Source organism: Pedobacter sp. ok626, from assembly GCF_900100435.1.
Lineage (GTDB): Bacteria > Bacteroidota > Bacteroidia > Sphingobacteriales > Sphingobacteriaceae > Pedobacter.
Genome location: NZ_FNEX01000012.1, coordinates 173,015 through 230,685, shown reverse-complemented (window position 1 = coordinate 230,685; position 57,671 = coordinate 173,015). Strand labels below are relative to the sequence as shown.

Annotated in this window: 52 protein-coding genes (2 of these 52 running past the window's edge); 25 read left to right on the top strand and 27 right to left on the bottom strand. The window is 38.8% G+C overall.

Translation table 11 applies throughout. The features are described 5' to 3' along the window. On the bottom strand, positions 1–72 hold the start of the coding sequence (locus BLS35_RS17470; protein ID WP_254778950.1) for a biotin--[acetyl-CoA-carboxylase] ligase. It extends 663 nt beyond the left edge of the window; only the first 72 of its 735 coding nucleotides appear in the window; its start codon is at positions 70–72; its stop codon lies off the left edge, out of view. Positions 73–156: 84 nt separating this feature from the next. Here BLS35_RS17470 and rsfS point away from each other — a divergent pair, with 84 nt between their 5' ends. Genes rsfS through BLS35_RS17445 form a run of 4 tightly spaced genes read left to right on the top strand, consistent with a single transcriptional unit; the run spans position 157 to position 4,489 of the window. After that, positions 157–531, top strand: coding sequence for a ribosome silencing factor (gene rsfS, locus BLS35_RS17465; protein WP_090783419.1), 375 nt, complete (start codon positions 157–159; stop codon positions 529–531). A gap of 27 nt (positions 532–558) precedes the next feature. Then, the gene (ftsH, locus tag BLS35_RS17460) at positions 559–2,640 is read left to right on the top strand and encodes an ATP-dependent zinc metalloprotease FtsH (RefSeq protein ID WP_090783417.1); all 2,082 of its coding nucleotides are present in this window, start codon (positions 559–561) and stop codon (positions 2,638–2,640) included. 57 nt (positions 2,641–2,697) lie between these two features. Next, positions 2,698–3,351 carry a LutC/YkgG family protein gene (locus BLS35_RS17450; RefSeq protein ID WP_090783416.1) on the top strand — a complete coding sequence of 218 codons (654 nt, stop codon included), beginning with the start codon at positions 2,698–2,700 and terminating at the stop codon, positions 3,349–3,351. A gap of 55 nt (positions 3,352–3,406) precedes the next feature. After that, positions 3,407–4,489: a 3-oxoacyl-ACP synthase III family protein gene (locus tag BLS35_RS17445; protein ID WP_090783414.1), complete on the top strand. Its 1,083-nt coding sequence runs from the start codon at positions 3,407–3,409 to the stop codon at positions 4,487–4,489. Positions 4,490–4,586: 97 nt separating this feature from the next. Here BLS35_RS17445 and BLS35_RS17440 read toward each other — a convergent pair whose 3' ends face one another. From BLS35_RS17440 to BLS35_RS17425, 4 genes are read right to left on the bottom strand one after another with little or no spacing between them, the layout of a single operon-like run. Then, the gene (locus BLS35_RS17440; RefSeq protein WP_090783412.1) at positions 4,587–5,330 is read right to left on the bottom strand and encodes a zinc ribbon domain-containing protein; all 744 of its coding nucleotides are present in this window, start codon (positions 5,328–5,330) and stop codon (positions 4,587–4,589) included. Then, complete coding sequence (locus BLS35_RS17435) at positions 5,330–6,427, bottom strand: Nif3-like dinuclear metal center hexameric protein (RefSeq protein ID WP_090783410.1); 1,098 nt, start codon at positions 6,425–6,427, stop codon at positions 5,330–5,332. The genes BLS35_RS17440 and BLS35_RS17435 overlap by 1 nt, the downstream gene beginning before the upstream one ends. 27 nt (positions 6,428–6,454) lie before the next feature. After that, positions 6,455–6,814 (bottom strand): TM2 domain-containing protein, encoded by a 360-nt coding sequence (locus BLS35_RS17430; RefSeq protein ID WP_090783408.1) that lies wholly within the window; start codon positions 6,812–6,814, stop codon positions 6,455–6,457. Beyond that, the gene (locus BLS35_RS17425) at positions 6,807–7,142 is read right to left on the bottom strand and encodes a DUF2752 domain-containing protein (protein WP_254778949.1); all 336 of its coding nucleotides are present in this window, start codon (positions 7,140–7,142) and stop codon (positions 6,807–6,809) included. The genes BLS35_RS17430 and BLS35_RS17425 overlap by 8 nt, the downstream gene beginning before the upstream one ends. A 164-nt stretch (positions 7,143–7,306) precedes the next feature. On the opposite strand from BLS35_RS17425, the gene mfd reads away from it, so the two are divergent. Together mfd and BLS35_RS17415 are read left to right on the top strand one after the other, a co-directional pair. Then, positions 7,307–10,648: a transcription-repair coupling factor gene (gene mfd, locus BLS35_RS17420; RefSeq protein WP_090783404.1), complete on the top strand. Its 3,342-nt coding sequence runs from the start codon at positions 7,307–7,309 to the stop codon at positions 10,646–10,648. Between the two features lie 10 nt (positions 10,649–10,658). Further along, positions 10,659–10,877: a DUF3820 family protein gene (locus BLS35_RS17415; RefSeq protein ID WP_090783402.1), complete on the top strand. Its 219-nt coding sequence runs from the start codon at positions 10,659–10,661 to the stop codon at positions 10,875–10,877. Here the strand turns inward: BLS35_RS17415 and BLS35_RS17410 are convergent. Both BLS35_RS17410 and BLS35_RS17405 read right to left on the bottom strand, forming a co-directional pair. Beyond that, complete coding sequence (locus BLS35_RS17410) at positions 10,874–11,683, bottom strand: phosphatidate cytidylyltransferase (RefSeq protein WP_090783400.1); 810 nt, start codon at positions 11,681–11,683, stop codon at positions 10,874–10,876. The genes BLS35_RS17415 and BLS35_RS17410 overlap by 4 nt on opposite strands. Next, a complete protein-coding gene (locus tag BLS35_RS17405; protein ID WP_090783398.1) occupies positions 11,680–12,588 on the bottom strand; it encodes a CPBP family intramembrane glutamic endopeptidase in 909 nt (302 codons plus the stop codon). The genes BLS35_RS17410 and BLS35_RS17405 overlap by 4 nt, the downstream gene beginning before the upstream one ends. A gap of 53 nt (positions 12,589–12,641) precedes the next feature. Here BLS35_RS17405 and dusB point away from each other — a divergent pair, with 53 nt between their 5' ends. Continuing rightward, positions 12,642–13,649 (top strand): tRNA dihydrouridine synthase DusB, encoded by a 1,008-nt coding sequence (gene dusB / locus BLS35_RS17400; protein ID WP_090783396.1) that lies wholly within the window; start codon positions 12,642–12,644, stop codon positions 13,647–13,649. Between the two features lie 34 nt (positions 13,650–13,683). Continuing rightward, positions 13,684–14,070, top strand: a complete 387-nt coding sequence (gene apaG / locus BLS35_RS17395; protein WP_090783394.1) for a Co2+/Mg2+ efflux protein ApaG — start codon at positions 13,684–13,686, stop codon at positions 14,068–14,070. Between the two features lies 1 nt (position 14,071). On the opposite strand, the gene BLS35_RS17390 is transcribed toward apaG, so the two are convergent. Further along, positions 14,072–14,764, bottom strand: coding sequence for a zinc metallopeptidase (locus BLS35_RS17390; RefSeq protein ID WP_090783392.1), 693 nt, complete (start codon positions 14,762–14,764; stop codon positions 14,072–14,074). A gap of 240 nt (positions 14,765–15,004) precedes the next feature. On the opposite strand from BLS35_RS17390, the gene BLS35_RS17385 reads away from it, so the two are divergent. Then, complete coding sequence (locus tag BLS35_RS17385; RefSeq protein ID WP_090783391.1) at positions 15,005–16,327, top strand: DNA recombination protein RmuC; 1,323 nt, start codon at positions 15,005–15,007, stop codon at positions 16,325–16,327. Here BLS35_RS17385 and thiL read toward each other — a convergent pair. Next, positions 16,322–17,362 (bottom strand): thiamine-phosphate kinase, encoded by a 1,041-nt coding sequence (gene thiL / locus BLS35_RS17380; RefSeq protein ID WP_090783388.1) that lies wholly within the window; start codon positions 17,360–17,362, stop codon positions 16,322–16,324. The two genes, BLS35_RS17385 and thiL, sit on opposite strands and share 6 nt — an antisense overlap. Positions 17,363–17,406: 44 nt before the next feature. Continuing rightward, positions 17,407–18,399 (bottom strand): quinolinate synthase NadA, encoded by a 993-nt coding sequence (gene nadA, locus BLS35_RS17375; RefSeq protein ID WP_090783386.1) that lies wholly within the window; start codon positions 18,397–18,399, stop codon positions 17,407–17,409. Between the two features lie 601 nt (positions 18,400–19,000). Between nadA and nadB the strand changes: the two genes are divergently transcribed. Both nadB and BLS35_RS17365 read left to right on the top strand, forming a co-directional pair. Beyond that, entirely contained in the window at positions 19,001–20,587 is a 1,587-nt protein-coding gene (gene nadB, locus BLS35_RS17370) for an L-aspartate oxidase (RefSeq protein WP_090783384.1), read from the top strand. A 3-nt stretch (positions 20,588–20,590) separates the two neighbouring features. Next, complete coding sequence (locus BLS35_RS17365) at positions 20,591–21,100, top strand: gamma carbonic anhydrase family protein (RefSeq protein WP_090783382.1); 510 nt, start codon at positions 20,591–20,593, stop codon at positions 21,098–21,100. Here the strand turns inward: BLS35_RS17365 and BLS35_RS17360 are convergent, their stop codons facing one another. From BLS35_RS17360 to BLS35_RS17340, 5 genes are all read right to left on the bottom strand, one after another. Further along, positions 21,101–22,729, bottom strand: a complete 1,629-nt coding sequence (locus BLS35_RS17360; RefSeq protein ID WP_090783381.1) for an Ig-like domain-containing protein — start codon at positions 22,727–22,729, stop codon at positions 21,101–21,103. Positions 22,730–22,872: 143 nt separating this feature from the next. Further along, positions 22,873–24,735, bottom strand: coding sequence for a tRNA uridine-5-carboxymethylaminomethyl(34) synthesis enzyme MnmG (mnmG, locus tag BLS35_RS17355; protein WP_090783379.1), 1,863 nt, complete (start codon positions 24,733–24,735; stop codon positions 22,873–22,875). Between the two features lie 219 nt (positions 24,736–24,954). After that, positions 24,955–26,817, bottom strand: a complete 1,863-nt coding sequence (locus tag BLS35_RS17350; protein ID WP_090783377.1) for an ABC-F family ATP-binding cassette domain-containing protein — start codon at positions 26,815–26,817, stop codon at positions 24,955–24,957. Between the two features lie 696 nt (positions 26,818–27,513). After that, complete coding sequence (gene ybeY / locus BLS35_RS17345) at positions 27,514–27,948, bottom strand: rRNA maturation RNase YbeY (protein ID WP_090783375.1); 435 nt, start codon at positions 27,946–27,948, stop codon at positions 27,514–27,516. Positions 27,949–27,959: 11 nt separating this feature from the next. Further along, the gene (locus BLS35_RS17340) at positions 27,960–31,274 is read right to left on the bottom strand and encodes a DUF4175 family protein (RefSeq protein ID WP_090783373.1); all 3,315 of its coding nucleotides are present in this window, start codon (positions 31,272–31,274) and stop codon (positions 27,960–27,962) included. Positions 31,275–31,449: 175 nt separating this feature from the next. Between BLS35_RS17340 and BLS35_RS17335 the strand changes: the two genes are divergently transcribed. Beyond that, a complete protein-coding gene (locus tag BLS35_RS17335) occupies positions 31,450–32,247 on the top strand; it encodes a glycerophosphodiester phosphodiesterase (RefSeq protein WP_090783372.1) in 798 nt (265 codons plus the stop codon). A gap of 66 nt (positions 32,248–32,313) precedes the next feature. On the opposite strand, the gene BLS35_RS17330 is transcribed toward BLS35_RS17335, so the two are convergent. The 3 genes from BLS35_RS17330 to BLS35_RS17320 form a co-directional block, all read right to left on the bottom strand. Then, complete coding sequence (locus BLS35_RS17330) at positions 32,314–32,505, bottom strand: cold-shock protein (RefSeq protein WP_008241764.1); 192 nt, start codon at positions 32,503–32,505, stop codon at positions 32,314–32,316. Positions 32,506–32,602: 97 nt separating this feature from the next. Beyond that, positions 32,603–33,541: a hypothetical protein gene (locus BLS35_RS17325; RefSeq protein WP_090783370.1), complete on the bottom strand. Its 939-nt coding sequence runs from the start codon at positions 33,539–33,541 to the stop codon at positions 32,603–32,605. 47 nt (positions 33,542–33,588) lie between these two features. Beyond that, on the bottom strand, positions 33,589–34,830 hold the full coding sequence (locus tag BLS35_RS17320) for an aspartyl protease family protein (protein ID WP_254778947.1): 1,242 nt from the start codon (positions 34,828–34,830) through the stop codon (positions 33,589–33,591). A gap of 40 nt (positions 34,831–34,870) precedes the next feature. Here BLS35_RS17320 and BLS35_RS17315 point away from each other — a divergent pair, with 40 nt between their 5' ends. After that, positions 34,871–36,223, top strand: a complete 1,353-nt coding sequence (locus BLS35_RS17315) for a D-alanyl-D-alanine carboxypeptidase/D-alanyl-D-alanine-endopeptidase (protein WP_090783366.1) — start codon at positions 34,871–34,873, stop codon at positions 36,221–36,223. A gap of 16 nt (positions 36,224–36,239) precedes the next feature. Here the strand turns inward: BLS35_RS17315 and BLS35_RS17310 are convergent, their stop codons facing one another. The 4 genes from BLS35_RS17310 to BLS35_RS17295 all read right to left on the bottom strand — a co-directional run bounded on the left by BLS35_RS17310 (position 36,240) and on the right by BLS35_RS17295 (position 40,593). Then, complete coding sequence (locus BLS35_RS17310; RefSeq protein WP_090783364.1) at positions 36,240–36,920, bottom strand: M15 family metallopeptidase; 681 nt, start codon at positions 36,918–36,920, stop codon at positions 36,240–36,242. Between the two features lie 9 nt (positions 36,921–36,929). Further along, entirely contained in the window at positions 36,930–38,156 is a 1,227-nt protein-coding gene (locus BLS35_RS17305) for an alanine dehydrogenase (RefSeq protein WP_090783450.1), read from the bottom strand. A 61-nt stretch (positions 38,157–38,217) separates the two neighbouring features. After that, positions 38,218–38,643 carry a tRNA (adenosine(37)-N6)-threonylcarbamoyltransferase complex ATPase subunit type 1 TsaE gene (gene tsaE, locus BLS35_RS17300; RefSeq protein ID WP_090783362.1) on the bottom strand — a complete coding sequence of 142 codons (426 nt, stop codon included), beginning with the start codon at positions 38,641–38,643 and terminating at the stop codon, positions 38,218–38,220. A 396-nt stretch (positions 38,644–39,039) separates the two neighbouring features. Further along, positions 39,040–40,593 carry a T9SS response regulator signal transducer PorX gene (locus BLS35_RS17295; RefSeq protein WP_090783449.1) on the bottom strand — a complete coding sequence of 518 codons (1,554 nt, stop codon included), beginning with the start codon at positions 40,591–40,593 and terminating at the stop codon, positions 39,040–39,042. A 105-nt stretch (positions 40,594–40,698) separates the two neighbouring features. On the opposite strand from BLS35_RS17295, the gene BLS35_RS17290 reads away from it, so the two are divergent. The 8 genes from BLS35_RS17290 to BLS35_RS17250 all read left to right on the top strand — a co-directional run bounded on the left by BLS35_RS17290 (position 40,699) and on the right by BLS35_RS17250 (position 49,341). After that, positions 40,699–41,922 (top strand): HD domain-containing protein, encoded by a 1,224-nt coding sequence (locus BLS35_RS17290; protein WP_090783360.1) that lies wholly within the window; start codon positions 40,699–40,701, stop codon positions 41,920–41,922. Positions 41,923–42,041: 119 nt separating this feature from the next. Next, the gene (gene lpxD, locus BLS35_RS17285) at positions 42,042–43,127 is read left to right on the top strand and encodes a UDP-3-O-(3-hydroxymyristoyl)glucosamine N-acyltransferase (protein WP_090783357.1); all 1,086 of its coding nucleotides are present in this window, start codon (positions 42,042–42,044) and stop codon (positions 43,125–43,127) included. Beyond that, on the top strand, positions 43,117–44,526 hold the full coding sequence (locus BLS35_RS17280) for a bifunctional UDP-3-O-[3-hydroxymyristoyl] N-acetylglucosamine deacetylase/3-hydroxyacyl-ACP dehydratase (protein WP_090783355.1): 1,410 nt from the start codon (positions 43,117–43,119) through the stop codon (positions 44,524–44,526). The genes lpxD and BLS35_RS17280 overlap by 11 nt, the downstream gene beginning before the upstream one ends. After that, a complete protein-coding gene (gene lpxA / locus BLS35_RS17275) occupies positions 44,523–45,308 on the top strand; it encodes an acyl-ACP--UDP-N-acetylglucosamine O-acyltransferase (protein ID WP_084238270.1) in 786 nt (261 codons plus the stop codon). Before BLS35_RS17280 ends, lpxA begins: the two co-directional genes overlap by 4 nt. A gap of 10 nt (positions 45,309–45,318) precedes the next feature. Beyond that, positions 45,319–45,933, top strand: coding sequence for an ABC transporter ATP-binding protein (locus BLS35_RS17270; protein WP_090783353.1), 615 nt, complete (start codon positions 45,319–45,321; stop codon positions 45,931–45,933). A 157-nt stretch (positions 45,934–46,090) separates the two neighbouring features. Continuing rightward, positions 46,091–46,651 (top strand): elongation factor P, encoded by a 561-nt coding sequence (gene efp, locus BLS35_RS17265; RefSeq protein WP_090783351.1) that lies wholly within the window; start codon positions 46,091–46,093, stop codon positions 46,649–46,651. A gap of 269 nt (positions 46,652–46,920) precedes the next feature. Then, complete coding sequence (locus BLS35_RS17255) at positions 46,921–47,481, top strand: 5-formyltetrahydrofolate cyclo-ligase (RefSeq protein WP_090783346.1); 561 nt, start codon at positions 46,921–46,923, stop codon at positions 47,479–47,481. Between the two features lie 69 nt (positions 47,482–47,550). Then, a complete protein-coding gene (locus BLS35_RS17250; RefSeq protein ID WP_090783344.1) occupies positions 47,551–49,341 on the top strand; it encodes an OmpA family protein in 1,791 nt (596 codons plus the stop codon). Between the two features lie 90 nt (positions 49,342–49,431). Here BLS35_RS17250 and BLS35_RS17245 read toward each other — a convergent pair whose 3' ends face one another. Genes BLS35_RS17245 through BLS35_RS17230 form a run of 4 tightly spaced genes read right to left on the bottom strand, consistent with a single transcriptional unit; the run spans position 49,432 to position 53,159 of the window. Beyond that, entirely contained in the window at positions 49,432–50,403 is a 972-nt protein-coding gene (locus BLS35_RS17245) for a formimidoylglutamase (protein WP_090783342.1), read from the bottom strand. Beyond that, the gene (hutI, locus tag BLS35_RS17240) at positions 50,403–51,647 is read right to left on the bottom strand and encodes an imidazolonepropionase (protein WP_090783340.1); all 1,245 of its coding nucleotides are present in this window, start codon (positions 51,645–51,647) and stop codon (positions 50,403–50,405) included. The genes BLS35_RS17245 and hutI overlap by 1 nt, the downstream gene beginning before the upstream one ends. A 2-nt stretch (positions 51,648–51,649) precedes the next feature. After that, positions 51,650–52,420 (bottom strand): exodeoxyribonuclease III, encoded by a 771-nt coding sequence (locus tag BLS35_RS17235; protein ID WP_090783338.1) that lies wholly within the window; start codon positions 52,418–52,420, stop codon positions 51,650–51,652. A gap of 16 nt (positions 52,421–52,436) precedes the next feature. Beyond that, positions 52,437–53,159, bottom strand: coding sequence for a peptidylprolyl isomerase (locus BLS35_RS17230; RefSeq protein WP_090783335.1), 723 nt, complete (start codon positions 53,157–53,159; stop codon positions 52,437–52,439). Between the two features lie 146 nt (positions 53,160–53,305). On the opposite strand from BLS35_RS17230, the gene BLS35_RS17225 reads away from it, so the two are divergent. After that, positions 53,306–53,878 (top strand): YceI family protein, encoded by a 573-nt coding sequence (locus BLS35_RS17225; RefSeq protein ID WP_090783334.1) that lies wholly within the window; start codon positions 53,306–53,308, stop codon positions 53,876–53,878. 56 nt (positions 53,879–53,934) lie between these two features. Continuing rightward, on the top strand, positions 53,935–54,762 hold the full coding sequence (gene ygiD / locus BLS35_RS17220) for a 4,5-DOPA-extradiol-dioxygenase (protein ID WP_090783331.1): 828 nt from the start codon (positions 53,935–53,937) through the stop codon (positions 54,760–54,762). Between the two features lie 2 nt (positions 54,763–54,764). Here ygiD and BLS35_RS17215 read toward each other — a convergent pair whose 3' ends face one another. Further along, positions 54,765–56,165: an aldehyde dehydrogenase family protein gene (locus BLS35_RS17215; RefSeq protein ID WP_090783329.1), complete on the bottom strand. Its 1,401-nt coding sequence runs from the start codon at positions 56,163–56,165 to the stop codon at positions 54,765–54,767. A gap of 74 nt (positions 56,166–56,239) precedes the next feature. Between BLS35_RS17215 and BLS35_RS17210 the strand changes: the two genes are divergently transcribed. Further along, on the top strand, positions 56,240–57,448 hold the full coding sequence (locus BLS35_RS17210) for a hypothetical protein (protein ID WP_132226009.1): 1,209 nt from the start codon (positions 56,240–56,242) through the stop codon (positions 57,446–57,448). Between the two features lie 161 nt (positions 57,449–57,609). Continuing rightward, a protein-coding gene (locus BLS35_RS17205) for a peroxiredoxin (protein ID WP_090783325.1) crosses the window boundary here: on the top strand, positions 57,610–57,671 show its beginning. 571 nt of this gene lie beyond the right edge of the window; only the first 62 of its 633 coding nucleotides appear in the window; its start codon is at positions 57,610–57,612; the stop codon falls past the right edge of the window.

Here is a 57,671-nt window from a genome sequence, read left to right as displayed (position 1 = left end):
TAATGGCTCGGAATTTGAGACCATTGCCTTTAAAAAGTTATTAGTAGAATCGACTTCGGGTAATCTGATCAAATTTTGACCAACAAATAATGTTGGAAAAGTGTTATTTTGCAAGTGTTGATTGTATATTTGTTATATCAAAATTAAAATATTTTAATGATAAAAAAGAAAATTGGAAACCTTTCTACATACCTCTCAGAGATAGCTGTACACGGCATCCAGGAAAAAAAAGGACACGACATAGTAAGGTTAGACTTAAGAGAATTGAACAGCTCTGTTTCTGATTACTTTATCATCTGCAATGCAGATTCTGCTACCCAGGTAAAAGCAATTGCCGATAGCGTAGAAGAAGAAATCTATAAAAAAACGCAAACTAATCCATGGAGAAAAGAAGGTATGGATCATGCCGACTGGATCATTCTTGATTATTTTGACGTTGTAGTTCACATTTTTAAAACTGAAAAGCGCGAATTTTATGGAATCGAAGACCTGTGGGGAGATGCCCAGTCTACTTCCTATCAAAGCGCCTAATCATTCACCCCTACTTTTGATTTAACGATGAAAGAGAATCCGAATACGAAACCCAAGTTGATAAAGAGAGTCCCGAATATTCCCAAAAAACCTCAAAAAGGTTCAAAATTTAATATCTTCTGGGTATATGCCGCTATTATTTTAGGCCTGATTTTATTACAGTTCCTATTTAGTGGTGATACTGCAAAAACCATCCCTTACCGCACATTTGAAACTCAAATGCTGGCGCCTGGCGATGTAGATAAATTGATTGCCTACAAACATGAAGATTTAGTTAAAGTTGAAGTATTCATTAAAAAAGACAAGCTAAAAGGAGCTAAATATAAACCGTATTTAGGCAAAAACAGCTTTGGCAATGCTGATGGCCCTCTTGTTTACTTCAATGCCGGTTCTTTTGACCAGCTAAGTAAAGATTTGAAAGAATCTCAGAAAGATGTCGCTCCTGAGCAACAGATACAGCCTGATATACAAACCAGACAGAGTTCTTTTAACTCTTGGTTCTTAACTATCATCTTACCTGTTTTGTTATTCATCGGCTTCTGGATATTTATCATGCGCCGTATGGGCGGTGGTGCTGGCGGTGGCGGTGGACAGATCTTCAATATTGGAAAATCAAAAGCCACACTGTTTGATAAAGAAAGCCAGGTAAATGTTACTTTTAACGATGTAGCTGGTCTTGAAGAAGCCAAACAAGAGGTAATGGAGATCGTCGACTTCCTTAAAAACCCTAAAAAATATACCAATCTGGGTGGTAAAATCCCTAAAGGAGCCCTACTTGTCGGCTCTCCTGGTACTGGTAAAACCTTGTTAGCTAAAGCTGTTGCAGGCGAGGCGCAAGTACCATTCTTCTCCCTTTCGGGGTCAGACTTCGTAGAGATGTTTGTTGGGGTTGGTGCATCACGTGTTCGTGATTTGTTTAAGCAAGCTAAAGATAAAGCACCTTGTATCATCTTTATTGATGAGGTAGATGCAATCGGGCGTGCACGTGGCAAAAACAGCATGATGGGCGGTAATGATGAGCGTGAGAATACATTAAACCAACTATTGGTTGAAATGGATGGTTTTGGTACAGATTCAGGAATCATTATTCTTGCGGCAACCAACCGTCCTGACGTATTAGACTCAGCTTTATTGAGACCAGGACGTTTTGACAGACAAATATCTATTGATAAACCCGATTTGGTTGGTCGTGAGCAGATCTTCAAAGTTCACCTTAAACCTATTAAAACTGACGAGGTTGTAGATGCCAAAAAGCTTTCTGCTCAAACTCCAGGATTTGCAGGTGCTGAAATTGCAAACGTTTGTAACGAAGCCGCATTAATCGCTGCACGTCGCAACAAAGACTTTGTTGACATGCAAGATTTCCAGGATGCTATTGACCGTGTTATTGGTGGTTTAGAGAAGAAAAACAAAATCATCTCTCCAGAAGAGAAACGAATTGTTGCATATCATGAAGCCGGACACGCTATTGCAGGTTGGTTCCTTGAGCATGCCGATCCATTGGTAAAAGTATCTATCGTTCCACGTGGCGTTGCTGCATTAGGTTACGCACAATACTTGCCTAAAGAACAATTCTTATACACTACAGAGCAGTTAACTGACGGTATGTGTATGACTATGGGTGGACGTGTTGCAGAAGATATCGTCTTCGGTAAAATATCTACTGGTGCACAAAACGATTTAGAGCGCATTACCAAATTAGCTTATGCTATGGTAACGATCTACGGAATGAACAGTACCATTGGTAATATATCCTTCCACGATCCTCAAAACGAATACAACTTTAACAAGCCATATTCTGAAAAAACGTCAGAAATGATTGACCATGAAGTTCGTCTATTGATCGCTGAGGTATATACCAGAACTAAGGCATTATTGAATGATAAAAGAGATGGTTTAGAAAAACTAGCTCAAAAATTAATTGAAAAAGAGATTCTTTTCCAAGCTGATTTAGAAGAAATTTTAGGTAAACGTCCTTTTGATAACCGAACTACTTACGACGAATTTGTAAATGGTACAGGTGATCAGAAACCTGCTGCCAAAGGTTTATTACATGATGGTGTTGGCGATAATGCTACACCGATCACGCCAGCTAATACAGAGTCTTAATCACAATATTTATGGGGCTGCCGTTTCTTCAGAGAGACGGCAGCAAATCCATTTTTTATGCAAGAAAACATTTCTTCAAAAGAGCTCATGCTAAAAAAGATAAGAAAGGCCCTTCTGGAAAGAAGAGACAACCCTTATCCTAATTTAGAGGACACCCCTCTATATACAGAGCAAGAAGACCACAGAGAATATCCGGAAATTTTATTTGCAGAACAACTTACCGCTGTTTCCGGCAATTTCATTTACTGTGAAAATGGAATAGAATTTATTGAGAATATCCTCCAGCTGGCAGAGAAATTTAACTGGAGAAAAATATACTGCTGGGAGCCGGAATTACAAGACCTGCTGGCCACCTATGAATTCCCCTTTTATCAGACCGATAAAGACTTCGAAATGGCCGAGGTGGGTATAACCCTATGCGAAGCCTTAATTGCCCGCAATGGCTCTGTAATGGTCTCCAATCAAAACGCTGCTGGTCGTAGACTAAGCATCTTTCCCCACCATCATATTGTAATTGCGCGTAGCGGACAAATGGTCATGGATTTAAAAGACGCATTTAAAATCATAAAAGATAAATATGGAAGTCAAATTCCATCAATGATCAGCACCATCACCGGACCAAGCAGAACAGCCGATATTGAGAAAACTTTAGTACTCGGCGCTCATGGACCTAAAGAATTATTCGTATTTTTAGTTGACGATTTTTCTTAATCTAAATTATTTACTCTAATTTTATACTGTACACCAAAACAGTATACGGTTCAAAATGGGCATTAAAACAAACTTACACTCAGTTATTACGGGTACCGGAAGCTTTATTCCACAAAATGTTATCTCAGGAAATGCCTTTTTAAACGCTTCTTTTTACGACAATGGCGTTAAACTTGACAAAGAAAACAGTGAAATAATTAGTAAATTCTCAGAAATTACAGAAATAAATGAACGTCGTTATATTGATGACAATCAAGTCAGCAGTAACATTGCTGCAATTGCTGCTCAACGGGCAATTGACGACGCCAAAATAGATAAAGAAAGCCTTGACCACATCATCTTTTGCCATAATTTTGGCGATGTAAAAATTGGCAGTAACCGCATGGATATTCTTCCATCTCTAGCGGCTAAAATCAAACAAGCATTACAGATAGAAAATCCTGACTGCGTAGCCTACGACCTTATTTTTGGTTGTCCAGGCTGGGTACAAGGAGCTATACAGGCTAATTACCTCATCCAAAGCGGCGATGCGAAACGCGTAATGGTTATCGGAGCAGAAACGCTCTCCAGAATCATTGATGCGCATGATCGCGATAGCATGATCTTCGCCGATGGTGCTGCGGCTGTCATTTTTGAAGCTCAGGAAGACGATGAACCCCTTGGGATTATTGCCCATAAAACACAAACACATGCCGTTACACACGGCTCATTACTTGTGATGGGGAAAAGTAACAATCCAGACGAAAAAGGTGACAATGCCTACCTAAAAATGAACGGGCGCAAGCTTTATGAGTTTGCTGTAATAAACGTTCCTCAGGTTGTAAAAATGGCTATTGATAAGGCAGGAATAAGCATTCAAGACATTAAGACCGTTTTTATTCACCAAGCTAACGGAAAAATGGATACTGCCATCATGAAACGTGTATTTAAGCTATATGATTTAGATACTGTTCCAGAAAATTTGGTTCCAATGACCATTTCCTGGCTTGGAAATAGCTCTGTAGCCACCATACCTACCCTACTCGATTTGGTACGAAAAGGCTTAGTTGAGGGCTATAAAGTAAATAAAGGCGAGTATGCCTTATTCACTTCTGTAGGTGCCGGTATGCATATCAATGCATTTGTTTACCGTTTCTAAGGCAATTTATCCTAGACTTTATTTACTACAATAAAAAACTTAACCATAAAAAAGGGTCAGATGAAGCATCTGACCCTTTTTTATACGTTATAACTTTTTAAACTGACGCTACTTCTTGAGTAAGCGCTTCATCTACCAAAATTCTTCCGCAATGTTCGCAAACAATGATTTTCTTACGTTGACGAATATCCAACTGACGTTGAGGTGGAATCTGGTTGAAACATCCCGAACATGAATCACGATCAATAGTTACTACTGCTAAACCGTTATTTGCATTTCCTCTTAATCTGTTATAAGCAATCAAAAGACGCTCATCAATTAAAGTTTCTGCTTTCTCGGCTTTCTTAACCAACCCTTGCTCATCTTTTTCCGTCTCAGCAGTAATTGTCTCCAACTCTCCTTTTTTAATCTCAAGATCTTTTCTTCTTGATTCTAAATCAGCGAGTGCTTTATCATAAATCTCAGTTTTTTGAGCTATATCGAATCCGAATTCTCTGATCTTCTTCTCACAAACCTGAATCTCAAGCGTTTGTATTTCAACCTCTTTTGTCAAGGCATCATACTCACGGTTGTTTTTAACATCCTTTAATTGAGTTTCATATTTTTTGATCAGGTTTTGAGCATCCTTGATCATATTTTTACGCGTTACAATGGCATCCTCAGTATCATCCAATTCGCCTTTGAATTTTTGTATACGTGTTTCCAGACCTGCAACATCATCTTCTAAGTCGGCAACTTCCATTGGCAATTCACCACGGATCTGACGTATTTTATCAATTTGAGTATGCAGGGTTTGTAATTCGTATAAAGCTTTTAGCTTTTGCTCTACAGTTTGTTCCATTAAATGAAATAATTTATGGGGTTTGTGTTATGCTCCGTTAAACGGATTGCAAAGTTAGGAAATTTTTCTTGAATAATATCTATCAACAAATCAGATGTAAATTGTTCACTTTCAAAGTGTCCGATATCTGCGATCACTATTTTTTCGTCTGCATCAAAAAACTCATGGTATTTAAAATCTGCAGTTACAAATGCATCGGCTCCGGCAGCAATGGCTTCTTTCAGCAAAAAGCTTCCAGAACCACCACAAACGGCTACTTTTCTGATCTTTTTGGGCAATAAACGAGTATGTCGAATAACCGTTGCATCCATGTTATGCTTTACCAAACGCAAAAATTCAGATCCTTCAAGCGCCTCTTCTAACCAACCGATCATCCCGGCACCCACGGTCCCGAGTTTATTATCTAAGGCATAAATGTCGTAGGCAACCTCTTCATATGGATGACTCTCTAATAGTGCGACGAGTACTTTTCGTTCATCCTGAACCTTAAAAATGGTCTCCAGCCTAACTTCTCGTTCCTGATGTAATATGCCTGGCTCTCCAACAAAAGGGTTAGTATCCTCATCTCCTTTAAAAGTCCCATACCCTTCCGTGTTAAAACTGCATTCGCTATAATTCGAAATGTCACCTGCTCCAGCGGCGAATAATGCTTCTCTTAGCTCATCTGCGTGTGCAACTGGACAAAAAGTAACCAACTTCTTTAAAAGTGATCCTTTAGGGCTAAGTATTTTGGTGTTTTTTAAACCTAATCTATTGCAAATTACCCCGTTCACTCCGTGCTGTACATGATCCAGGTTGGTATGTATGGCATACAAAGCAATGTTGTTTCTAATTGCTTTTAGTACTACACGCTCCACATAAGTTTTGCCCGTAATCTTTTTCAGTCCTTTAAAAACGATTGGATGATGGGTGATAATCAGGTTGCAATTGTGCAAAATTGCCTCATCTACGACACTCTCAATACAATCTAAAGCAACCAGAGCGCCCCGTACCTCCTCATTCGGATCCCCAACTATCAAGCCCGAATTATCATAATCCTCCTGGTAATTTAAAGGCGCAAATGCCTCCAAATGCTTTATTAAAATCGACAACCTCATATTCACTAAATATACGATAGATTTTAATTATTGAATATTTCCCATTTTTACCATTTGCAGGCTATCGAAAACCATCCGTTGGTTATATTCGTAAGCCAGACTCTTATGGTTAACCAGGTCAATGATCGTACCAATAAAGCACAAACCTACGGTAAAAAAGTACAACACACCCATCCCGATTTGGTTTGTCAAAAAACGAGGTAATCCCGGTACAAAAAATCCGAGGATACAATACAATATCATATCATCAGGGTTTCTTCTTTTACTTCCATAAATCATTAAAAAACCTCTTAACTGTTGTTCGCTAAATCCTGTAGTTGCACTTTGCAAATACGAATATTCCTGCGGCGTAATGCCCGGCAGCGACATAAATGGTGAATCAAACATATCTTTCTTCCTTATATTTTAAGTTCAATACTTTTTTACTTTTCAAATTCATTTTAATCAGCGTGAGGATCCTGCTGCACAAAATCAGCAATGCAGGTACTCCAAACCAATGCTGCTTAAAACTTTCCCCAAAATCGCCTTGCAACAAATATGCAATAGACCGTCCTATCCCACATCCTGGGCACCAGGTGAACCCCATGTTCGCCAAAGGACATAATGTAAAATGTGGTCCTGTTCCATGGTCATGTACATTGGCCGTAGCCAGCAATAGTAAAGCTGTTATCCAAAAGATCAATTCAAAAGGCAAACGTTTTACTATTTTCATCATACAAAACTTGTCAATTCGTTAAAGATATACACTTCCGCTTAAAACAAGCTTCAAAACCAGCGGATGTGCATAAAATTATCCTTCTTTTCGAGCTTTCTAACTTTAGATCAATTGGTTGAAACTTTGTTACATTTAAAGCCCGTCATAAACCTTACATTTGTGATGTGAACATTCGCGACCTGATCAACAGATACAAAACAGATGAGCGCATTGTAGCATTGGCAAAAGCCCTTAACGCGGGCAAAGGCACCAAACTTCAGCTTAAAGGCTTAGTGGGTTCTGCCGATGCAACAATTGCAGTGGCTACTTATTTCCTATTACATAAGCCACAATTATTTATACTTCCAGACCGAGAAGAAGCCTCGTATTTCCTTGCGGATTTGGAAAGCATACTCGATATAGAGGTATTGCTTTTCCCTTCATCCTTCCGTAAAGCTTTCGATTTCACCCAGGTTGATACCGCCAATGTATTGGCTCGTGCAGAGGTTTTAAATGAATTAAATCACCATTCCGAATATGGAAAGATTGTGGTTTCTTACCCCGAAGCCATCGCCGAAAAGGTGATAGATCGCGCTGTACTCGAAAAAAACACGCTTGAAATTAGCTTAAATGCTAAGTTGGGTATTGATTTCATCAACGAGTTTTTATTCGATTATGATTTTAACAGAACAGATTTTGTATACGAGCCCGGACAGTTTTCTATCCGTGGTGGTATTGTCGACATCTTTTCGTTCTCCCATGATCTCCCTTACCGCATAGAGTTTTTTGGTGATGTAGTAGAAAGCATTCGAACCTTTGAAATAGAAAGTCAGCTTTCTGTCGAAGATGTAAAAACACTCACAATCATCCCCAATGTGCAGTCTAAATACCTCACAGAAAACAACATCAGCATACTTGATTATATAGAAAAAGATACCCAGCTGTGGTTTAAAGATGTCGAATTCACCTTGGATGTCGTTAAAAGCGGATATAAAAAAGCCGTTGAACTTTGGAAAGCCCTTCCGGCAAAAGAAAAGCAGGAAAATCAAGACTGGATAGACCCCAAATTTTCTTTTACAGATGAGAAAATGATGGGGGATATGTTCCAGGATTTCGCCCTGATTGAATTTGGCAAGCAGTTTTTCTATAAAACCGAACATGTTTTTCAGTTCGAGACCAAGCCACAGCCTTCCTTCAACAAAGACTTCAACTTACTGATTCACAACCTTAAAGAGAACGAAAAGCAAGGCTTACACAACTTTATATTCAGCTCATCGACCAAGCAAACCGAGCGTTTATACGCTATATTGGACGATATTGACAAAACAGCCAAGTTTACCCCAATAAATATTCCACTTAGAGAAGGTTTTATTGATGCCCAGCAAAAATTGGCTTTTTATACCGACCACCAAATATTTGATCGTTTTTACAAGTACAAGCTAAAAAGAGGTTATCAGCGAAGTCAGGCCATTACCCTAAAAGAGCTGAGAGACCTTAAGCCAGGGGATTTTGTAACCCATATAGACCATGGTATTGGTAAATATGCGGGTCTGGAAAAAGTAGAAGTAAATGGTAAAACTCAGGAAATGATTCGGTTAGTTTATGCCGACAACGATCTACTGTATGTAAATATCAACTCCTTAAACCGGATTGCAAAATACAGCGGCAAGGATGGCACAGCGCCAAAAATGAATAAACTAGGTACCGAAGCCTGGGATAAACTGAAAAAAAACACTAAAAAAAAAGTTAAAGACATTGCCCGTGATCTGATTAAGCTCTATGCTTTAAGAAAATCACAGGTAGGAACAGCCTTTAGTCCGGATGGATACCTTGAAACTGAACTGGAAGCTTCATTTATTTATGAAGACACCCCAGATCAGGAAAAAGCGACCAGCGATGTAAAAAAGGATATGGAAGCGCCACATCCAATGGATAGGCTAGTGTGCGGTGATGTAGGCTTTGGTAAAACCGAAATTGCCATCAGAGCTGCTTTTAAAGCCGTTGCAAATGGCAAACAGGCTGCAGTGCTGGTACCAACCACAATTTTAGCGCTACAGCATTTTAAAACCTTTTCAGCACGTTTAAAAGATTTCCCATGTACTGTCGACTATATCAACCGTTTTAAAACCAATAAACAAATTAAAGAAACTCTGGCCAAACTGGCCGAAGGTAAGGTGGATATCGTTATTGGCACACACCGCTTGCTTAGTAAGGACGTGAAATTCAAAGACCTGGGCATCATGATTATTGATGAAGAGCAGAAATTTGGAGTAACTTCAAAAGAAAAATTACGGGCATTAAGAGTGAATGTAGATACGCTAACCCTTACTGCAACACCAATACCACGTACTTTACATTTCTCTTTAATGGGCGCACGCGATTTGTCCATCATGAGTACGCCACCACCAAACAGGCAGGCCGTAAATACCGAACTGCACGTTTTTAACGATAAACTAATCCAGGAATCTGTGCAATTTGAGCTGGACAGGGGTGGACAAGTATTTTTTATTCATAACCGCGTTAACGATCTACCGCAATTGGGTGGATTGATTAAAACTTTGGTACCTAAAGCACGCATTGGTATAGCTCATGGCCAGTTAGACGGGGATCAGCTGGAAGATGTAATGCTTGATTTCATCAATGGAGAAAAGGATGTACTAGTAGCCACAACCATTATCGAGGCTGGTTTGGACATTCCAAATGCCAATACCATCATCATCAACCATGCCCATATGTTTGGCTTAAGCGATTTGCACCAAATGAGGGGCAGGGTAGGCCGATCCAATAAAAAAGCCTTCTGCTATTTGCTAAGTCCTCCATTATCAACCCTTACTTCAGAAGCACGTAAACGCCTTAGCGCTATTGAAGAGTTTTCAGACCTTGGGAGCGGCTTTAATATTGCAATGAGGGATTTAGATATCCGAGGTAGTGGAAACCTCTTAGGAGCAGAGCAAAGTGGCTTTATTGCTGAAATAGGGTTCGAAATGTACCACAAGATTTTAGATGAAGCCATTCAGGAGTTAAAAACCGATGAGTTTAAGGACCTCTTTAAAGACGAACCTTTACGCCCATTTGTGAATTATACCCAGGTAGACACGGATCTGGAACTCTACATTCCTGATGATTACGTAACCAATATCACTGAAAGATATAACCTATATACAGAGCTTTCTAAGATTGAAAATGAAACACAATTAAAAGCCTTTGAACTTTCCTTAAAAGATCGTTTTGGCCCAGTTCCGGAGCCTGTAAAGACCATGTTGAGTGTGCTAAGGTTACAATGGGTAGCTAAAAAACTTGCTTTCGAAAAACTAAGTTTTAAAAAGGGAATCTTACGCGGCTATTTCATTACCGATAAACAATCGGCATTCTTTGATTCCGTAATGTTCAATAAAATATTGCACTTTGCACAAATCCATCCGCGTCTATGTAACCTTAAAGAGGTTAAAGACTCCTTGCGCATTGCTTTCGACAACCTGAAAACCGTTGATGAGGCCGTAGAAATGCTCGAAATGGTAGCCAACTAAATCCCTTAAAATGAACCCACAACTTTTACAAGACCTCGTTACAATGCAAATGCCTTTTGGTAAATACAAAGGTCGAATTATGTGTGATTTACCCGAATCTTATCTCGTATGGTTTCATCAGGAGGGGTTTCCTCCCGGTAAACTAGGTGAAATGATCGCCACACTATATGAAATCAAATTAAATGGGCTAGAATACTTATTACAGCCTTTAAAGAAAAAGAAGTATTAATTAAGGATCAGGTACAAATAGGCATAAACTACCGGAGCGGCAATTAAAAGTCCGTCAAAACGATCTAAAAAGCCCCCATGACCCGGTAATATGTTTCCTGAATCTTTTACATTCAGACTCCGTTTAAGCATCGATTCTACCAGATCTCCCAATGTACCAAAACAAACAATCAATACTGCCATTCCACCAAATACCAACGGGCTGATTTCCGTAAAGAATAAAGAGATTATGTAAGATACGAGTACACTGGTAAATACACCACCAAAAAAGCCTTCCCATGATTTCTTAGGTGAATGACGCTCAAATAAGCGTGTTTTACCAAACTTAACCCCAAAAAGATATTGACCGGTATCACTGGCCCAAAGCATCAATAAAAAGGATAGGGGTAAATGAAAATTATATTCTGCCTGATTTTGTATAAACCCTAAGGAATAAAAAAAACAAAAAGGTACTGTAACGTAAATAAAGCCAACAAACGTGTAGGAAATATTAGAAAAAGGGATCTTCTCCTTTTTATACAATTCACTGATAAATACAGAGAAAATCAAAGGTACAATCAGTAACATAAACTTCGTTTCGAACTGTAACAGGTGATAGCCAGCAGTCATTAAAAATATCAATGCTGCAGCAAACAACGCAATGTTTCTATGCGGTCTGATACCCGCAGTTTTGATCATGTTAAAGAACTCCAGCAAAGCTGCAAGACTCAAAATCAAGTAAAAAAAAGTAAAAGTATAGCCCCCTAAAAAGATAGAGCCCAACATCACAATGGTAAAGAAAAAAGCAGTTATTGCCCTCGTTTTCATTCTGTTTTATTTTTAAAGTATCGGAATAGCAAAAAAGTTAATATTGCACTGATTACATAACCATACCAGGCCATATCCAGGGATTTATCAGCTTCCGACAAAGGTATATTGTTTTTTTGCATATACCATGCAGCACAAACCGCATATCCATTATTTATAAAATGACCAACTATAGCATACCACAAACTGCCACTCCAAAAATAAAGGTAACCAAAGGCTGCACCCAAGAAAAATCGTGGCAAAAAACCATAAAACTGCATGTGAATAGCGCTGAATATGAAGGCCGCAAACCAAATGGCCAAATGCGGATTTCTATACATACGACCTAACGTGCGCTGCAATCCAGCCCTAAACATCAGTTCCTCAGCGATAGCAGGTAACAGAGCAATCATACCAATATTGATAATAAACACCCCAATATTATTCATTTTCAAAAGCGATTTGGTAGTTTCTGTCCCCTGATCCTCAGCATTCTTCATCCATCTTTCAATACCTTTAAGAGCATCTGGAAATACCATTTTTTGATTTAGCTGAGTTACCCAATCCAAAACTGGTACAGCACAAACCATTATCAACAAAACAATAAACAATAATTCAGCCTTTGGCCTTTCAAAACCATAAAATACATCCAGTTTTTGCCCTTCTGTTTTAGCGAGTAAAACTGCAGGGATTATGAAAAGACCAATTTGCTGAGCAGTTAACATCATTCTTTGAGCAGGCAAATAATAGGGGTTACTACTTGTCATCCAACTCAAATCCTTTAAAATACTTCCACCATATTGAAAATATATCAGCGCAAGTGCTACAATTGATACTGCAACCAAGCCAACAATAGCGTAAAAAACAAGTATCAACAGCTGCAAAAAAGGGCCATTCTCTTCCTTCATGTTTTGTATGGAGTTCATTATTTGTAATATTTGTACCTTTGTGGCGTTAATTTTGGCTTGAAGATAGAGAAATGTCGGTAAAGATAGGAAATATTGATCTGGGAGAATTCCCTTTATTGCTTGCTCCGATGGAGGATGTAAGCGACCCGCCTTTTCGTTTTGTATGTAAACAAAGTGGCGTGGATATGATGTACACCGAATTTATATCCTCGGAGGGCTTAATTAGGGACGCTGCAAAAAGCCGAGCCAAGCTCGATATTTTCGAATATGAAAGACCAATTGGTATCCAAATATTTGGTAGTGAGATTGATCATATGCGCGAAGCAACTGAGATTGCTACGCTTGCCGGACCTGATTTAATGGACATAAATTACGGATGTCCGGTTAAACAAGTCGCCTGTAAAGGAGCCGGTTCTGCACTATTACAAGATATTGACAAAATGGTAAAAATGACAGAAGCTGTCGTTAAAGCCACTCATTTACCCGTAACTGTTAAAACCAGATTGGGATGGGATGATACTACTAAAAATGTCGAAGAAGTTGCCGAACGTTTGCAGGATATAGGTATACAAGCTTTAACCATTCATGGTCGTACCAGGGCACAATTGTACAAAGGACAAGCAGACTGGACATTAATCCGTGAAATTAAACGTAATCCAAGAATTAAGATTCCTATTTTTGGCAATGGAGATGTAGATAGTATTCAAAAAGCAGCAGATTGGCGCCTTGAATACGAGATTGATGGTATTATGATAGGTAGAGCGGCCATCGGATATCCATGGATATTCAGAGAAATAAGACACTTCTTTAATACTGGCGAAATTTTAGCCGGACCAACTATTGAAGAACGTGTTGCTGTATGCAGAACGCATTTCGAAAAATCAATTGCCTGGAAAGGACCAAGGGTGGGTATTTTTGAAATGAGAAGACATTACGCCAACTATTTTAAAGGAATACCAGACTTTAAAGCCTATAGAATGCAATTGGTAAAAGAAGAAAATATAGATACTATTCATAGTATTTTAGACGAAATAGCAGATAAATATCAACATGTTTTCACTAACGGTGAAATGGCCTGATTTTTGAAAACTATTTATTAAATGATAAGTTAAAATGGTTACTGCTATTACACTAGGCGTTAAGATTTCGGTAGAAACAACTTACCAGGAAGAACATTCTAATCCAGGTACCGGACATTTCTTGTTCGCGTACCGAATTACTATTGAGAATTTAACAGATTACACTGTTCAGTTGAAAAGAAGACAGTGGTTTATTTTCGACTCTAATGGCTCACAAAGAGACGTTGAGGGCGAAGGTGTAGTAGGAGAGCAGCCAATAATTGAGCCTGGTCAAAGACACTCTTATGTCTCTGCATGTAATTTGAATACAGATATGGGTAGTATGAGTGGAAATTACCTCATGCATAGGGAAGCCGATAACTCAGATTTTATTGTAGATATTCCAAAATTCGAACTGATTGTCCCTTATCGCTTAAATTAGCTTACTTACTTCTTCCAAATAGGACAGAGGTATAGTAAAATAGATTTGCCAATGCACCTAACGCCGCTATTACATACGTCATAGCTGCCCACCAGAGGGCGTCTTTAGCCTGACTATGTTCTTCAGTAGTATACAATACTTCTTTGTTGTTTTTTAACCACAATAGCGCCCTTTTACTCGCGTCAAACTCTACCGGTAAGGTGATAATACTAAATACAGTAATTAGTGCAAGACCGGCAACACCTATACCCAATACGATAGGATTAAAAGTAAATGCAATTAACAAAACACCTAAAATAAGTACCCATTGCATTAAATTTGAAGTGATGCTAACCACCGGTACCATATTAGACCTCAATTTTAACCAATGGTAAGATCTTGCATGTTGCACAGCATGCCCACATTCATGCGCAGCTACAGCAGCAGCGGCAACACTTCTTCCATAAAAAACATCTGTACTTAGATTTACGGTCTTATCTTCAGGATTATAATGATCAGATAAAGCTTTATCCGTACTCATCACTTTTACATCAAATATTCCATTATCACGCAACATTTTCTCCGCCACTTCCTTTCCCGAAAACTCTGAATTTAACTGCATTTCGGCATATTTTGAAAATCTATTTCTAAATCGCCACTGCACAAACATGCTAACTATCAGTATCGGAATTATCAAAATAATATAACTTCCCATTTTATATAATGAATGTTTTCCCTCGACTATTAAACAAAAAGTGTTCCCATTTTATTTAAATGCAGATTTAAATCACTTTTATGCAGATAATTAGCATTGTTTTAACAATCAAGGGCTATATTTTTTTAACGAATAAAATGGCTTTAAATACAATAGATGTAGCTCTTCTAAAAAATAGTAGTAAATAAACATCATTTGTTAATACCACGGATTTTAATCATTTTTGATAAAAATATTAGTATGGAAGCTTTTTTAATCCCCTTATTGATCATAATTTTAGTACTGCTTATAGTTCTATTTTTTAAAAAACCAGCGACTCAGGAAAATTCAGCAGCGCTGCTCGAATTAAAAGAACAGGAAAATTTAAAAGCCATAAACTGGCTAAAAGAAGAAAAGCAAAAACTGGAAGATGAATTAAATGACCTCCGTTCTATTTTTATGATTGAGCGTAGCAAAGTGATTAAAGCCGAAGAAAACTTATTGGCTCAACAACAAAAGCAAAATGAGCAGGAAAAATATATAGCCGAATTGCAATTGCGCTTTAAATTGGAATTTGAAAATATAGCCAATAAGGTACTGGAAGAAAAAACGGAAAAGTTTACGCTACAAAATAAAGCAAACCTGGATATTATTTTAAATCCATTAAAAGAAAATATTAAAGCTTTCGAAGACAAAGTCGACAAAGTATACAAAGCCGAATCTGATGAGCGGAATATTCTAAAAGGAGTGATCTCTCAACTAATGGATCAGAGTAAGCAAATTCAGGAAGACGCCAATAATTTAACAAGGGCGCTTAAAGGCGATAACAAGAAGCAAGGAAACTGGGGAGAAGTTATACTAGAACGAGTTTTAGAACGCTCAGGTTTAGTAAAGGATAGAGAGTACAGGATACAAACCAGTTTAAGCTCATCTGAAGGCTCCAGGATGCAACCAGATGTTATAATTGACCTTCCGGACGATAAACACATAGTAATCGATTCTAAGGTCTCTTTACTGGCTTATGAGCGATTGGTTACTGCGGATACGGATGAAGATAGAGAGGCGGAGCTTAAACAGCATTTAAATTCTATCAAAGCACACATCCAGGGCTTATCTGCAAAAAATTACCATGAACTCTATCAAATCAACTCCCCAGATTTTGTGTTACTCTTCATTCCTATCGAATCTTCCTTTGGAATTGCAGTTCAGAAAGACGCAGAATTATTTAATTACGCCTGGGATAGGAAAGTAGTCATTGTAAGCCCTTCAACCTTATTAGCTACTTTACGCACCATTGCCAGTATCTGGAAACAAGAAAGACAAAATAGAAATGTACTCGAAATTGCCCGTCTAAGTGGCAGTATGTACGATAAGTTTGTTGGTTTCTTAGCAGATATGGAAGGTATTGGCCGCAACATAAAGCTTAGTCAAGACGCTTATGATAAAGCACTTAACAAGTTATCCACAGGCTCAGGAAACCTTTCAAACACCTCTGAAAAGATCAAAAAATTAGGTGCCAAAGCCACAAAGCAAATTGACACCAAATTTTTAGATCCTATTTTATCTTCAGAAGAAGAATTATAATTTAAAGGCATTCCAGCCCTGTGCTTTCAATTCATGCACTACATTGGATTTTGATATCATCTTACATCCAGCATTCTTTTCAGTGATATGACCAATGATAGTGATATCAACATCATGCTTTAATTTCTCGTAATCTGCTTGTTTAATGGTAAATAGCAGTTCATAATCTTCACCACCATTTAAAGCACAAACAGTTGGATCGAGTCCTAATTCTCTAGCCGTTTGATAAGTCATCGGGTCAATAGGAAACTTTTCCTCATACAAGGTAACACCTTTATCAGATTGATGACAGATGTGTAAAACCTCTGAAGCCAAACCATCCGACACATCAATCATTGAAGTAGGAATAATATCCATTTGCGCTAGCAAATCAACAATGTCTCTACGACCTTCAGGTTTTAACTGACGCTCAATAATATAGTCCTTTCCTTCCAGATCAGGCTGAATATTAGGGTTTTCTAAAAATATCTGTTTTTCTCTTTCCAGAATTTGTAAGCCCACATAAGCACCACCTAAATCACCTGAAACGCATAAAAGATCACCTTCCTGAGCACCATTTCTATAGCAAACAGTTCCCTTTTCAGCGTGACCAATACTGGTTACGCTAATCACTAAACCTTGTTTGCTCGACGAAGTATCGCCACCGATCAAATCAATATTAAATTTGTCACAAGCCAGATGAATACCCTTATAAATTTCTTCAACGGCCTCTAGCGGAAATTTACTCGACAAGCCAATGGAAACAGTAATCTGCGTCGCAATACCATTCATCGCATAAATATCACTTAGATTAACCTGTACAGCCTTATAACCTAAATGCATTAAGGGTACATAGGCAAGATCGAAATGTATACCCTCCAACAATAAATCTGTAGAAATTAAAACTTCTTTGTTTTCAAAGTTTAATACTGCAGCATCATCGCCAATACCTTTGATACTGCTTTCATGCTGTACCTTAAAATTATCTGTCAGGTGCTTAATCAGTCCGAATTCACCCAGTTCAGCAAGTTCCGTACGCTCTTTATTTTCAAACATTATCTTATTCTATTACAGTTAATTAACATAGTTACCAACATTTTTTATAATCCCAATTTCGCCGAAATCTCCAGCATTCTTTCAATTGGTTTACGAGCGCGTTCAATGATATCAGCAGGTACAGTAACCTCAGGTAAACCATTTTTTAAGCACAAATACAGCTTTTCAAGTGTGTTTCTTTTCATGTAAGGGCAATCATTACAGGCACAATTGTTATTTGGAGGTGCCGGAATGAAGGTTTTGCCTGGACTAGCTTTCTCCATTTGGTGGATGATTCCACTTTCTGTAGCTACAATGAATTCTGAGGCGTCTGAATTGATAGAATATTTCAATAATCCAGTCGTAGAACCAATATAATCAGCCATTTGCAACACAGATTCTTCGCATTCAGGATGCGCAATAAATTTTGCCTTAGGATGACGCTCTTTTAATTTAGTAATTTTTTCTCGTGAGAAAATTTCATGCACCATACAGGCTCCATTCCACAAAACAAGGTCTCTACCCGTCTTTTTAGCCACCCAGGCTCCTAAATTCTTGTCTGGACCAAAAATAATTTTTTGATCTTTCGGCAAACTCTCTACAATTTGTACAGCATTTGTGGATGTACAAACAATATCACTCAATGCTTTTAGTTCAGCAGTACAGTTCACGTAGGTAATCACCAGGTGATCAGGATATTTTTCTTTAAATTTCTTAAATAAGTGCGGTGGGCAGCTATCAGCCAGCGAGCAACCAGCTTTTAAATCTGGCAATAATACCGTTTTTTCAGGAGACAAAATTTTAGCAGTTTCGGCCATAAAATGAACTCCTGCAAATACAATCACATCTGCTTCCGTTTTGGCCGCTTCTTGAGAAAGCCCCAAACTATCTCCAATATAATCAGCAATATCCTGTATATCAGGCTCCTGATAATAGTGAGCCAATACAATTGCATTCTTCTCCTTTTTTAATTTCTCAATTTCTTCAAAGAGGTCCAGCGTTGGATCAATACTTTCCTCAATATATCCTTTTCTGTTTAATTCGGTTAAGGTGTCCATTTTGTCTGCTTATTTTATTCAATTTTTTAAAATGTATCCACAGCTTGAATACACTTATCAACTTTTATAGTTTCCATTTAAAAATTTGAAAACTGTTTTTCTTGATTTTGTAAAGGTACGGAGTTTCAACACTTCAATAAATTATAATTATTTTAATATAAATAGATTTCTATTGTTTATTAGTGTGTTGATAACGTTTATAAAAAACTTTTTTTTCTGCGAGTATTTGAGTTATTAATAATTTATCAACATTTATATTGCTTTTTTATTTAAAATATCTACTGATTTACAGCGATATATTTTTTGAGCTTTAATTTTATCAATATAAATATGTGTATTGTTAGTAGGTGTGTAAAAAGTTAATAAACTCCTTAGCTCTGGTTAAAAATAACTCAAAATATTGTGGCAAATTCCCTTTTTAGCTTAGCTTTAAACATTCAAAAATATTTGCTCTGTTTCTATAGACAAGTAATTAACATTAATATCAACGTTGTTAACAACCTGTGTTTAACTGGACAATTATTGTAAATATGTGAACATTCAGATCAAGTAGTAGGGCTTATAAGTGCTTCATAATAAATTGAAAAACAATAGGATAGAAATGAGAGAAGTAGATTTTTTAGTTATAGGATCAGGGATTGCTGGTTTAAGCTTTGCATTAAAAGCTGCTCAGCATGGTAAAGTATTAATTGTTACAAAATCAAACGAAGACGAATCAAATACAAAATATGCACAGGGGGGAGTAGCTGTAGTCGTAGATAAAGATGATTCTTTTGAAAAACACATAGAAGATACACTGATTGCTGGAGATGGACTGTGTGACAAGAAGATAGTAGAGATTGTTGTAAAGGAAGGACCGCAAAGAATACAGGAAATTATCGATTATGGAATCAATTTTGATAAGAATAGGACTGGAGTTTACGATTTAGCTAAGGAAGGTGGGCACTCAGAACACCGTGTTTTGCATTATAAAGATGTAACAGGCTACGAAATTGAAAGTGTGCTTTTAAGGCAGATTCATCAAAATAAGAACATAGAGATATTAACACATTACTTTTGTTTAGAGTTAATTACTCAGCATCATTTAGGGCAACATGTGGATAAAAGTACTGAAGATATCCACTGTTACGGTATATATGCCTTTAACACAGAGCTTAACGATGTGGAGAAGATCTTAGCTAATGTGACTATCATGGCTTCAGGTGGAGCTGGACATGTGTATTCGAGTACTACAAACCCTGTAATTGCTACTGGAGATGGAATGGCAATGGTTTATCGTGCTAAAGGAAAAGTGAGAAATATGGAGTTCATTCAGTTCCATCCAACAGCTTTGTATAACCCTGGAGAGTATCCTGCCTTTTTAATTTCTGAAGCAGTAAGAGGTTTTGGTGGTGTGCTACGTCGTAAAAATGGTGATGAATTTATGTACGAATATGATCAGCGTGGCTCATTAGCTCCACGTGATATTGTCGCTCGTGCTATTGATGCAGAGATGAAAAAGTCAGGTGAGGACTTTGTTTATCTTGACATTAGAAATAGAAAAAAGGAAGATATTTTAAGTCATTTCCCTAACATATATGCTAAATGTTTATCTATAGGTATTGATATGACTAAAGATTTAATACCTGTAACGCCTGCTGCACACTATATGTGTGGTGGTATATTGGTAGATGAATATGGACGATCTTCTATTAAAAACCTATACGCCTGTGGCGAATGTTCTTCCACAGGCTTACATGGTGCCAACAGATTGGCCTCTAATTCATTGTTGGAAGCTCCTGTATTTGCGCATAGAATTTACGAAGATGCGATCAAAGCCTATAAAAATAGTGTAATTCCAGCTGACATTCCAGAATGGAATGCGCATGGTGTAACCCAATCAGATGAGGATATTTTGGTCACACATAATCTACGCGAGACTCAAAAGTTAATGAGTGATTATGTCGGTATTGTACGCTCTGATTTTAGATTAGAAAGAGCCATGAGAAGGTTATTTCTACTGCACGAAGAGACTGAAGAATTCTATAAAGCGAATAAAGTTTCTGTGAAACTATGTGAATTAAGAAATGTTATACAGGTTGCTTTTTTAGTGATTAAATCGGCTAAAATGAGAAAAGAAAGTAGGGGACTACACTATACAACAGATTATCCAAACCACTCAGAAGAATTGACAGATACTATATTTTAAGATATGCCAGTAATATTACCAGTGAAAGATAAAGACCCAAAATGGGGAGATAATTGTTTTATCGCACCAAACGCGACTATTGTTGGTGATGTGTTGATGGGAAATAATTGCTCAGTTTGGTTCAATGCCGTGATTAGAGGCGATGTAAATAGCATTACCATTGGTAATGAGACGAATATACAAGACGGGGCAGTGATTCATGCTACCTATCTTAAAGCAGCTACAATCATAGGGAATAGGGTATCAATAGGGCATAATGCTATTGTTCATGGTTGCATTCTTAGAGATAATATATTGATAGGAATGGGGGCTATTGTTATGGATAATGCACTCGTAGAACCTTATTGTATTGTTGCTGCAGGAGCTGTAGTACTCGAAAATACGCGTTGCGAAAGTGGCTTTATTTATGCGGGAACACCCGCTAAAAAAATAAAGCCCATTACTGATGAGCAACGGACTTTATTAGATAAATTGCCGGATAACTATATCATGTATTCCGACTGGTTTAGGTAATTATTCCTTAGGAATAGTTACCGTTTCATTACGTTCCCAATTAGCTCTTATAGAGAGTTCTTTGGGTTCGTTCCATATTTTCTCAGGTTGGAGCCCCAGTGCTACATTACCTGTATCCCATTTTCCATTCCCATTGGTATCATAGCTTATTCTTAACCAATACTTTCCTGCTTTGTAGTTTAAAAATTTCACAGTTGTATCCCTGGTCACTACCAAAGTATTTACTACACCTTTATTTCCATCTAGCACTTCCAGAATGTAACTTTTTTTGAATTCTGGTGGTACGATTTTAACAATTAGTGATCCATAATCATCTTTGTTAGCTAGCTGGAAAGTTTTGATAAATTCCTTGTTTTTGGCGTTAAAAATAGCAGTGAAAGCACCTGCTTCGAATTTAACTTCATAGGTCTTTTTGGGTTTCCATGGATACCTGAAATAGTAGGAGAGTAGGTCCGTACTGTCCTTAACCAGGGCAAAGCCTTTGCGTTCAACAGAGTCCTCCAATAGACTAATTTTAGCTACATCGGTGCTTTCAATAGGAAAATTAAAAGTTAATTTTAGCGGTTTATTAGGATTTAACAAAGCATTATCTACGTTGTCTGTTGCACTAAGAACTCTGGTATAAGTTTCCTTTTTTCCCCTGGTTAAGTTAGCTGTTTGCAATACTTTTCCGTTTTCTTTAATCGCTATTTTAGTAGAATCGAAGGTCAATTCTTTAAGCCAGACCTTCAACGAGTCATTGTTTTTACTGAATCTGATGATTTTTTTAGCATCCAAGGCAGGTGGATCTTTAACCACAACCTCTGGTTTTTTTAGTTTCTGATTGAAAGAAAGTGTAATACTTCCATCGGTATTTAGTCTTTTGTCTAAGATTCTGAATACAGTAGCATCCTCCTTAAATAGACTTAGATTAACGTTATCCAAAGGCTTGGTTAAGACAATAGAGTCTTTAAGAAAGCCGATTTCATCCGTTGCCTGCTGATAGATTTTGTCCCCATTTTTTTCCTTAAGCGCATAGATCTTATAAGTATCTTTCCTTAAGTTGTTTAGCGCATAATTGCCACTACTATCTGTAGTTGTAAAGATAGAAGGTCTTTTCTTTCCAAAAAGGGTATCTCTTTCTAACGGGAAAATGAAGACAACTGCATCAAGTTCAGGTAAACCAGTTACAGAATTGGTCACATTACCCTTTATACTTAAAGAATCCAGATGTGGACCAGTAGAAAATACATAAGTAAGATTCTTAACTACATTGCTCTCATTTACGTCGGCTATTGCCTTCCCAAAATTAAAGGTATAGGTAGTGTTCTTTTCTAAAGTATCTTTAATGCTAATCTCTAACTTTTTACCTTTTGTTTTTAATTCAGGTGGCCTCTCCATTTCTGGTGATACTGAAAATTCCTTGGACTCATTCTGCACTTTAAAATACTCATTAAATTCAATGACAATTTTTGGTGTATTAAAATTTACACTCAGATTTTTAGGAGTCATTTTTAAAATCTTCGGAGGCTCAGTATCTTTTGGTCCTCCTTGAGGCTGTTGAATACTGGCACAAGCGTAAAATAGGACGCTAATGAAAACAAGAGCAAAAATTTTCGGCAAGTTTTCTGTAATTCGATTTTTAGCCATTTATAAGCGCTGTGTTTAATTTGTATGTATTTTTAATGGATATCATTCCGAAATCTTAAAAGTGTCTTAAAATAGATTTAATAAGGTCATTTTTGAAGAGATATGATAGGTAGTTAATTTGTTATAAATCAATAAGTTGTCCTTTATTTGCTAATATGCACCATTAAAACGGAAATATCGGATGGTGAAACACCTGAAATTCTCGAAGCCTGGCCTAAAGTTCTAGGTTTTATCTTCAATAATTTTTCCCGAGCTTCTTTAGACAGAGATGTCAACTGCGAATAATCAAAATTAGGGTTGATGTCTTTATCCTCCATCTTCTGCATTTTATTTACAATCTCTTGTTCTTTCTCAAAATAGCTTTCATACTTAATCTTGATCTCGGCCTGCTCGATAGTTTCCTTGTCAAATTGATTAAGCATTTCGTTAAAGGTAGGACTAACTTTTCTTACATCATCTATCCCAACTTGAGGCCTGCCTAACAAACTAACTATTTTTACATTTTGGTTTAAGGGGGAAGTTCCGAGTTCCTCAAGCATGGCATTGGCACTACTCATTTCTATACCTTGTTTTTTAGAAAATGCTACAATTGAATCAGAGTTTTCTACTTTCTTGTTTACTGTAGCTAAACGCTCGTCACTGATCAATCCAAGTTTGTGGCCAATAGGGGAGAGACGAATATCTGCATTATCCTGACGCAATAGTAAGCGGTGTTCAGCTCTTGAAGTAAACATACGGTAGGGCTCTTCTGTACCTTTCGTAACCAGGTCGTCAATTAAAACTCCTATATAAGACTCCGAACGTTTCATGATCAGTTCTTCCTTATTGAATACCTTCTGATGTGCGTTGATTCCGGCTATAAAACCCTGACTAGCAGCTTCTTCGTATCCTGTTGTTCCATTAATCTGGCCTGCAAAGTACAGGTTGGATACTAATTTGGTTTCAAGGGTTAAAGATAGCTGGGTAGGTGGAAAGTAATCGTATTCTATGGCATATCCAGGTCTAAACATCTTTGCATTTTCGAAGCCTGGGATCTGTGTTAAGGCTCTATATTGTACATCTTCAGGAAGGGAGGTAGAGAATCCATTAACATAGATTTCACAAGTATTCCAGCCTTCTGGTTCGACAAATATCTGGTGTCTTTCGCGCTCAGCAAAGCGGTTTATTTTGTCTTCAATAGAAGGACAATACCTAGGGCCAAGACCTTTGATACGACCTGTGAACATTGGAGACTTTTCAAAACCTTCCTTCAACGTTTCATGAACATTGGCATTGGTATAGGTAATCCAGCAGCATCTTTGTTCTTTAGGAAGTTCGACATTGGTGAACGAAAAACGACCTGGATTTTCATCTCCCCATTGTTCTTCCATTAAGCTGTAGTTTAATGAACGACCATCTACACGGGGTGGGGTACCGGTCTTCATTCTACCAGCTTCAAAGCCAAACGCTGTAAGTTGTTCTGTCAATCCAGTTGCAGCTTTTTCACCAGTTCTACCTCCGCCAAATTTCTTTTCACCAATATGGATTAAACCATTTAAGAAGGTGCCATTTGTAAGTACAACCGATTTGCCTTTTATCTCTACACCTATAGAAGTTTTAACACCCACTACAGTATTATTTTTTATGATTAGGCTGCTCACCATGTCTTGCCAGAAGTCTACATTTGGAGTGCGCTCTAAGGCTAGTCTCCATTCTTCGGCAAATCTTTTTCTGTCGTTTTGCGTTCTAGGGCTCCACATAGCCGGACCTTTTGATAGGTTGAGCATGCGGAATTGGAGGGTTGTCTTGTCACTGATTATTCCAGAGTAGCCACCCATCGCATCTATTTCTCGCACGATCTGACCTTTTGCAACACCACCCATTGCAGGGTTGCAGCTCATCTGTGCAATGGTTTCCATGTTCATTGTGATCAGTAGGACAGAGGAGCCAAGGTTAGCTGCAGCGGCCGCTGCCTCACAACCTGCATGGCCTGCGCCTACAACGATTACATCATATTCTTTAAACATTTCGTCTTGTTATTAGTTAGTGTTTCACGTGAAACGTATGTTTTTTTGTTTACTTTTTTGTTTTTATTTAAGGTGTTTTGCTTTGTTTTTTGCTTTGAAAATTGAGTTTGAATCTTGTATACATTGTCCTATTTGGCTTAAAAAAAGGGTTAATTATATTTTGTTTTCTCGGCTCTAAATCTTCCTTTTTTATAAACGGTAGCTAAACTTAAATAGTGTTTATTGCTCAGAAAGGATCAACCAACGTTCTGTTATTACTTCAAGTTCTTTGGTTAATTTTTCTATCATTTCTGTTGTAGATTGAAGTTCTAGATAGTTTGCACTGTCGATATGAGAAAGAGATAAAGTTAAATCTGAGATCTCCTTTTCTACTTCTAAAATCCTTGCTTCTAACTCCTCCAGCTCGCGTTGTTCTTTATAACTTATTTTTTTTGTAGCAGGGGTAGGCGCTGGGGCAACAACACTTTGTTTTTGCTTTGGCTCTACTTTTTCTTTCGGCATATCTAAACTCAATCTGTATTCAGAATAGTTGCCATTGTAAATAGCTACTTCACCATTGCCTTCCATAATGAATAATTGCTCACTCATTTTATCAAGTAAGTATCTATCGTGAGAAACCAATATTAAAACGCCCGGGAAGTTTTCAAGGAATTCTTCCAGTACATTTAAAGTATCAATATCCAAATCATTGGTAGGCTCATCAAGAATTAAGAAATTAGGATTTTGCATCAATACCTTCATCAGGTGTAAACGCTTCTTTTCGCCACCGCTTAATTTCTCTACCATTCCGTGTTGCTTTTTAGGCGGGAATAAGAATAGGGTTAAAAGCTGCGAAGCAGAAATGGTTTGACCATCGGCCATTTTTATATATTCTGCGTCGGACTTTACAATATCAATTACACGTTCCTTTTCATTGAAAGCTAAACCACCTTGTTTGTAATATCCATAAACTGTAGTTTCACCTGTACCTACTTTTCCTTTTTCAGGTTGTAAGAATCCAGTGATAATATTCAGTAGGGTAGATTTACCTGTTCCATTTTTACCAGCTAAACCAATTCGGTCTGCACGCTTAAATGTATAGCTAAAATCATTGATGATATTTTTGCCATCGAAAGATTGGCCAATATGATCCAGCTCAAGTATTTTATTTCCTTGCCTGGACATTTTCACATTTAACGTGACTTTTTGATTGTCCGTTCTTTGTTTGGTCTTGCTATCTAAATCGTAAAAAGCATCTATTCTGGATTGAGATTTTGTGGTACGTGCCGCCGGCATTCTTCTCATCCATTCCAATTCTTTCTTCAAGAGATTTTTGTTCTTCTGAAATGTACTTTCGTCAGCGGCTTCTCTTTCTGATTTCTTTTCCAGGAAGTAGGCGTAGTTACCATTGTAGTTGTAAATTTTACCTCTATCCAATTCTACGATTGTGTTACATACATTGTCCAGAAAATATCTATCATGGGTAACCAACAGTAAAGTTTTATTTCCTGAAGTCAGCAATTTTTCTAACCACTCGATGGTATCAATGTCCAGGTGGTTGGTCGGCTCATCCAGAACATAAATTTCCGGATCTTCAATTAAAAGTTTGGCAAGGGCCAAGCGCTTTTTCTGACCTCCGGATAGGGTAGATATCTTTTGTTGCAAATGGTTAATGCCCATTCTGCTCAGGATGGTTTTTATCTCATGCTCGTATTCCCAGGCGTTATGCTCGCTCAGTTCTTCATACAAACGGTTTAATTTCTTTTCATCGGGGTTGGGATCTTCAATCAGTTCCTCATATTCCCTAATCAGTTGTTGTTGTTTGTTTTCAAGAGAAAAAATGAAGTCACTAATTGAGTAACTATCTGGAAATGAGGGTTCTTGGTCTAAGAATCCTATTTTAACGGATTTATTTTTTACTATTTTACCCTCCAAAGGTGAAAACCTTTCGGCAAGAAGTTTTAGCAAGGTGCTTTTACCTGCACCATTAATTCCCACCAACGCTACGCGCTGCCCTGTTTGGATGCCCAGGGTTAAATTTTTGAATAGCCATTCGTCGTGGTAAGCATGGCCTAAGTTTTCGGCTGCAATAAGTGTGCTCAAAGTCTGTGTTTAACGATATTATAGATAAGAAATTACCACAAAAGTAAGCAATAATTATTTGGTATGTAGCTGGCGCTATTGAATGTACAGTACGATGGTGGTAAAATAATCTGGAATATTTTTGCCAAATAGACAACGGGGTAATTTTTAGCTCGGTCTAAACAGGAGGCTTATAGGCTTATTGATCTAATTTATATAGCGTTTGAGTTGAATATTAAGCAGTGGATATTTAGTGTTTCTCGAGGGCTAAGAATTATCTATTTTACCGCTTAGCTAGGTGAACATAATTTTATAAAGAGGGTAGGCTTGAATATTTATAAAATGGATTTTAAACTAATCTGACAAACTGGTCGGAAAAAATTTTGGAAGAAGCAATTGCTAGGTTAGTTTGTTGAGCTGTATCAATGTAACAGAAATGTTGCGACTAGGAAGGCTCTAATTTTTCCTGGCAGATTTCTGGGGCAATTTGGGCTAAAAAATGACCTCATTAGGAAGCTTCTGAACAAAAAACAGATAAGAGGGCGATACATTTATCATTAAAGCACTAAAACGCGGTAAAAGGCTTAAAAACACACTAAATCGACGCATGAGATTTTTCTTAAGAAAGGATGTTTTCTTGCGGAAATTTTGACACAAAATTGACTTCAAAAACTCGTTTTTGTAAGTTTTTAAAAATACTTGAAGGGTCTTGAAATTTTAAGAATTAAATAAAAGCGAAAGGTACTGATCTTCCTTTTCCGTCATCAGGGTCTTTGCCGCTTTACTCTTGTCCTTGTAACCTAAAAGGTGAAGTGCGCCATGAACCATGACCCTGCACAATTCATGCTCAACAGTATGTTTAAATGTTGCCGCGTTTTCTTTGATTCGGTCTATACTGATAAATATATCGCCAACAATCGTTTTAAGCTCCTCAGAGTTATCAAAAGTGATGACATCAGTATAAGTGTCATGATTAAGATAATCTTGATTCATACGCAGTAAATATTCGTCAGAGCAAAGGATAAAGTTTAATTCCTGTAACAAATATCCCTCTGCAGCTATAGCGGATTTTAACCAATCTTTTAGGATGGTCTTTTTTTTAAGAGTATAGTTGGTGTCTTCAGTAAAAAAATTAATGCTCGGTTTGCTCATCAAATCATAAGTTATTGCCCCGAATTTAGCAATTTAAAATATTCTGCAATTTTATTTTTGTAATAAGGGTTCAGATTGGGAGGCAATTTTTGCAACCATTCTGTTTCATTTTTCTCCAACGTTTTAAATTTTTCCTGCATCTGTTTGTAAGAAGGAGGGAAATCTTTACCGGCTTTACTTTCTCTTTTTGCATCCTGATCTTGCTCTCGCTGCGCATTTTCTGCTTCTAAAAGCTTGGTCAACAATTCTTTCTGGCGCCTCATCGTTTCCTGCTCCAGGCGCTTGTTTACCAAGTCGGATTCCGTGGCTTTCATGTCCTGTATCATTTGGTTGAGGTTGCCCAGACCGCCTTTTCCATCTTTATTTTCTTCCCTATTTATTTTTTGTAAGGCTTCGCGGATCATCTGCTGTTGCTGGGCCATTTTGCTAAATTCCTCACTCATAGCCCCTTTTGGTACGGTACCTTTGTTTCCGCTTTTTTGCATTTGATCGCGCGCTTTTTGCATGTTGTTATTCAGTTGCTGTTGCATCTGCTGTAACTGTTGCATGCTTTGTTTTTTCTTCCCTTTTCCGCCGCCTTTGCTGTTCTTCATCATGTTTTGCAATTGATCAAGCGCCTCATTCAACATTAAAGAGAGGTTGTTTATCGAGGTCATGGTATATTGCTGGTTCTTATTCGCTGCAGCGGTATTTCTTTCGCCCAGGTTCTCCAAGCCTTTGTCAATATTGAAATTAATCTTTTGCATTTCCTCATTTACGGCGGTTTCAATCTGCGGAACGCGTTTACTTAATGAAAACAGACTATCGGCAATGGTTTTCATATTGTCTTTTATCTCGCGTTGTTTTTGCACGTTGGCCGTATACTGCGGGTCGTTATTGTTCAATCGCCTAAGGTTAAGCATCACCTTTTCTTGATCAAAAGACGTTTTAAGCAAGTTTTCCAGCAGCTGACGTAACTCTTGAGCATTCACATTGTTCTCCGTTTCAGCAGACTCTTGTTGCATTTCAGCCATTTTTTTAGCTTGTTGCTCCATTTGTTCCGCTGCTTTCTGTTGATTGTCGGAAGCTTTTTTCTTGTCATTTTTGCCAAGCTGCTCCTCACTATTTTTTTGCTGTTGTTCAATGTCGTTCATTTCCTTTTCGGGAGCCTGAAAAGCATTGGGGTGCTCTAATTCCTTGTTCTTCTCATCTAATGCTTTAATCTCTTTTTTCAACTCTTCAAAGGATTTAGAAAGCTCTTTTTGTTTGTTTTTCAGATCCTGTAGTGGAGCATCTTTGCTCAAGCTCTGCTTAGATAGGTCTTTTTGATCTTTAGCCAGTTCGTTTAGCCGATCGATCTTATTTTGTAGACCTTGCTCAAATTCCAGTTGTTTATATAGTTCTAAAATGCGGTCCAGTTCGTTCTTTAACGACTTGTTGTCCATTTGCATTTTGGATAGTTCATTCTGCGTCTGATCTTTATTGTTTTGATCCATCAGATTTTGCAGCTTTTCCAGCAAGGCTTTGGTCTTCTCGTCCAACACATTATTAAACAGGTCATCAATCTGCTTTTGTTTATCCGCCAGTTCCTGTTTTAGTTGATTATTCTCTTCTTTTTCTATCGTATTCTTTTTATTCAGCGTGTTGATCTCTTTAACAGCTTCTTCCAATTGCTTCTGCTTCTCCAATAGCTGTTCGATCTGCTTTTTATCATCAAATGAGATTTGCTTCTTATCCAGCAAGGTTTCTCCTAGTTTCTTGCTTTCCTTTTCAACCTGTCCGGCAAGCTTTATGGCTTTTTCCATTTTTTGTTTAAGTGCCTGACTGTTTTCGTTTATTTTTTCTGCCACTTGTTGGGAGGAGGGGATAGCGTAGATTTTAAGTTCCGATTTAGTCGTTTTAGGTCCGTTTACGCCATCATTGTCTGCCACTTCAAAGTAATACTCTAAAGTCTGCCCGGGTTTTATCAGGGGCTCGTTTAAGTTCCAGAAGAAAAAGAAGGAATCTTCCTGTTGTCCCTTTTTAATAGCAAGGGTCTTACTTACGGTATTGATAATTTTATCCTTTTCCTTGATGTTGTATTTGAATTTAAGCGAGTTAAATCCATGGTCATCTGTTATATTTCCAGAGAAGTACAATGCTTTGCTGCTTAGGGAGTCAGGTGCTTCCGTAACCGAAATACCCGGGAATTCGTCTTTGATCACATTCAACTGATGTGTAAGCGAGTCGTTACTGCTGATAAAATTGTTTTTAGGGACAATGCTATACATAGAACTTTCGCGAATGGTACTGGCATAAGAAAACACATTGTCAGATGCCGTTAAGACCTGCGATTTATTACCCAATACGAAAGTGAGGCGATCGCTGTTTCTCGTTTCCAGTTCCCAGGTTACACGGGTTCCTTCAGGGAGGATCAGGTCTCCGGCATTTTTAATGCTTTCGTTTTTCTTCATTAGGTAAGCAGGGTACTGCAATAGTGCGCTTACCATAACCACTGCGGGGCGAGGCTTTACTTCAATCACAAAAGGAGTGGAACTGAATCCACCAGCAGAAAACGTTATTTTTTGTGTTTTTTGAAGGTTTTTGAAGGTATAATTAAAATGGGTATTGTTTTCCTTCTCTAATTTATAGGTATTTGTACCGTCCGAAAGATACACCTCTTGTGGGATCTCGTTGCCATTTAGCTTAAGTTTTAGGGGCACGTCATCTCCTTGTGCAACCATCAAATTGGTGGTTAGCAGCTGAAAATCAAACGGAGCCTTAGGTAATATTTCCTTATTGTATTGCACAAAACTACTGGTTCCTTCTTTTAAGATGTGTGGCGCAATTAAAGCGATCAGTAAAATAACGGAGGCTGGTGCAAGGAAATATTTGATGTATTTTCTGTTGTCACCTAACTTTATAGCGCTAGAAAAGGGGATGGGATTTAGTTCGGCAATTTTCTGATCTATCCCTGCCAGGATGAGCTGACTATTTTCTGGAGAAGCATCGGCCATAGCCTTCAGCTGCAGCGTATTCAGTAGTTTGTCTTTTACATTGAAAAAATGATGCCCTATGATTGTCGAGGCTTGTTCAATGCTTAAGTTCTTGCCCAGCTTGAAATAAGCAAGGACAGGCTTAGCAATCAGAATCGCAATGCATACCAGGGCTACCGCCAGGTAACCGAAAAATAGCAATGTTTTAGTCGCTGTTCCGGGATGCGTATAATAGATAAACACAAAGAGTAACAGGTACAACGCCAGCAACAAAGCAGCGGCATAAATGCTGCCCCGCAAAAGTTTATTGAGGTAAAACTTTTGTGTAAACTCATTAATTTTAGAAATTAAAAGTTCGTAGTTACTGTTCATTTGTGGTCCAATATAGCTTAAAGGTAAAGGTCAGGGCAGTTTTTTGATAAAAATAGAGAATATTAATCTTTGTTTTATTTAAGTGTCGTCAATTATTAACAGTAAGAAAACATTTAAATTATCTTTTTAATGATATTTTAGTGAAAAAAAACATAAACAAACAAAACACAAACAAATGAAACATTCATCTTTAATCATTACCCTTATGGTGCTGAGCTTAAATAGCGCTTTTGCGCAGAAGAAGACAAAACCGATTAAAACCTGGAATAAAAACGTTGTGATTGCACACCGTGGCGCCTGGAAAAAGAATGCTTTACCCGAAAACTCTATTGCTTCTTTAAAGGAAGCGGTTAGAATCGGGTGTCATGGATCTGAATTTGATGTCCACATGACTGCCGATAGTGTATTGGTAGTGAACCACGATGCGGATTTTTTAGGTTTGCATATAGAAAAATCGACTTATCAGGAGTTGTTGAGTAAAAAGCTTTCTAATGGTGAATCTATCCCCACTCTTGAGGCCTATTTGAAGGCTGGTATGAAGCAGAAGACCACCAAGCTGATACTGGAGATCAAACCATCAAAAGCAGGGGCGGAGAACGACAAAATCTTAACCACTAAAGTTGTTGCTATGGTAGTGAAATTAAAGGCTCAGCCATGGGTTGATTATATCAGTTTTAGCTATGACATCTTGAAAAAGGTAAAATCGCTTCAACCAGAGGCAAATGTGGCCTACCTGGCTGGTGATGCGCCGCTTGAAAAACTTAAACAAGATGGGTTTTATGGTGCGGATTACCAATATGGGGTTTATAAAAAAGGAGAGTGGTTTGCTAAGGCGAAAGAATTGGGTTTAACCATCAATGCCTGGACCGTAAATGCAGAGCCTGAAATGAAATGGTTGTTGGATAGTAAAATAGAATTCATTACCACCAATGAGCCTGAAAAGCTTTTTGAGCTGATCAACAGCCAAAAATAAAACACTATAAAACAAAAAAGCATCGCGGGTTATCCGCGATGCTGTACAATTTATGTTTTTAATAATCTAGATTACTTTAACATTAATCGCATTCAACCCTTTTTTGCCGCTTTCAACGTCGTATTCAACTTTGTCGTTCTCACGAATTTCGTCGATAAGGCCTGTTGAATGTACAAAGATTTCGCTATCTCCGTTTGCAGGGATAATAAATCCGAAACCTTTAGTTACATTAAAAAATTTTACTGTTCCTTCTTGCATTGTATTATTTATTAAAAATTAAGTGTGCAAGGTACATATTATTTTTTTATAATATGCAAACGCTTCATTTTTTGATAAATATAAAATAAAACGGCCTTTAAGACCCTTTTTTGCGCCCTGTGACGATCAAATTAATTTCGCTGGAATGCGGAATTCCGAGTGTTTTTCCTGGAACAACCTGTAAAAGGTTTTGCAGATAAACGTTGATTATTGCCTCCAAAGTTTTCTTCCTCGGCTCGTAATTTTCAGGGAAATCTACGCGGAAATTACCAAGGTGAATTTTGCCTTTTTCATCGACTACTGCCGAAAATTCGTAGCCAAAATTGTCGTATGCATTTGTGAGGTCTATCCTGTATCGTGGGAAGAGATAATCATAGGACTCCGTTCTACCCACAAGTTTATCAACTGTGCTGATTTTCTTTACCTGTATTATTTTACTTAAAGGAATAAACGTTACCGGTTCCCGCCCCGCAAAGGCACTATCGCGGTTATCCGGGTTCCTGTTCGACTTTGCAGCAAGCTGTTGAATATAAAGCGTATCAGCCTTCGTTGGGCGTTGTAGCACTTCTGCCGTCGTTTTAAGAACCTTGTTGATATAGTCCTCAGCGTAATAGGTAATATTTACATCCGAACGGATATCTTTCGAGATTTCACGTCCCGTTAAGTGAAGACGCTGAAACACCAGGCTGTCTTTACTGATCTTTTTAATTTTAAACCACTCCTTCGCAAAATTATACACCTCGCCGTGGTCGTAATGCAGGAAAAAGCTTTGCATCCTTTTCTTTTGTGGACTATAAGCGCTTATTGTATCCTGAGATTTAAACTGGATAATCCAGGTTGGCTCCTGTTGAAAGCCCAATTCATTGAAGGAAAGCCCGGTACTGAAGCGGCGCTTCACCTCATGATATTTTATGCCAATAATCGAATCAAAGGATAGTCGGCCAGCAGGTTTTGAACTTTCTTTAGTCGTATTGTTGCAGCTGCTTGTGAGCAATGCAAGGCATGTGAGGATGGTTAGAATACGGGATTTCGTCATGCAAGGATTAAGGCTTCTAAATGGAAGAGCAAAGTTACAAGAATCATTTATATTCTTTGTTTTAGCTTAAAAACCTTCACAATCATTTCGTCATTTCTCCTAATGGTAAGTATAATTGTTTTGCCTTCGACTGATTTAAAGAGATGGCCAATGTCATCTAATTTTGTAGTGGCTACCGGTGAGAAGTTAATGGTCATGATCTCATCATCAACCAATATCCCTGCGTTGTCAGCTGGAGAGCCCGGTTCAATTCTGCTGATGAAATAACGTCTTATTTTACCATCCTCCATGTATACTTCAATTCCCGACATATCATGCTCAAAAGGACGGTTAAACTGCCCGTTTTTCCGTAAATACATCGAATTGTCGGCGTAGTCGAATATCACATTAAAGCGACTCAAAATATCTGCGCCTAAATTTCCATTGCGGTCTTTCAGAAAGATTTTAGCTGCAACATCATCATATTGAGGGTAAGAGGCTAACACCCTTTTCAGGGTAAAGCTACCTATTCTTAAAGCAGAAACCCGGCCGATACTACCATCTATAGGGCCGCTCATGCCTACTCCAAGGTTTGCTTTTATAGAAGCCCTCGGAACTGGGAATGGCTTTTCATGCAAACGCTCTAAAGAAATGGCATGGCTGGCACCATTATCGATCAATGTTTTGATTTCGACAAGGCCATATTCAGGGTTTTCAATGCTGATGTTTGCATAGGGCTTATAAGCGCTGATCTCAATAGGAATCCTTTCACCCTTTATTTTACCCGCACTATAGGGCTCTTTAAACAATAATTTCTTGGTCGAATACCGCAACTCAACGATAAAGCTTTTAAAGAAATAATAGCCCAATAAGCCATATATTTTTGTACCCAGATAGTTTGATAATCCGAAAATGTCCTGCTTCAATATCGCCGTAGGAATGTTGTCTATGTAGGATTTACCCAGTTGCGCCGAAACATCATTAGAGATATAGGCATCTATTTCGTTGCCGCTTCCCAGTCCTGATATCTTAATCGAACGAGATACTTTTATGCCAATGCTATCAATTAAACCCGGATCGGTAATGATAAGAGGACCAACTCCGGTGTCTAAAATGAAATTAAATGGCCCTTTATCGTTCAAGTAAAGTGGAATGATGATAAGGTTTTTAACCTGCAAAAATGGCATTGCGTCCTTACCTCGTTTTCCTTTAAAATAGAATTGCTGTCCTTGAGCAGTAATCACAGCGCAAACTTGAATGATCAGAATCATCTGATAAATTCTAAGTCTACGGAAATTAATTCTGCTCATTAACAATTTCATTGAACTAAACTACTAAATTAGTAGCAGTATGGTTAGATCTGCACATAAAAGTATTCAACTAAAAAAGAATAATCTAAAATCCTACCTGTATATCGGCTTAATCGGCTTGGGCCTTTTAACCAGTTGCTCCACAGAAAAGCGAATTTCCAGGAATTTGAATAAGGTTTTTTCGAATTCTACGGTACTTAAACAGTATTATGCCGGTTTTGCTTTGTATGATATGGCTGCCGGGCGGATGTTGTTTGAACAACATGGCGATCAATATTTTACACTAGCCTCCAACACCAAATTGTACACCTTCTATGCGGGATTGAAAATGATCCCAGATTCTATTCCTTCTCTCAGGTACATAGAGAGGGGCGACTCCCTAATCTTTTGGGGAACAGGCGATCCCTCTTTTTTACAGAGCAAGCTGAAAGGGACAAAGGCGGCAGATTTCTTAAGAAATACAACTAAGAAACTATTTTATGCCCCAGGTAGATATACCGGTAATTTTTATGGAAGCGGTTGGCAATGGGACGATTATAATGACTACTATCAAGCCGAGATCAATGAATTGCCCATTATGGATAATTTGGTTGATATTAAAAGTAAAAATGGCAAATTGATCCTATCCCCAACAGTACTGGAGGATTGTTTTGCAAAAGATTCACTTTCAAAACGAAACACATTTAGCGTAACCCGGGATTTTGTGGCCAATCATTTTAAGTATCCAAATGTCCCTGTGCCGGCAAATTACAACCAGCAAGTTCCTTATAAACTGAGCCTTCCACTTACTTTAACCATGCTTTCGGATACCCTTCACAAGGATATCGAGTTAATTGCGTTGAAAATGCCAGCCAATGCGAAGACCATTTATAATTTAAGGACCGATTCGGTACTAAAGGAAATGATGTTGCCCAGCGATAATTTCATCGCAGAGCAATTGCTCCTGGTGTATGCTAACCAGCTGGGAGAAGAACTGAGCACAGCTAAAGCCATCGCTCATATTGAAAAGAATTACCTCTCCACTTTACCGGATAAACCCGTTTGGGTAGATGGATCTGGTCTTTCGAGATATAATTTATTTACGCCCAGAGACATGGTTAAGTTGTTGGAATTGATTTATAAGCAAGTAAATGATCCCCAGCGGCTGTTTAGCATGTTGCCTGCAGGTGGTAAAAGTGGGACGCTCAGAAATGCTTATCCCAAAACAAGTCAGCCCTTTGTTTTTGGTAAAACAGGTACACTTTCCGGTGTGCACAATCAAAGTGGTTATGTGCTAACGAAGAAGGGTAAAACCTATATTTTTTCTTTTATGAACAACAATTTTGTGACCCCTACTGGGGATGTAAGGCGAGAAATGGTGAGGATTATGACCTATATCCATGATAAGTTTTAAAAGGAATAAAAGCCCCTTAGAGCTTTTTAAATGGGATATCCATCAAATTATAGGCTTGCCAATCCATAAAATCAAAATGCCACCATTCATTTTCCAAGACCCTGAAGCCATATTTTCGCATGGTATTGATTAGTAATTGTCTGTTTTTTATAATTTGAGGGGGTAAATTGGTGTAGGTTATTGCAGCTTCGGGGGCAAAACTATCATACGGGGTAGGCATTTCAAGCTCTTGGCCAGTTTTTAAATCAATTAAAGTCAGGTCAACCGCACAGCCGCGATTGTGTCTCGAGCCTTTATTGGGGTTCGCAACAAACATTTTGTCCGAAGCTTCTTTATAAAAAGCCACAGTTATGCTATAGGGGCGGTAGGCATCAAATATTTTTAAGCCATAGCCCTTCTTTTTAAGCTCTGCCTGCACTCTTTTAAGCTGTAGCACCACTGGTTTTCGGGCAAATGCTCGGGCCTGAGGATACATTATACCCTTCATAAAGTTGTCCTTAGTTGCGTATTTGATGTCCAGAACAAGGCCAGGAATATATTTTTTGATCTCAAGCAATTGATAATTGCTGTTCTTTTTGCAGGAATCTAAATATTCAGGATAGGCGTCTATGATTAGCCCATAGGGGTTGGGTTTATTCTTTTGAGCTTGAACAGAAAAACAATAGCCTACCAATAAGAGCAGAAAAATTTTTTTCATTGGCGGGCGTTACTGATTGGCGGCTACGATTAGATCCAGATCTTTATAAGGTAAATTAAACATATTAGCCAGATCTTTACTGGTGAGATGGCCCTGATAGATATACAACGCCTCCCTGATGCCAGGTTTGCTCCAAACAAGATTCATCAGCCCGCCCATATCGCCAATATCTATTAAGATTGGAGTAAAGATATTGGTTAGTGCATAAGAGGCTGTTCTGGGTACTCTGGAAGCTATATTTGGCACACAATAATGAATGACGTCATGTTTTCTAAATACCGGATTTTTGTGGTTGGTTACTTCCGAAGTTTCAAAGCAGCCACCTTGATCGATACTAACGTCAATCACCACCGAATTTGGTTTCATCCTTGCCACCGTTTCTTCCATCACCACACAAGGGCTTCTGCCATGGGAAGCACGAATGGCACCAATCACCACGTCACAAGTTGTAATGGCTTTGCTCAGCACGATGGGTTGCATAACAGATGTGAATACACGGGTTCCTAAGTTGTTTTGCAGGCGTCTAAGGCGATAAATGGAGCTGTCGAACACTTTGACCTCTGCGCCAAGAGATATCGCTGTACGGGCAGCATATTCGCCAACGGTTCCCGCACCTAGAATGACAATCTCTGTTGGTGGAACGCCGGTAAAGCCTCCCAGCATCAATCCTTTTCCTCCGGTTACATTGCTGAGGTACTCAGCCGCAATTAAAATAGAGGTTGCCCCAACAATTTCACTCATTGAACGGACAACGCTTAAAATATTCCCTTCATCTCTGATGTGCTCAAAGCATAGGGCATTGATTTTTTTATTTAGGAGCGCTTTAAGGTAGGATTCTTTAAGTCCGCCCATTTGTAATGCCGAAATCAAGGTTTGCCCTTTATGCATCATGGCAATTTCCCCTACAGTTGGTGGGGCTATTTTTACAATGATATCCGCATCAAATACCTCTTTTTTGTTAAAGCTAATGATTGCGCCCTGCTCACTATATTCGTTATCGGAGAAGTTTGCCGCAACACCAGCTCCACTCTCAATAATTACTTTGTGCCCGTTGTTTACAAGTAGTGCAACAGATAAAGGAGTCAAGGCAATCCTGTTTTCCTGAAAAGAGATCTCTTTTGGAATGCCGATGTACAAGCTGTTGTTCTTCTTACTTATCTCTGACATTGCCTCCTTTGGTTGTATTAAACCTTGCTGAGCAATGGAGGCCATACCTTCGCGTAATCCTGTAGCCATTTTCATTTATAGATTTGGATTGAAATTAAGCAAAATAGCTGAAATAAAGAGTGTTTGATGTTTAAATTTTTGAAATTGACAATATACGGTCATTCTCATTTTGTGCCGAAATTTCTATTTTTACAAAATGAAGTGGTAAAAGAGGGGCAATTTTCTCTGGCCACTCTATAAAACAGATGTTTCCCGAATAAAAATACTCTTCGTAGCCAATATCATAGGCTTCCTGCAGGGTTTTAATCCTGTAAAAATCAAAGTGATAAATAATTTTGCCATTGGCATCATATTCGTTCACAATAGAAAATGTTGGACTGGTAACGACTTTAGTTACACCCAGTTCTTTAGCCAAAGCTTTAATCAAAGTGGTTTTTCCAGCCCCCATTTCTCCTTCAAAAATAAAAATCTGGTCGTCTTGAGTGCTTTCTATAATTCTTTTAGCCGCATTTTCAAGACTATCAAGGCCATTAACTTCAATTTTTATACTTTCCATACTTAAGCAAATTTATAATAATTCGAATAATTTCTAAGGGTGCAGACACAGATTAGACTGAACAGGTCTGTATTAGTGCTTGTCGGGCACTGTAATTATTAGGGAATGAGTAGGGTTAAACTTGGGAATAAGTAGGGGGTTGCTATAGGGTTGCCTTACCCTTGGTTTAGGGTTGCTTTACCCCTAGGGTAAGGCAAGGGTAAGGCAACCCTATAGCAACCCTAAAGCAAGGGTAAAGCAACCCCCTATTTTACCACTATTTATTCCCTACTCATTCCCTGGATATATCAATGGCTTCCAAAGGCATGACAAAACTCATAGCAGTAATTAAAAACAGAAAGACCGCATCAAAATAGGATACGGCCTTCCGGCAAAATTGATAAAAGCGGTTATTGACTATCTCGAGCTGTAAGTTGCAATAGGGATAATCATTTCTTCCAAAGAAATGCCCCCATGCTGGAAAGTCTCGTTGTAATAATTTACAAACTGATTGTAGTTGTTCTGATAAACAAAGTAGCGATCTTCCTTAGCGAAAATGTAGTTAGAGCTGATGTTTATTTTAGGTAACTGCGCTTCATGTGGGTTTTTAATCAAAAATACCTCTTTAGCATTGTAATTAAGGTTTCTTCCTTGTTTATAACGGAGGTTTGTATTGGTATTTCTGTCGCCAATTACCTTACTTGGGTGTTTAACCCGGATCGTACCGTGATCGGTGGTAATCACTAATTTAACGCGTTTCTGTGAAATCTTTTTAAGCAAGTCCATCAACGGAGAGTGCTCAAACCAGGAAAGGGTCAATGAGCGATAGGCGGCATCGTCATTAGCCAGTTCGCGGATCATTTGCATATCGGTACGGGCATGCGAAAGCATATCTACAAAGTTGTAAACGATCGCATTGAAGTCGTTTTGCAATAAGTTGTTGACTTGTTCGTTTAAGGCTCTGCCATCGTCATACGTCAGGATTTTGTTGTAGCTGAATTTGCATTCCTTGCGAAGGCTACGTTTGATCTGATCGGCAAGGAAAGCGGCTTCGTGCATATTCTTTCCACCTTCATCATCATCATTCTGCCACAAACCAGGGAAGCGTTTTTCCATCTCCAGAGGCATCAAGCCAGAGAATATAGCGTTCCTGGCATATTGCGTCGCTGTAGGTAGTATACTGGTATAAATATCCTCATCGTCCATTCTAAAATACTCGGTAATTAATGGATTAATGATGCGCCATTGATCGTAGCGAAGGTTATCAATCAGGATAAAGAAAACAGGGGTGGTGTCGTTGATCAAAGGAAACACCTTCTTTTTCAACAATTCGTTTGACAATAATGGCGCCGTTCCTTTGCCATTAACCCAGCCGAGATAGTGATCTTCAATAAATTTGGAAAACTGAGTATTGGCTTCGGATTTTTGCATAGTCAGAATCTCATGCATCTGAGGGTCGTCCAGTTTTTCAAGCTCCAGCTCCCAGAAAACCAGCTTTTTGTATACCTCAACCCATTCTTCATAACTCAGTTTGTCATTTAGCGTCATCCCCAGGCGTCTAAAGTCCTGCTGATATGCCATAGAGGTTTTCTCGCTAACCAGGCGTTTGTTGTCAATGAGCTTTTTAATAGTCAGTAAAACCTGTTTAGGGTTCACTGGTTTAATCAGGTAGTCATCTATTTTAGATCCGATGGCATCTTCCATCAGGTTTTCTTCTTCACTTTTGGTGATCAGCACCACAGGCACATCGTTTCTGATGTTTTTTATGGCGCTAAGGGTTTCCAATCCGCTCATTCCTGGCATATTTTCGTCCAGAAAAACTAAGTCAAAATGCTCCTTTCCAAACGCTTCAAGGGCATCATTTCCATTCGTATAGGTGGTTACATGATATCCCTTTTCATTTAGTAATAATATATGTGGTTTTAATAAGTTAATCTCATCATCGGCCCATAAAATCTTAGTTTCTTGCATCATTATATCTGTATAATGTAAAAATAATTCCTCAAAAAGAGTCTTCTCTTTCTTAGTTATGGATAAAAATAGCAATTTTTGTACCGCATAATTTATTTTTAGAGATTGAACAAAAAGAAAATCATAAATGATCCGGTATATGGCTTCATAAATATTCCTTCTGAAATCATATTTGACCTGATCGCTCATCCGTATTTTCAAAGGCTCAGGTATATTAAGCAATTGGGAATGACGCACCTAGTCTATCCCGGGGCTTTGCATACCAGGTTTCACCATGCTATAGGTGCGATGCACTTGATGAGTTTGGCGATTGAAGTGCTTCGAGGCAAGGGGCATGAAATTACTGCCGCTGAAGAGGAGGCTGCCACAATTGCCATTTTGCTACATGACATTGGGCATGGGCCTTTTTCTCATGCCCTGGAGCATACGCTGGTAAATGGGATTAAACATGAGGATATTTCCATGATGATGATGGAAAAGCTGAATGTAGAATTTGAAGGGCGCTTAACTTTGGCCATCAATATCTTTAAAGGCGACTATGCCAAAACGTTTCTTCCACAACTGGTTTCTAGTCAGCTCGACCTTGACCGAATGGATTACTTGAACCGTGACAGCTTTTTTACAGGTGTAAGCGAGGGGGTAATTAGTTTCGACAGGATCATTAAAATGTTTAATGTGCTGGATAACCAACTGGTGATTGAGGAGAAGGGGATTTACTCGATTGAGAAGTTTTTGATTGCCAGAAGGTTGATGTACTGGCAGGTGTATCTTCATAAAACGGTAATTGCCGGAGAAATGTTGTTGGTTAAGATTTTAGAACGCGCAAAGTATTTAGCTGGCAACGGCGAAGTTTTATTTGCAACTCCAGCATTGCAGCATTTTTTAAAAAATGAAATTACCGAGTCTGAATTCTTTACTTCGGATGTGCATTTATTGCAGTTTTCGAAACTTGATGATCAGGACATTTTTGCTTCGGTAAAGGTTTGGGTAGACCATCCAGATAGAATCTTGTCGGCACTTTGTGGGATGCTTACGCAAAGAAATTTGTATAAGGTAGAGATTAGTAATGAGGTTCCTAACAAAAACAGAGTGAATGACTTACGGGAAAGGACTGCGGCTTTTTTGAAAGTAAATAAAACAGATGTGTGTTATTTTGTGTTTACAGACATGATTAGAAACCGAGCCTATAACGCTGGTAGAGGCAATATTAATATTCTGTTGAAAAGCAATACAATTATTGATATTGCAAAAGCATCGGATTTATCTAACTTAGAATCTTTGGATAAGACGGTAAAGAAACATATACTCTGCTATCCCCGAATTATTTAGCCTTTTTTAACAAAATAATAAACAATTAATCCCGTTTTTTGGGTAGTTGATTCGCAATGCCGATCAATAACCTAAAGAGGTTTATTTGTTCATATCAATTTAACATATAACTTTGTAAAATGCAATTTACTGCCAAGCAGATAAGTGAGTTTATAGATGGTACCATTGAAGGCGACGAAAACGCAAAAGTCAGCGAGCTTTCAAAAATAGAAAATGGTAAGACTGGTTCTTTATGCTTTTTATCTAACCCTAAGTACGAGAACTATTTATACCAGACAAATGCTTCAGTAGTAATTGTAGGGAAAGACTTTGTGCCTTCGCAAAAAGTCGACAGCACCTTAATTCGGGTTGCGGATCCTTACAGTGCTTTTTCCGTTTTACTGGATAAATATAATGAGGTGGTTAACCAAAGTAACACTCAAACTGGCATCGAACAGCCATGTTTTATCCATCCAACAGCAAAAATTGGTAAAAATGTATTTATTGGTGCGTTTTCCTATATAGCTGAAAATGTGGAGATTGGTGATGGTACTAAAATTTCGCCCCAAGTATTTGTTGGAGCGGATAGTGTTGTCGGAAAAAATTGCAGCATTTCTCCAGGGGTGAAGATTTATAACCGCTCTGTTTTGGGAAATAACATCATTATCCATTCCAATACCGTAATTGGTAGTGACGGATTTGGCTTTGCTCCGCAGGCTGATGGTACTTATACCAAAATTGCACAGATTGGTAACGTAGTGATTGAGGATGATGTAGAGATTGGGGCGAATACCGCGATTGATAGAGCTACAATGGGTTCTACTTTCATCAGAAAAGGCGTTAAGTTGGACAATTTGATCCAGATTGCGCACAATGTTGATGTTGGTGAACACAGTGTTGTTGCAGCGCAAACCGGAATTTCTGGCAGTTCAAAATTGGGCGAGAAGTCTGTTATAGGCGGTCAGGTTGGCATTGCCGGGCACCTTTCTTTGGCCAAAGGAACACAGATTGGAGCTCAGGCCGGAATAAATTTTAATACGACTGAAGAAAATAAACAATGGCATGGCAGTCCTGCTCAGCCACTAAGAGATTGGATGCGGGCTTCTGTGATTTTTAAGCAGTTGCCGAGCGTTGAAAAAAGAATAGCGTGCCTTGAAACAAAAATAAAGGAGCTTAACTTGATCATCGAACAAAACAGTACAATAGCAAATAATAATGAACGTTAAACAAAAGACCATAAAAAACGAAGTTTCGGTAAGTGGCGTAGGCTTACATACCGGAGCAAATGTTACACTTACATTCTGTCCCGCACCGGAAAATCACGGGTTTAAATTTCAAAGAATAGACCTACCTGGAAGTCCGATAGTTGATGCAGATTGTGATAATGTCACCGATACAGCGAGAGGAACAACCATTACGCAAAATGGAGCGAGTGTAAGTACGGTAGAACATGTTATGGCCTCTTTGGTAGGAATGGACCTGGATAACGTGTTGATGAAGCTTGATGGCCCGGAAACGCCAATTATGGACGGAAGTGCAATCGAGTTTTTAGATGCTTTAGAAAGTGCGGGCGTTCAGCTGCAAAGCGTGGATAGAGAGTATTTCCAAATTCCACATAACATTACTTATACTGAACCTGATAGAAAAGTTGAGATTGTTGCAATGCCTTTAGACGACTATAGGTTTACTTGCATGATCGATTACAATTCGCCGGTTTTAGGTAGTCAACATGCTGGAATCTCTAGTATTGCTGAGTTTAAGAAAGAAATTGCTTCTTGCAGGACTTTTTGCTTTTTACATGAATTAGAATACCAGTTGCAGAACAACCTGATTAAGGGTGGTGATTTAAATAATGCAATTGTTATCGTTGATAAAGAGGTGACTAAGGAAGAATTGGATCACCTGGCTAAAATATTTAAACGTACAGCAATTGAAGTTGCTCCACAGGGTATTTTAAATAACATGGAATTGAGGCACCAAAATGAGCCGGCAAGACATAAATTGCTGGACATGATTGGTGATCTTGCCTTGGTTGGTGTTCATTTGAAAGGTCATATTATGGCTGCAAGACCAGGCCATGCGGCTAACGTAGCTTTTGCTAAAAAAATCAAAGCAGCGATCAAAAAGGAAAAAAATAAAAAGGTGCATCATGTTTATGATACTACCGTAAAGCCGCTATACGATATTGTTCAGATCATGGACATATTGCCTCACCGTCAGCCATTTCTGTTTATCGACAAAGTATTGGAATTGAGTAAAACTCACGTGGTTGGTGTGAAAAATGTAACCATGAACGAGGAGTTCTTTAAAGGTCATTTTCCGGGAGCACCTGTTTTTCCGGGAGTGATTCAGATTGAAGCTATGGCTCAAACTGGTGGAATTCTGGTACTAAGCACGGTGCCAGATCCAAGAAATTACCTTACCTTGTTCCTTAAGATTGACAATGTTCGCTTTAGAGCGCAGGTTTTGCCAGGTGATACTATTGTTTTCAGATGTGATTTAATGGAGCCGATTAGAAGAGGCATCGCACAAATGAAAGGTGTAGGAATGGTAGGCGGAAAAGTGGTGGTTGAAGCAGAAATGATGGCCCAAATCGTAAAAGTAAAAGAAAACGAAACTACATGATACAACCCTTAGCATATATACATCCTCAGGCAAAAATAGCCGATAATGTGGTTATTGAACCTTTTGCTGTAATTCATAAAGATGTTGAGATAGGTGAGGGTACCTGGATTGGCTCTAATGTGGTGATCATGGATGGCGCCCGGATAGGAAAGAACTGTAGGGTATTTCCCGGCTCGGTAATTTCTGGCGTGCCTCAAGACTTGAAGTTTGCGGGTGAGGTGACGACAGCAGAGATTGGCGATAATACAACCATCAGAGAGTGTGTGACCATTAATAGGGGCACCAAGGACAAGTGGAAGACGGTTATTGGTAGCAACTGTCTGATTCAGGCTTATTCTCACATCGCACATGATTGTGAGGTTGGAGATTACTGTATATTTTCGAATAGCACTACCCTTGCTGGTCACATTACGATTGGTAATTATGTTGTTTTGGCAGGATTAGTGGCTATCCATCAGTTTGTAAAAGTGGGCTCACACGCATTTGTTACGGGTGGTTCATTGGTTAGAAAAGACGTACCACCGTATGTGAAAGCTGCTCGAGAGCCTTTGTCCTACGCTGGAATTAACTCGGTTGGTTTAAGAAGAAGAGGGTTCTCATCTGAGAAAATCAACGAGATACAGGAAATTTACAGGGTTTTGTTTGTGAAACACAACAACGTAACTAAAGCGCTGGATATGATAGAAGCCGAATTCAAACCTACGGAGATTCGTGATGAGATTGTAGATTTCATCAGAAATTCTAACCGGGGTGTGATGAAAGGCTTTGGTTCGGGAAGTTAATACCTGCTGAATGACAATTAGCTTAGCTAACGTTGGAAGAAGGTTTAACCAGGAATGGATTTTCAGGAATATAGATTATTCGTTTCTTCCTGGAGAAAAATATGCGGTCTTAGGGCCTAACGGTTCTGGTAAATCTACGCTATTGAGTGTCTTGCTCGGGAATTTATCACCGTCGGAAGGGGCTATAAGTTACAAGTCGGGGATTGATATCCCCGTTGAGGATATTTATAAGTCGATTAGCTTTGCAGCGCCTTATCTGGATTTAATTGAAGAATTTACACTTCAGGAAACCATTAGCTTTCATTTTAAATTTAAAGCCTTTTACGAGGGGATGAGCGCTGAATCCGTGTTAGACCTGCTTGGGCTCGCGAAATCGCAGGATAAGGCTTTAAAATACTTTTCTTCGGGAATGAAACAGCGCACTAAGCTTGCGCTGGCTTGTTGTTCCAATACCCCACTTCTTTTTCTGGACGAGCCAACATCTAACCTGGATAAGCAGGGAATGAGCTGGTACTTGCAGTTAATTGAGCGATTTTCGGCAAACCGAACGCTAATTATAGGGTCAAATCAAGAGTCTGAGTATTCCCTTTGTAACCATTTTGTTGAGTTGACGGATTATAAATAAGTAATATTTATATTTGAAAACAGGCCGAAACGGACTATTTGGGGCTTAAAATGCCTTTATAAAAATATTTTTAAATTACTATTGTGGAATCGATAAATAGTCTTTACCTTTGCGGCACGAAAAAAGGCCAAAAGTTTAGGCAAAATTTCAAAACAAAATGGCAAAAGCATCAGAAGTAAAAAATGGGAACATACTTCGTTTTAACGGAGATCTGGTACAAGTAGAGGAGTTTTTACATCGTACACCCGGAAATTTACGCGCTTTTTATCAAGCTAAGATGCGGAATGTTAAAACTGGTAAAACAGTTGAATATAGGTTCCGCGTTGATGAAGAGGTTGAGATTTGCCGTGTTGAAACCAGCGATTACCAGTTTTTGTATGAAGATGGTGAAGCACTAGTAGTAATGGATAATACTACGTTTGAACAGTTTAACGTACCGAAGGCATTATTCGGTAAAAGTATTCGGTTCTTGAAAGAAGGAATGAATGTAATTATCGCATTTGAAAGTGAAGAGCCAATTATGGCACAAACACCTTCTCATGTTGAATTAGAAATAACCTACTCGGAGCCTGCAGTTAAAGGCGATACATCTACAAATGCATTGAAATATGCGACGTTAGAGACAGGAGTAGAAATAAAAGTCCCAATGTTTATCAATCAGGGCGATAAAGTTAAGATTGATACGCGTACTGGTGACTATGTTGAAAGAGTAAAATAAGAATTTTCATAGTTTAGTTTTAGGTTTAGGTTGATTGTGGCTTCGGAGTGGTTCCCGAAGCCATCTTTTTTTATGGGATTTTTTTTGGTTGAAAAATCAAATTATGCTTCTGAGGCTGGAATCTTTTGCCCAGAAGAAGGGCAAAACTTCCTAGGCCTCTTCAGCACAATATTGATTTTTCTTTATGCGGCCAAACTGAAATCCCCAAAAAGATGGCTTCGAGTTTTTGAGTATTTCAGGCTGGGCTTATAATTGTTATATTTGTTTTGATGACAAAAGCAGAGATCAGAAAAGTAGCAACAATGCAGCGGAAATGGCTTTCTGAAGACCAGATTGAAGATTATAGTCTACAATTGCTAAGGCAATTCTCTTTGTTGGACTTCTCATCGGTTCGTACGATTCATGTATTTCTGCCTATTACGGAGAAGAAAGAACCAAATACTTTCCTTTTTATTGATTGGTTGAGTGTTAATTATCCGGAGATCAAAATCATAGTTCCAAGGGCTGATTTTGATACTGCATTGATGACGAATTATGTGTATCAGGGTAAGGATGGTCTGGTTAAAAACCTGTACAATATCCTGGAGCCTGCGCAAGGCGAGTTGCACACAGGAGATGTGGATTTGGTACTTATTCCAATGTTGGCTTTTGATAAAAAAGGCTACCGGGTAGGCTACGGTAAGGGCTTTTATGATCGTTTTTTGCAAAATGTAGCTACCAAAAAGGTCGGATTATGCTTTTTTGAACCAGTTGAAGAGATCAGTGATGTGAATGAGCATGATGTGTGTCTGGACTTGTGCATTACTCCAAATAAAGTTTATTCATTTTAAGGGGTAACAAATATTAACTTTTGCTGATATACCTCCAAACAGTTTGATTGTAAACTAAAGGAGAACGTTATGAAAAAGTTAATATTAGTGGTACTAGCGGTTTTATTGACCGGTCTTACCTGGGCACAAAAGAAGTCGGATGCGACTATAAATAATGGGGGTAAACTTCAGATTTCGGCATTTGGAGGTCTCAGTATGCCGCAAGGCAAATATAAAAACGAGATTGGTCGGGCTAAGAACGGTTATTTTGGCGGCCTGGCCATTGATCAGTATTTTAAGGGGAATAAATGGGGTGTTGGTATTGATGCCCGGTTTTTGAACCATGATATCAGGAAGTTTGATAGTGTATTTTTCGACAACGGGTACATCGCTACCGATTATGTAAATCACCCTTCTTTCCAACATATTGGGGTTAGTATTGGTCCAACTTATAAATCTAATTTTGGGAAAATAGATCTGGAAGCGTTCCTGCGTGGTGGCGTATTGTTTCAGGGATTTCCTCAGTATAAAGAGTCTATTTATGTAAACCAGGCTTCGGGGCCGCCACTTCCATTGTTCGATACGCAGTATACGAGCAATCCTAAGCGCATTACGAAGGGCTGGATGGGACTAGGTGGTCTTCGGTTATCTTATGCGCTTAATGAGCATTGGGGCGTGTTTGCCCAGGCGGATTATTTAAGAACCTTTGGCAAAAGCTTCGGAAGCGACTCCAGTGAGTTTCATATCACTAAATATGCAGTAAAAAAAGCGCTTACAGCTTCAGATGTGCTACCCGTAAAGAATGATGCAATTACCAATATAAACACTTACTATGAAGAAATTCCTACTATTCAAAAAACGTATATACAAGCCGTAAATGTTGGCTTTGGAATTAAATACACATTTGGTGCTAAACGAAAAGTAGTTGAGGATCGTCCTCTGACTAAAACGGTCGCTCCACCAGTAATTGCTGCACCGAAAGATATTCTTGTTGTCGTAAAGGATAAACAAACTGGCTTGGCTTTAAGTGGTGTAATCGTTAAAATCAGCAGGAACAATGTTGATAATACCTCCATCAGTAATGCTGATGGTCAGGCTGAACGTGTTTTAAAAGCCGAAAGGGGTGTTTACCAGATCACAGCTGTGAAAAATGGCATTACGGCTGAACCTGTAGCGATAAGTGTGGCTGATTTTGATAATGCTGGCAATGTGATTTATAAAGAGATTTATCATGATGACCCTAGATTTACCTTGATTGGAGAGACCGTCAGGGCTAATGATAACTCCAAATTACCTGGTATTGGTACTGTACTAACCAATGCGACCAACAGTAAAAATATGACTCAGATTTCTGATGGAGAGGCTAAATTTGTCTATCAGTTGGAGCAACAATCCGACTATAACATTGTGGCCAATCAAGCTGGGAAGTTTTCGCAAACAGAAGGGGTGACTACAAAAGGTCTGGACAGAAGTAAAACGTTATATGTTACGCTAAAACTTGGTGTAAATAATTTGGATGCAGGGGCAGTTTTTGTGCTTAAAAACATCCATTATGACTTTGATAAGTCTTATATCAGACCAGATGCTGAGCGGATATTAGACAATTTGTTAAACGTAATGTCGCAAAACCCTACCTTGAGGATTGAGTTGTCATCTCATACGGATAGTCGTGGTAAGGATGCTTATAACATGCGCCTATCGCAACAAAGGGCTGAGGCTGCTGTAAATTACCTGGTGAGCAAAGGTGTGAATCGTAGTAGAATGGTAGCCAAAGGTTATGGTGAGACACGTTTGTTAAACCGTTGTGGCAATGGGGTAGAATGTAGTGATGAAGAGCATCAGGCAAATAGACGGACGGAAATAAAGGTTTTGAAATACTAGACTAAATCCGTTTAAGTTAAAAAGGAGTCTGGATCATAATTTTGATTCAGACTCCTTTTTCGTTACATGGGTCAAATAAAATCACCTCGTTTACTTTTGCGACTTTATAAAATCGCTTATAAGGTACGTTAGGGTCTTCGGTGTGGTTTGGCACCGTCTGCCGTCAATTAAGGCTACAGCGCCCTCGCAAATATGTAAATACGCGAATTTTTTAGTTGGATTTAATATTAGCTTTCTGATTTCGTTCAAAGAGAATCCTGAAGGGGTCATGGCGCTAGACAATACATTTTCTATGCAATCCAGATCAAGTTCCAATCCGGGTGTTGTTCCTGTTTTTTTAACAAGCTTACTCCAGGCAGAAAAGATAGGCTGATCGCTTTTGAGGAGATCATCAAAAAATACTGGATAGATATGTTGGTTTGCAGCTATGGTTTCGAGTATAGCATTGTTGTTGTAATTCTGGTGTAGCCCGAATATGCCATAGCGAATTAAATAACCATCTTTTATGGCATAACTGAATCCATTGCCGCTATGTCTTCCGGTTGCAGGCCTTAAATCAGCATGAGCATCAATATTGATGACGTCAATAGGGGCCTTTAATCCTAATGAGACTCCTTTGATAATTGGGTAAGCATTGTTGTGACCACCGCCGATAACAATGGGCGTTTTGCCGGCGGCAATGATCTTTTGAATCACTGGGTAAACTAATGCATCGATTTCTGCTACTTTTTCCTGAAGATATGGCACCTCGGTCTTTGTAGGCTCAGAAATAGCAAAATGGCCCAGAATAAGCAGTTCCTCGCCATTGAAAAAAGGGGTACTTTGTATGTTCAACAGCGCTTTGAGCGTTGGTTCCCATGTAGAGGCTGCACCGGCAATGCCGTAATTTGCGCGAACGCCAATATCTTCGGGGATGCCAACCAGTACAAACTGAGCGCTTGAACTGGTAATTTCATCTAGTGTGGCTACCGTTTGTACTTTCTGGCCCAGTTTAACCTCTCCTTCACGCAGATTGGTTAAGGCCATAAGGCCTGCGGAGTTGTATATGTTAAGACCGTCCATTAGCTTATTTTGCCATTTAGTATGATGGTTTCTATTTGCGATTGGCCAAAACTATAAGGCAGAAAAGCAATAGAAGACATTGGTCTTGTGATAAACAAGTTGGCTTTTTTGCCTTTAGCGATACTACCTACTTCTGAACTAAGCTCCATTGCAGCGGCTCCATTTATGGTGGCTGCGTTTACGGCTTCTTCAGGTCGCATTCGTAGTTTTATGCAAGCTAGAGACACTACGAGATTCATATTTCCTGAAGGGGTAGAGCCGGGGTTATAATCGGTTGCAACAGCTACCGGAATGTTTGCATTGATCAGTCCTCTGGCATTGGCAAAAGGGATGTTAATGTAAAATGAGCAGGAAGGTAGTAGTGTGGCGATCGTATTGCTTGTCGCTAAGCTTTCAATTACAGCCACATCAGTAGCTTCCAGATGGTCTACTGAAATGGCCTGATGTTTTACACCGACTTGTACCCCGCCTGATACAGACAGCTGATTGGCATGTATTTTAGGTTTTAAGCCGTATTTTGCTCCAGCCTGTAGCAATCTATCTGTGTCATCCACAGAGAAAAAACCATGTTCGCAAAAGGCATCCATATAATCAGCAAGACCTTCGTCCGCAATTCGAGGGAGCATTTCTTCAATAATTAATTTGATATAGCCCTCGTGATCGTTTTTGTATTCAGGTGGGTAGGCGTGCGCAGCGAGAAAAGAGGCCTTAATTGGAATGGGAAAGTTCTCTTTCAGTTTGCGGATAACTTTCAGCATCTTTAATTCGCTGTCAGTCGTAAGTCCATACCCGCTTTTTATCTCTACCGCTCCGGTACCTTGTCTGATCATGTCAGTTAGGCGCTGTGCCGCAGAATCATACAATTCTTCGGCTGAGGCGAGCTGTAATTTCCTTGCCGAATTTAAAATACCACCGCCTGCTGCTGCAATATCTTCATAGCTTTTGCCATCAATTTTCATCACAAACTCTTCCTCTCTCGAAGCGGCGAAGACAATATGTGTATGGGAATCACACCATGAAGGGAAAACATAGCCGCCCCTTGCATCGTGGGTAACAATGTAATTTGGCAAATGATCCGGTAATTGGTCCATGGAGCCAAAGTCTTTTATTTTTCCACCTTCACATAAAAGCCATGCATTTTCTATTGCCGGGAGGTTTTGCATCTGGCTACCCCTTAAAAGGAGCGTGTTTTCCGGATGCAGGCCAACTAGTGATCGGATATTGGTAATGAGCAGGTCTGACATGATTAAGCGTTTAATTCCAATAAAACAGGACAGTGATCAGAATGAATGGCATCAGCCAGAATGGTCACATTTTTCAATTTCTCCAGCATTGGTTGCGTAGCCAGGTGGTAATCGATACGCCAACCCAGGTTCTTTCCTCTTGAACCCGCTCTAAAACTCCACCAGGTGTAATGATGTGGATCTTTGTTGAAGTGTCTGAAAGTGTCTATAAAGCCGTTTGTTAAGAATAGCTCCATCCATTCGCGTTCCTCAGGCAGGAAGCCAGAAGAGTTGGCGTTTGATTTCGGGTTATGGATATCTATAGCGGTATGGCAGATGTTATAATCGCCTGAAATGATCATGTGAGGATGTTCTTTGCGCAATTCAGCAACGTAAGTGTCAAAGAATCGCATAAATTCATACTTTTTAACTTGTCTTTCATCACCACTAGATCCGGAAGGCATATATAGGCTCATTAACGAGAATCCGTCGAAATCGGCCCTTAATATTCTTCCTTCTTTATCAATCCATTCTTCACCACAACCATATTCTACATGATTTGGTTTTATTTTGGTGAGTATAGCAACACCACTATATCCTTTCTTTTCGGCCGGAAACCAGTAGTGATGGTAGCCTAATTGTTCTATTAAAACGAGAATTTCGGGGATTTGTGAAGGTAGTGCTTTAACTTCTTGAAGACAGACCATGTCTGCATTGGTTTCTTGCAGCCAGCCGATAAAGTTTTTGGTGGTGGCAGAGCGGATGCCATTGACGTTGTAGGATATGATTTTCATTATCGTATGCTTGTTTTTATGCAGTTAATGATGCTTTTTTTAATGCTTTTGCTTGTTTAGCAAATTCTTTTTCCAGTTTTTTTGCTTCGCGACGTTTTAAAACGGTAATGGTCATTTTTACGTCGGTTATGGGCCTGTTGTTGCTGTCTGTCTCCATAACTGCAATTTTATCGACCAGCTCAATGCCTTTTACGATCTCTCCGTAAACGGTATAGTTCTTATCTAAATGAGGGGCGCCACCCAGAGTTTTGTAAATTGCTCTATGTGATTCGGGAAGCTTAAATTTCAGGCGATTTTTCTCCAATCCATCAAGTTGTTCATCCGTAAATTTTTTACCCTGTACCAAGTAAAACTGACTGGCGCTAGATGCTTTTTCTGGATTATCGTCCCTTGCTGCTGCTAACACGCCTTTTTTATGAAAAAGGCTGTCACGAAATTCCGCAGGAACGGTGTAGCCTAAGGTTCCTTCGCCTAATAGAGCGCCTTTAACGGCGGTTTTTGAGTCTGGATCACCACCTTGAATCATAAAATCTTTGATCACCCGGTGAAATAATGTCCCATTAAAAGTTCCTTTTTCGGTTAGTTTAACGAAGTTGTCACGGTGTTGTGGCGTTTCGTTGTACAACTGGATAATGCATTCGCCCAGCTCTGTTTTTATTTTAACATATTGGTGTTTTGGCTTCGCTGAAAAGGCCGAAATAAAGCATGCACAGAGTATTAGGGTAATATAATTCTTCATTGTCAGTTTAATTACGCGGCTAAGTTAAGTTAAATCTACTTTATTCAGTAGGACGCATTAAAATGTTAAGGGTAGTATTTCTTATCATAGATCAACAATTGGCTTGGGTATTCGTTATAGCTTTGTAACATATTAATTTAAAGATTATGAAAAGATTATTTTTATTTCTGGTTGCTGTTTCAATCAGCGTTGCATCATTTGCACAGACGAAGTGGACGGTAGATCCAATGCATTCTTTTGTTAACTTTTCGGTTAAACACATGGGAATTTCATTTGTAGATGGTTCATTTAAGAAATTTGATGGTTCGGTCGTTGCGGCTAAAGCAGATCTTACTGACGCAAAAATCAACTTTACTGTGGACGTAAATAGTGTGAATACTGGGGTTGAAATGAGAGATAATCACCTCAAAACGGATGATTTTTTTAATGCGGCTCAATATCCAACAATGACTTTTGAAAGCACTTCGTTCAAAAAAGGAAAAGAAAACAATTATACTTTGGCTGGAAAATTAACCATTCGCGACGTGACTAAAGATGTTGTGTTTGCCGTTGTTTATGGCGGTACTGCTAAAGATCAACAAGGAAATACTAAAGCAGGTTTTACTGCGACTACAACGGTTAACCGTTTGGATTATAACATTAAATTTGATCCTACTGGTGCTGGTGTAGCTAAAGATATTAAGGTTACTTTAAACCTTGAATTTACTCAAGCGAAGTAATCCAACCAATAGGGCAGTTTAATAGATTTTAGATTGCCCTATTTAAATTAATCGTGATGTCGACCTTATCTCAATTCAATAAATTTACCAGTGATTTGCCGCTTCAGGATAGCTTAATGCCTGTTTTGTTTATTGGCCATGGCTCGCCGATGAATGGAATCGAAGACAATGAGTTTAGTGCTAAATGGGCAGGCATTGCCAAGGATATTCCGCAGCCTAAGGCTGTTTTAGTCGTTTCTGCGCATTGGTTTACCAAGGGGACACATATCACTGCCATGGATTTCCCTAGAACAATTCACGATTTTGGAGGCTTTCCTCAAGCACTGTTTGATGTCGATTATCCGGCTCCAGGTAGCCCATCTTTGGCTTTAGAGACAGCAGGACTTATTCGTAGTACCCAGGTAGGATTGGATCATGACTGGGGACTTGATCATGGGGCATGGACCGTTGTTAGGCACATGTACCCAAATGCAAATATCCCTGTTTTGCAATTGAGCATTGATTATACCAAGGATGCGGTCTATCATTATAACCTTGCAAAAGAGATATTTGAACTTAGAAAAAAGGGCGTTCTGATTTTAGGAAGCGGTAATATGGTGCATAACCTGAGGATGATGAGTTGGGAGATGATTCATGGTGGGGGCTATGATTGGGCTCTGGAAATGAATGATAAATTTAAAAGCCTGATTTTAAATCGTGAACATCAGCAATTAGCGGATTACAGGAATTTAGGCAGAGAGGCTATACTTGCTATTCCTACACCAGAGCATTATTTGCCATTGATGTATACCCTCGGCTTGCAAAATGGGACTGAAGAGGCTTCTTTATTCAATGATAAGGCTGTTGGCGGTTCTTTAACCATGACTTCGGTGAGGATTGGCTAAGCCTACATCAGTTTTTTAAGCCATTTTAATAAGCCTTGTTTACCCTCGTAAGGCGGGTAAATCAAATTACTCATGTTCATCGCAGACTGGAACACAATAGCGCGCTCATGAGAGAAGGTTTTGAAACCGAAAAAACCATGGCAACTTCCCATCCCGCTGGCATTTACCCCACCAAAAGGTAGTTTAGGATTAGAAATATGGATCAGGACATCATTTACACAGGTGCCACCGGCGGAAGTATTTTTGATGATGTGATTGATATTCTTATGGTCCGCACTAAAAATGTATAGGGCCAGGGGTTTACTACGGCCGTTTATTTGCTCAATTGCCTCTTTGGATGTTTGATAGGTGATGATGGGTAAGACTGGTCCAAAGATCTCTTCTTTCATGATCTCCGAATCGAGGTTGACCTGAGTAAGTACAGTTGGGTTTATGGTTTGTTTTGCCACATCTTTTCCGCCACCAAAGGCTATTTTTGCGCCCTTTTCGGTCGCATCATCCATTAAATTCGTTAATCTCTTGAAATGCCTTTCGTTGATGATTTTTGCATAGGCGTTTTCATTGATTTGCTGATTGCTGTTGAAAAACAGTCGGTTAGCTGCATGGGCATATTCCATTACAAACTCTTCTTGTCTGCTTTCGGGGATTAAAATATAGTCTGGAGCAATACAGGTCTGACCAGCATTGATGAGTTTACCCCAGGCAATTTTTTCTGCAGCTTTTTTAAGGTTGGCGCTTTCGTCGATTATAGTGGGGGATTTGCCTCCAAGTTCGAGTGTTACTGAGGTTAAGTTTTTGGCTGCGGCCTCCATCACTACCTTGCCAATAGCGGTGCTTCCGGTAAAAAATATATGATCAAAAGGGAGGCTAAGTAGGGCTGTTGATACTGTCGCATCGCCTTCAAAGCAGCATATTTCTTGTTCTTCAAAGCATTCTTTGATGATTTTGCTAATGATACTGCTGGTAGCTGGGCTTAATTCTGAAGGTTTTAAAATGGCACAATTACCAGCCGCAACAGCAGATAAAAGCGGGCTCATCATTAACTGAAAGGGGTAATTCCAAGGGGAAATGATCAGACAAGCGCCTTTTGGCTCATAGTAGATCCTATTTTTTGCCATTAGGCTAGTTAGACTTTTTCCGATACGTTTGGGCTTCATCCATTTCCCTACATTCTTTATCGCGAAGTCTAATTCCCCATAAATAAATATGAGTTCGGTTACAGCAGCTTCGAATTGACTTTTGCGCAAGTCGGATTGTAAGGCGGCGTAAATGTCCTTTTCATATTTCTCTATCGTGGCCTTTAAAGTTTTTAATTTATCAATTCTTTGTGCAGCATTGCTGTTTCTAAGCGTATATTTATGTTTTTGCTGAGCTTCGAATATAGAATTGATAGTTTGCGTCATGGTGATGTTTAAGCTGGAAGATCATTTATCGACATTTCAGATCGTTAATTAAATATATGCATAATAAGTACAAAATGAAAAAGGGATTGTTTGTTGTTTTCATGATTTCGGTGTTTACGCAAATTGCCGCTGCTCAAACCATTAAAACCGGGGTTTTGGTAATTGGCAATGGAAATAACGCCATTGGGGCAGGCTTTCAATCGGCAATTTCGGGCGTAAAAACCATTATGCTAATTCAGGCGGCAGATCTGGTTATTACACCACAGGATAAGAATATCAGTTCGGGGCTAGAATCCTTGTTTTTGAAGAAAATGCGGTTGGCTAAGGGGATTCAGGACAGTTTAAGCAAGGTATATGTAGATAAGACTAGTGCAAATGCGGTACTTAAAACCTGGGCCGACAGCACTAAAAATTTAACAGTATTGAGGAATGTAAAGTGGTCGAGGATAAAAAGATCAGGGAACAATTGGAATGTACTGTTGGAAGATGGACGAACGATAAAAGCGGAGGTCCTGGTTAATGCCGATGGTAGCGGAAATGTAACTGAAGCTTTGGCGTTAAAAGGGCCCATTAAAAAGCAATGGCAGCCTTTAAGTTATAGCGATAATTTTTACCGGGTGAGTGTTAGCGCGGGTTATTGGGTTAACAATAGCAACGCCAATGTTATTCTGTTAGACAGTTTCTTGTTGCCGAAACAAGAAAACCTGGTGGTTTTGAATCCAAAAGACGAAAGTCTTGCTGGTGGACAGGCGGCTGGGGCTACAGCAGCTTATGCGGTATTTTTTAGAACAAAAACCTCACTCTCGGCTTTAAAGTCAATACAGAAGGAGTTAATCAACCATCATTTGTCGGTAATGCCCTTTGCCGACATTTTACATAACGATCCCAATTGGAAGTCAATCCAATTTGTTGGCCTTTCGGGCTTTTTGAAGGCAAATCTGGTAAATGGCCTGGCTAATTTCAATCCAGAGCAGGAGGTGACTACAGCAGAAATAAAAGCACCATTAAAGGAGTTTTACTATAAAGCCCAAATTTGGTTTGATGATCATAAGGAAGCAAAGATGACGGTCGGCACTTTGTTAGATATGATTTGTATGGTTGGCAATAAGTCGCCTGAAACTACCAAAGCCGAGGTTCGGAAAAGATGGACGTCGGGGTATCAGTTTAAAAATGCGTTTGATTTAAACAGGTATGCTACCCGTAGGGAGTTTGCTGTCTTGGTGGATGAATATTTAAGTCCCTTTGAAGTTAAGATTGATAAATTGGGGAGGGTAATCAGATAAAATACACATAGATAAAAACTAATTTCAGTTCCTGTATTATAGATAATCTCTATGTGCCTATCAAGATTAAGTATCCGTAATATCCCCAATACGGTTGTTTTTGAGTGCAGATAGCCTTACCTTTGCGTTGTCAAAAAAGAATAAAAAACACAAAAATAATTATGGCAATAGTAGGTAAAAAATTCCCGAGCGTAAGCATTGATGCAATGTCAGAAATGGGTGA

Bases quoted from the DNA above. Each gene is read 5' to 3' on its own strand.
- BLS35_RS17250 (WP_090783344.1), top strand. From the start codon at position 47,551: ATGAAAAAGTTAATATTAGTGGTACTAGCGGTTTTATTGACCGGTCTT.
- BLS35_RS17225 (WP_090783334.1), top strand. From the start codon at position 53,306: ATGAAAAGATTATTTTTATTTCTGGTTGCTGTTTCAATCAGCGTTGCA.
- BLS35_RS17330 (WP_008241764.1), bottom strand. From the start codon at position 32,505: ATGCAAGAAGGAACAGTAAAATTTTTTAATGTAACTAAAGGTTTCGGA.
- BLS35_RS17415 (WP_090783402.1), top strand. From the start codon at position 10,659: ATGAACCCACAACTTTTACAAGACCTCGTTACAATGCAAATGCCTTTT.
- BLS35_RS17365 (WP_090783382.1), top strand. From the start codon at position 20,591: ATGCCAGTAATATTACCAGTGAAAGATAAAGACCCAAAATGGGGAGAT.
- BLS35_RS17280 (WP_090783355.1), top strand. From the start codon at position 43,117: ATGAACGTTAAACAAAAGACCATAAAAAACGAAGTTTCGGTAAGTGGC.
- mnmG (WP_090783379.1), bottom strand. From the start codon at position 24,735: ATGTTTAAAGAATATGATGTAATCGTTGTAGGCGCAGGCCATGCAGGT.
- lpxA (WP_084238270.1), top strand. From the start codon at position 44,523: ATGATACAACCCTTAGCATATATACATCCTCAGGCAAAAATAGCCGAT.
- BLS35_RS17235 (WP_090783338.1), bottom strand. From the start codon at position 52,420: ATGAAAATCATATCCTACAACGTCAATGGCATCCGCTCTGCCACCACC.
- tsaE (WP_090783362.1), bottom strand. From the start codon at position 38,643: ATGGAAAGTATAAAAATTGAAGTTAATGGCCTTGATAGTCTTGAAAAT.
- BLS35_RS17450 (WP_090783416.1), top strand. From the start codon at position 2,698: ATGCAAGAAAACATTTCTTCAAAAGAGCTCATGCTAAAAAAGATAAGA.
- rsfS (WP_090783419.1), top strand. From the start codon at position 157: ATGATAAAAAAGAAAATTGGAAACCTTTCTACATACCTCTCAGAGATA.
- ygiD (WP_090783331.1), top strand. From the start codon at position 53,935: ATGTCGACCTTATCTCAATTCAATAAATTTACCAGTGATTTGCCGCTT.
- BLS35_RS17410 (WP_090783400.1), bottom strand. From the start codon at position 11,683: ATGAAAACGAGGGCAATAACTGCTTTTTTCTTTACCATTGTGATGTTG.
- dusB (WP_090783396.1), top strand. From the start codon at position 12,642: ATGTCGGTAAAGATAGGAAATATTGATCTGGGAGAATTCCCTTTATTG.
- BLS35_RS17230 (WP_090783335.1), bottom strand. From the start codon at position 53,159: ATGAAGAATTATATTACCCTAATACTCTGTGCATGCTTTATTTCGGCC.
- BLS35_RS17310 (WP_090783364.1), bottom strand. From the start codon at position 36,920: ATGAAAAAAATTTTTCTGCTCTTATTGGTAGGCTATTGTTTTTCTGTT.
- BLS35_RS17435 (WP_090783410.1), bottom strand. From the start codon at position 6,427: ATGAGGTTGTCGATTTTAATAAAGCATTTGGAGGCATTTGCGCCTTTA.
- BLS35_RS17335 (WP_090783372.1), top strand. From the start codon at position 31,450: ATGAAACATTCATCTTTAATCATTACCCTTATGGTGCTGAGCTTAAAT.
- efp (WP_090783351.1), top strand. From the start codon at position 46,091: ATGGCAAAAGCATCAGAAGTAAAAAATGGGAACATACTTCGTTTTAAC.
- BLS35_RS17440 (WP_090783412.1), bottom strand. From the start codon at position 5,330: ATGGAACAAACTGTAGAGCAAAAGCTAAAAGCTTTATACGAATTACAA.
- BLS35_RS17245 (WP_090783342.1), bottom strand. From the start codon at position 50,403: ATGGACGGTCTTAACATATACAACTCCGCAGGCCTTATGGCCTTAACC.
- ybeY (WP_090783375.1), bottom strand. From the start codon at position 27,948: ATGAGCAAACCGAGCATTAATTTTTTTACTGAAGACACCAACTATACT.
- BLS35_RS17210 (WP_132226009.1), top strand. From the start codon at position 56,240: ATGAAAAAGGGATTGTTTGTTGTTTTCATGATTTCGGTGTTTACGCAA.
- ftsH (WP_090783417.1), top strand. From the start codon at position 559: ATGAAAGAGAATCCGAATACGAAACCCAAGTTGATAAAGAGAGTCCCG.
- BLS35_RS17430 (WP_090783408.1), bottom strand. From the start codon at position 6,814: ATGTTTGATTCACCATTTATGTCGCTGCCGGGCATTACGCCGCAGGAA.
- BLS35_RS17325 (WP_090783370.1), bottom strand. From the start codon at position 33,541: ATGACGAAATCCCGTATTCTAACCATCCTCACATGCCTTGCATTGCTC.
- BLS35_RS17385 (WP_090783391.1), top strand. From the start codon at position 15,005: ATGGAAGCTTTTTTAATCCCCTTATTGATCATAATTTTAGTACTGCTT.
- BLS35_RS17320 (WP_254778947.1), bottom strand. From the start codon at position 34,830: ATGAGCAGAATTAATTTCCGTAGACTTAGAATTTATCAGATGATTCTG.
- BLS35_RS17390 (WP_090783392.1), bottom strand. From the start codon at position 14,764: ATGGGAAGTTATATTATTTTGATAATTCCGATACTGATAGTTAGCATG.
- BLS35_RS17425 (WP_254778949.1), bottom strand. From the start codon at position 7,142: ATGATGAAAATAGTAAAACGTTTGCCTTTTGAATTGATCTTTTGGATA.
- BLS35_RS17215 (WP_090783329.1), bottom strand. From the start codon at position 56,165: ATGACGCAAACTATCAATTCTATATTCGAAGCTCAGCAAAAACATAAA.
- BLS35_RS17445 (WP_090783414.1), top strand. From the start codon at position 3,407: ATGGGCATTAAAACAAACTTACACTCAGTTATTACGGGTACCGGAAGC.
- BLS35_RS17360 (WP_090783381.1), bottom strand. From the start codon at position 22,729: ATGGCTAAAAATCGAATTACAGAAAACTTGCCGAAAATTTTTGCTCTT.
- BLS35_RS17405 (WP_090783398.1), bottom strand. From the start codon at position 12,588: ATGAACTCCATACAAAACATGAAGGAAGAGAATGGCCCTTTTTTGCAG.
- BLS35_RS17340 (WP_090783373.1), bottom strand. From the start codon at position 31,274: ATGAACAGTAACTACGAACTTTTAATTTCTAAAATTAATGAGTTTACA.
- BLS35_RS17270 (WP_090783353.1), top strand. From the start codon at position 45,319: ATGACAATTAGCTTAGCTAACGTTGGAAGAAGGTTTAACCAGGAATGG.
- BLS35_RS17315 (WP_090783366.1), top strand. From the start codon at position 34,871: ATGGTTAGATCTGCACATAAAAGTATTCAACTAAAAAAGAATAATCTA.
- nadB (WP_090783384.1), top strand. From the start codon at position 19,001: ATGAGAGAAGTAGATTTTTTAGTTATAGGATCAGGGATTGCTGGTTTA.
- thiL (WP_090783388.1), bottom strand. From the start codon at position 17,362: ATGTTTGAAAATAAAGAGCGTACGGAACTTGCTGAACTGGGTGAATTC.
- lpxD (WP_090783357.1), top strand. From the start codon at position 42,042: ATGCAATTTACTGCCAAGCAGATAAGTGAGTTTATAGATGGTACCATT.
- BLS35_RS17255 (WP_090783346.1), top strand. From the start codon at position 46,921: ATGACAAAAGCAGAGATCAGAAAAGTAGCAACAATGCAGCGGAAATGG.
- hutI (WP_090783340.1), bottom strand. From the start codon at position 51,647: ATGTCAGACCTGCTCATTACCAATATCCGATCACTAGTTGGCCTGCAT.
- BLS35_RS17305 (WP_090783450.1), bottom strand. From the start codon at position 38,156: ATGGCTACAGGATTACGCGAAGGTATGGCCTCCATTGCTCAGCAAGGT.
- BLS35_RS17295 (WP_090783449.1), bottom strand. From the start codon at position 40,593: ATGCAAGAAACTAAGATTTTATGGGCCGATGATGAGATTAACTTATTA.
- apaG (WP_090783394.1), top strand. From the start codon at position 13,684: ATGGTTACTGCTATTACACTAGGCGTTAAGATTTCGGTAGAAACAACT.
- nadA (WP_090783386.1), bottom strand. From the start codon at position 18,399: ATGGACACCTTAACCGAATTAAACAGAAAAGGATATATTGAGGAAAGT.